This window comes from Candidatus Zixiibacteriota bacterium, assembly GCA_040753875.1.
Lineage (GTDB): Bacteria > Zixibacteria > MSB-5A5 > GN15 > FEB-12 > DATKJY01.
Window position 1 is genome coordinate 1 of the sequence record JBFMDV010000032.1, and the last position, 57,671, is coordinate 57,671.

The following is a 57,671-nucleotide window of genomic DNA, read 5'->3' on the forward strand; positions in this document are numbered from 1 at the left end:
TGAAGGGCGGACCTGAGACTGATCACCGAGTCGCCAACTGCGGCCAGGTCCTCCTGAACTCCGCTCTCATGATACACCGGGGGCAAAAGCGGCGGCGCATCTGAACTTGTCTGAGCGCGAGCCACTCCAGATACGCCAAGTACGATGAATATCAAATTCAATGTTGTTCGAAATCTCATCAACAATTCTCCAAACTAAGGTGTAATTCACCGTGCCATAGAGCACAGCAACGCCTCCGATGCAAATAGGGGGCTAATCACGAAAATTTAGTCTGAAGAATCAGCAGCGAAGAACAGGCGATGTTAGAAGAAGACCTGTTGAAAAAGGATTGCTGGCAGTTATTAAATGTCTACTTGGCGGGGAGGTAACAAGATCCAATGAGAATAATGCTTGTACAGCGGACGCAGAAGCTACAGTCGCACCGCCAGGGTCGGAATGTCTGGATAAAACAATGCGGTCCAGGATCTGATGTCCGAGAGGTATGTCAATGCAGTTGGCACAATCATCATGGTGGTCATGACCGGGATTCTCGGCCCCGAGAGTACACGACCTCTCCGGCTCTCCACAACAGGGTTGGCAGGTCGATTCCACCTTTACATGACTATCCTCCCCGATACAAAGAACTCTCCCGGAGTTTTCGTGTGCAATTCCTGCAAGAAAAACGAAGCTCGTTAGAAGTATTGTGTATATCCTGATTCTCATACTCGGAACAATATCCTGCAAATCGTCAGGCCCTGGCTTAGTGAACAAGCCCAATCCACGTTAAACTACATTACGTCCCAAGAAGTTCCGCTATTTGAAAATCGCGTCGGCATAAACAACATCAACAGTCTCTAATTGCGTTCTGCGGCTGACGACTATCGTGGATTATTGTATTGTCTTGCAACGACTTCCATCGACCATCATATAGCTCACTCGGATCGCGAACTTGAAGCTCGCAAAAGTTTGGGGAGAGTGAGGTCGGGGCCGCCATAGACTTTGAAGGCCTCGGTGTACACCGAGGCCTTCACACTTTTCGTATGCTGTTGCCCGAGATCAGCGACGAATCACTTCAGTAGCAGCATCTTCTTCGTTTCAACATGAGTTCCGGCCTGGAATCGATAGAAGTAAACACCGGTGGAAACGGTCTCACCAGAAGAGCTGATTCCATCCCATAGGACCGAGTATGATCCAGCTGGTTCCTCGCAGTTTACCAATGTCCGCACTTTTTGGCCAATGACGTTATACACCTCGATAACGACATGGTTCCGTTCGGGCAAGCTGTATTCAATCGTCGTGACCGGATTGAACGGGTTCGGGTAGTTCTGCGACAGCTCGAATCGATAGGGCAGGATATCGCCATACTCGTCATCTTCGACGTCTGTTATGATCTGGGTCGTGAACGCGGCATAGACACCTGTGTGACTAACAGGTGCGTAGATCGTGTTCTGAACGGTGTCGACCATTCCGCCGATCAATGTCCATCCGGTTAGGGCATCAACCCAGTGATAGGCCGACAATGTCGCTTCACCTCCCAGGTACTGATCTCCCAGCTTCAGGTCGGCATCGTCGTAACGTATCACAATCTGGTTGGATCCGGTCAGGGGGTTATCAGGATACGCTGACAGACAATGCGCCTGTCCAGCCTGAACCGCGTTCTCATTCAGGCCGGTTCGGATGACCGGGTAAGGTGAAGACAGGATCATCGCTTTGGTCAAAGAAATGTTGGCTGAATCTAACTTGAATTCACTCTGCCCCTCGGCTCCAAAAAGCCAGATAAAAACCTGATCGTGGTCCACTGCGGTTGTGGTGTACTTATTGGGAACAAAGAATGTCTTTGAAGAATCATCGCTTGCCCAGAGCATGAACGAACCTGATATCCCCAAACTATCAGTTACGGTTGCAGAATAACCTTCTCCAGTGCCGGCAAGAGTATGGTCATAGCTCCCGCCATATGAAGGCCACAACTCCAAACTCGGATCTGCTGGGAACGGCTGAACCGCCATGATGTCGCAGGTTGCTCCGTCGGCGGTCAGCATTGCCTTGATGATAAAAGGATAATATCCCTGAACTTCATTCAACTCGATAGTGATGCTGTCTTCTGTGCTGTTTGCTGAGAACCTGTTGCCGACCTGGCTTACCCCTGATCCGTACGATTCGGCTATGCCATAGAGCCAACCTGTGGTGACGTATAGAGAAGAAGCATTTGATGGTGACGGGGCCACAGTCCCAAGGCTGTTTCCCTTGCTGGCAAGAATCTGGTAGCTGGCGTCTTTCACCCCCACAACCCAGGCACCGGACGCGTCTGATGATCGACCCTGTTCGATAATCCTCCCTGTTGCAACGTGTACGTCATTGAACAACTGGACATTGGCGTTATCGCCACCCGTTGAGTGGTGAACGGTAACATGCTTGTTGGAATAGCCTGCGACCTGCGGGGTAGCCGGATTCGGAAAGCGAATCATGCTCCCTACGTCGTAGTTAGGGTTGCTCAGGTCATTATTAGGACCGGGGAAGTAGACGCCTGGATTGCTTACCACACGCTCCAGCGTGTCGGCTGCATCAGGTTTCAGGATCGGTATAAACAGGTTGTCAGGTCCCTGCCGAACGGCTTCAACCCACCGCTCCAGATGATCCCAGCAGGAAAGCGCATGTACCCCCCACTGATTCGTGTTCCGACACCCGGCCAGCTCATAGCGGAAAGAGTTTGACATCTCTGACGACATCGAACCACCCCTTTCGTATTGATAATCCATGAAACCGTATCGAAAAACCGTTGTTGGTAAACAGCGAAGGGAATTGTCGGCAACATACTTGCCGCTGTCTTCGTTCCAAAACAGGTACTCGTCAAAGAAGTTGAGTGCATAATGTCCGAATTCATGGGCTTTGGTTCGATAATCCATCGATGGCACAACAAGGTTCAGCGGGTAAACGGCATCGGTGTGGTTTCGGGTGCGAGTGGAATCCCCCATCCAGATACGGGGCATGTCAATATAGTCGACTCCGTTTCGCAGAATACCGGCTGCTGAGGCACGTGGCCATTCCATGTTACTCGCCTTAACAAGAATATCCGCTTCCGAGGAGAAATTGCTGTTGTCGAATATGAACATTGTATCGAGGCGGATTTGGCCATCAGATACGTCATAAAGATAGTTTGACATGAATCTAAAGTTGTCTTCCAGCATCCAGAGGTATTCTTCGGTGGCTTCCCATTCCACCGACACCACGAGATTATAGCGAAGCTCCGTATGGTTGAGCACGATGTTCTGATCACCTGAAGTCAGGGTATCAAAATAAATATGACCGTCAGCGGCAAATCGGGTGTTGTCCAGGAGCACCGAGTACATCGTACTCAGAACATTCTGATGCTTTACCGCGGGGACGCTTTGGACATGTTTGGCTATCTTGAGGCTATCACCGACTACAAGAGTATCAGCATATAAATCAAGATCAACGCGAAACGAATCCGCGGAGATAGGAATAAGTTCCAGTTGACCTTTGTCATCCGTAGTAAAGCTGCCGAGAGTATCTTCGTCAAACCAGGGCGGATTATTCGTGACTTTAATCAAGTCGCACTCCACATTGGGGATGCTGTCATTTTTGGCGTCGCGGATTGTGAGGTGTTTAGTGCCCTCTACATACTTGATAGATATCATGGTATATGGCCAGCCGCCGGTATGATCGATAAAGGATACGAATACTGATCCGGAGTCGTCAACCGCCGCTTCGCTATACATGTCAGAAATACGTCCCTCGGCAACATCGAACTCCTCAATCCAAGTCAGATCGCCCAGGGAATCCACGCGTGCCGTGAAATACCCTTCTCTGGAGAAATTACCGTAAGAGCCAGTAGTGATAACATCATGACCATAGAGTTTAATATCAGTGACAGTGCACCAGACCAAGGCTGTATCGATCGCTGGTAGAATATCCACGGTCCACAGGGAAGTTCCCGAAGAATTGTATTTATCAACCTGTGAACCTCTGGCTGTGATTATCACTCCGCTATCGTCAACCAGTAACTCACGAATCCACATGGAGGCGTCCCGTCCCCATAGCAATCCACCGTCCCCCTGAAGCTTGTTGATCTTTGCGCCAGATTCAGGACGAATCGTCATAATTGCATTACTTTGATAATCTGCTGCCACGACCGTGAGATCATCGAAAGAATTTGCACCGTAATCGAACTCCCGCATCCAGGTCAGACTGCCGCCAGCGGCAAGTTTATATAGCCGGGCATTTCTATTATGAGTGACCCATGGGGAATTAGAGCAATAACCAGATAAGTATAGATTGCCGTCTGGAGAAAAGGCGAGACATTCAGGCCGGTCATCGTAATAATAATTCAGACTATCTGAGAACAGCTCAGATCCCGTATCATTATAACCTCTTACAACAATATCCGACTCGTAACCATGCCACCTTAGACTATCATCTACGTATCCATCGGCATTATAATATGAGTAAGCGACAAAGCAACTGCCAAATGAATTGTACTCAACCGTTCTCCCACCATAACCGTTCCAAACTTGGTTTATGACCGGAACTCCGCTGGAATTGAGTTTAACAAGCATGCCAAGCGTCTCACTCACATCCCACCTGGTACCTGTCATATATGTGTTGCCTGCCCGATCGATCTGTGCATCGACGATAACTCCTTGAGGGCTCAAATAATTCCATTGAAAGTTGCCGCTGGAATCATACTTCACGGCGGCGTAGCAGTCGCGCACACCATCCCAACCTCGGAATGCTGTATAACAGTTGCCATCGCTGTCAATGCCGACGGCCATAACCTGGTATGGAGCGAGTGGCGCATAAGTTCGTACCCAGGCTGTATCCATCAGGGCCTGCGCCGCTCCGGTAAACATAAGCCAGCCACAAAGTGCGATCAATAGTGTATTTCTTGTCATTGGCATCCTCACAAACGCACACTACTACTTGCGATATGTTATCTAGCACTTACTCATGCGGTCGCGACCGACGAGCATACCGATAAAACGCAGATAGCCGATCAGTCCTTTACGCACCGAACCGAATGGCCCGAAAACTTGTTGAGATTTCTGTCCGAAATATAATCGAACGCGTTATGCAGGCTGAAAACATAGGCACGGGAACTGGTGGTGGACTCTGTCGAAGTCCAGAAATATGCCTCCTGGTGGAGAGCGCCGAAATAGCCTTGGTAACCCCGCTCTCCTCCAGGAAGAGCTGTGAACCCAGTCTCGTTGGTGGCACCCCTCATTGGGACTGAACCAATAGGTAGTCCCTGTGTCTTTCAGCTGGCCACCCGCATTGGGAGCAAGGTACGAATTGAGAGCAATCCACTCACTCCGGGTCGGCACATGCCAACCATCGGGAGCAATATTCCGACTGTCGTTCACTGCATGCCAATTATACAGAAGCCCATAAATCGCGGCCGTATCATCGCTGTTGCTGTACCGGCAGAGTGCGCCCGTGGTAAGGCCTTCCCAGGTCATACCATCGGTTACGTCCGGTATTGGATCGCCGTTCCGATAATGTGTGACCTTAAGATTCTCAGCCATCCACACCTGGGTGCCGATAGTGACAGTCTGATAAACATTACCGTCGATATCTGTGACTGTAGTGGGTGTGGCCACCGTGGTAAATGACTGAGCACTGCCATAACCAGTCCCGACACTGTTGGTGGCATAGGCTCTTGCGTAGTAGGCAGTGCCGCCCACAAGTCCGACAATGGAACTGGTGAAACCTCCCGTCCCGGTTCCGTCAGTGGATTTGTTGTCGGCCAGCGTTGGGGTCGCATTCATACCCCAGCATACGCCGCGAGACGTGACCTCGGCTCCTCCATCAGATGTAACAGTTCCGCCGCACTCGGCGGTTGTCTCCGTTATCGCGCCGACAGCAGCGGTCGATACTGTCGGCGCCTTCGGCTGGGCAGGTCCCGTTCCATTGTCACTTGAGCAGGAATTCAGAATCAGCAGAACGACTGCCAGGATTCCCGAATATAGCCATGACTTGATTATTTGTGTCCTCCGCCGTATTCACCTGCTCAAAGGTTCAGTAATGGTAAAATTGTCCAACCCCGATCGGTCGTAGAAATTACCCTGCGGATCCATGAGGATCTGCACTTCGGTAATGTTGGTCATTATCGAATCCCATTGTGCCGAAGTTACATTCCAGCTAATTGCATCTAGGGGTGTTGAAAAGGTCGTCCACTCAGTGAGATAACTAGGGTACGGTACAGGATTGTTCTCAGCGACCAGCGTTCCCGAAATGATTATAATCTTACCATAGGTGGGGAGTTTTTCGCCGCCGTTGTTAACAGTATTCTTAAGATCAAAGCTGAGTGTTCCTCCGGAGTAGGCGGAGAGGTTACCCTTGAATTTGTCGGGCGCCAAGAACCCCCCCGGCATGGCTTCCCAATCCTCGAACTCTATGAATCCCCCCGGGTTACCGTTGCCGCTCTGGTAATACAATCCCCCGTTGCCGAACGCAATCCATCCCTCGGCATCAACGTCGAATGAGCTTCTTATTTGCAGTAAAGACACTGTGGTAAACGAGTCAGTGACGCCGTAGCCCGTCCCCGCATCGTTTATGGCATAGGCGCGCACATAGTATTTCGTGCCGGGGGTCAGGCCAGACAGAGAACTGGTATAACTTCCCGTCCCGGTTCCGTCGGTGGATTTGTTGTCGGCCAGCGTTGGGGTCGCATTCATACCCCAGCATACGCCGCGAGACGTGACCTCGGCTCCTCCATCAGATGTAACAGTTCCGCCGCACTCGGCGGTTGTCTCCGTTATCGCGCCGACAGCAGCGGTTGATACTGTCGGTGCCTTCGGCTGAACGGGTTCAGTAGCCTTGTCATTCGAGCAAGAACAGAGCAACGCCAGAGGCATCACTATGAATCCAAATAATGACAAGATTGTTCTCATCGCTTCCTCCTTTGTGGTTAGTTCAACCGCTGTCCGGCCCTTTTCTTGAGCCAGTCAAAAAGGTCCTTAAGGCTGTCAAAATGAAATTCGGCCGGACCGGAAAAACTGGTGGCTTTGCCGGCCCAGTCGTCACCGCGTCGAGCCATCTGCAATAGGACCTTTTCGACACGCGCAAATCGACTCCTGCCGGACGGCATTCGCGTCTTCATGGCGGCAGTATCGATTTGCGAATGACAGGCGAATGACAAAACAGGTCAATTTCTCTTCTTTTTTGTCCCTCATTGGATTATTATTCTGAGAGGTAGCCACGAAGGCAATTAATGAGGCATTCGCGGCTCCCACATGACACGAGCAAGTCTGCCACGCAGCCATGTTGTCTAGGGTAACCAGTTGGTAGTCAATGTCATAGAAAGCAAGTTGTCCGCTCCGAAACCACTAAGAAATGCAATAGAGCGCCGACTCCTGATTAAGTCTGTCGACGAGGCGAAGGATGCAAATCTCATCCTGTTAATCGCCCCGGCCGGATATGGTAAGACCACACTGGCGCAGCAGATTCTTGCCTCGAGGCCAAACTCCAGAAACGCTTGGTATCATCTCGACGACTCCGATGCCCACCCTGACCAGTTTATAGCCTATCTGGTCGCTGCCCTGCTGAGAGTGTTGCCGAAGTTGAACGCTACGTCGCCCGGATCGGACATCCGACAGACAATCGAAGATGTTTGCTTTGCGATCGAGCAGTACGAGGGGCCTCGTTCCTATCTCGTCCTTGACAATTGGGAGTGTGTAGATCATAACCGCGACATCGCCTCAATACTTCCGCTTCTTGCCCGGAGCGGCCGCGGTCGGTTGACTGTGATCATCGCTTCGAGAATCCCCCCTTCTTTCAAGACTCGAAGGGACCAGACTCGAGGCAGCATCTTGCGACTCGATGCCGCGCAGCTCGCGTTCAGCTTGCCCGAGTGCCAGGAGGCTTTGCGGCTGCGATTTGGACGGGATCTCGATGATGATGTGCTGGAGCGGTTCTGGAGAGAAACTTCGGGCTGGTGCGTTTCTGTCGGGTTGCTTCCCAGCACGCTTCCTCGAGACGGATTCGCTGCCGTCAGTCAGTCAAGTCTGTCGCCGACACACACGGGCGCTTTTCAGGAATACTTCACCGAGGAGGTGTATGAGTCACTGTCCCCTGATTTCGCCCGGTTTCTTTGTGAGACGTCGCTGTTTGATGTCCTGACTGCCGAGCGCTGCGCGGCGGTTGTTTCGACACCTGAAAGGGTGGAAGAGTCACTTGATGAGCTCAGTCGTTCGGCGATTCCGCATGTCGTGCTGGAACAGCCGGCACATTACCGTCTGCATGCGTTGGCAAAGCAAGCGTTTAGATCGCATCTGGCCGATATCGTGAAACCTGTGCAAGTTGCCGCTCTCTACCGCTCCACGTCCGAGCATTACCTCAAGGAGGGGTTGATCTTTGAGGCCATCGGCCTGCTCATGGAACTGGGAGACTATGATCGGGCTCTCGATCTGATGGACACAAAGTGGTCGGATTTGTACGGCCAGCACGGATGGATCAGAGTAAGGCAGTGGTTAGAGGCTCTACCTGCCGAATACCACAACCGGGCGGCATTTGTCAAAACTTACTCCAACGTACTCAATGTGTCAGGGGACAATAAGGGAGCGATTGCTTTTCTAAAGGACAAGTTATCACCCGAGCGATTCTCCAATGACATAGAGTCATTCGGCAGTCTCTGGGCAAACTACTGGTGGGCCCGCGTCAACACGGAGCCGGGTCCACACTACGACGCCGCCAAGAAAGACCATGACAGCCTGACTTCGGTCAGTCTCGGGTTCAGTCCGACCATGCTCGGCATATTCCAGAATACGCTCGGTATGGCTGCATATCTCGAACTCCGCCTGCGTGAGGCGATCGCACACGTGAGGAAAGCAGCCGAACTCGTTGAGGAACCCTATCTGCGTTTGAGAATCATCGCCAACCAAAATGAGGCGCTGTATTCTCACCTGTTGGGAGATTCTATCACGGCTTTGGACGATCTGAAGCAAGTTCGCGATGACTGCCATCGCATGGGTCTGCAGTCGCAAGTTCCGAAAATGTATATGCTGGAGGCCAATATTCATCTGGCTATGGGATACTACCGCGACGCGCTCCACGACATCGATCAATGCGTCGCCAGTATGAGAGAATTCGGCGGCTATAGCCTGCAGCTTGATATTTATGTTGGTCGCTTTCGGGGTATCGCTCTCTGGTATTTGGGGGACCGAGCCGAAGGGTTGCGGTTGTTGATGGCAGCCCAGGAACCGGCCAAGCAGTTCGGCGTCCTGACAGGCACTGAGGTGGCGCTTCTCTGCGAGTATTACAGTCTGTTGGATGGTCATCCGGAGCAGGTTGTGAGTGACCATGATATTCCCGATCGACACCAACCGAGTGAATGTCGTCTCATATACCTCGCCCTGAATGCCTTTAGATCCTTTCAAGGCAAGAGCTTCTCTGGGCTGAAACGGCGCGCAACCCAGATACGTGATTTGGCTACGAGTTGCGAAATGCCACAGTGGGTCGCCACCGGTTCATTCCTGCTGGCCATGTCTCCTACTCGGTCAGCAGACAATCAGCGTCTGAAAGACCTACTCCTACAAGCGCTTGGACTTCTTAAGAAACTCGGCTGGCGATCTTACCCAATGAGCAACAACACGATTACCTCCTTTGTCACAGCCAAAGCGACACGATTGGGTATAGATGCAACCTTAGTCGAACCACTTCTTTCAACCGGAACTGATATCGACCTCACGCCTGCCTTCGACGCCGAGTTGAAGGATAGCGCGCTCAGCGCAGAGGAGCGTATCCGACTTTGGGAGGCGGCTTCGCGTCTCTCAATACGTGGTTTGTCAACACACGCAAAAAGACACATGGCAACCGTAAACAAGAGAGAACTGCGCGCTCTACGCACGTATCATGAGCTCCTCGACCATTGCCCACTTCCTCCCTTGCATGTTGTCATGCTCGGCGGATTCTCCGTCAGTGCGAAGGGCCGAATAGTCCGTTTCAATCGGTCCAGTTCTCGACTGCTCTTCCAGCATCTTCTTGTTAACCACCCGCGAAAGATGCATGAAGAGGAGTTGATCGAATACCTCTGGCCGGAAACCGACCCCACCAAAAGCCGCGCTAGCCTTCGCACGACCGTCAAGGATCTGCGCAAGGCGCTCGACCCGTACGCGGTTCCACGAGGATCCTCCTATGTTGCCTATGCAGAACAGCATTACGGACTCGAATTGCCGCCCGAATCGCACGTTGACTACCTTGACTTCACCAACCTGATCCAGGCATGTGTCAGCAAGGAAGTGTTGAGTTCGGTCGCTATTAGTGATCGTATTGCCGAATTAAGATTAGCGCTGGAGACCTATCGGGGACCCCTATTGCCAATGCTTCCATATGAAGCATTTACGATCGAACCTCGAGAACAGCTGCAGGCACAGTACCAGCGTGGATCTCTGGAACTGGCGGAATTGCTGGCCGCCAACAAGTGCTTAGGGGAGGCCGGTACCGTGGTTGAAAGAGCGCTTGCCTATGATCAGTTGTGGACCGATGGTGTCCGGTTGTTATTGCAGATCTATGTTATGCAGAAAGAGTTTTTGAAGGCTATGCGGGTATATCGGAGTTATGAAAAGCGGTTACGGGAGGAGCTCGCCATAGCGCCCGATGAGGACATACGGGACTATTTTGATCTGATTATGAAATCTTCAATGGGATAGAGCGCTCGACCCGTTCTATTATTGGTGTGTCACACAGCCCTCGCCCGTCCTCGCGAGCGAGGCCCGGCACGAAAATACTTGTTTGAGAGGCATATTCGTCATATTGCTTCGCACGGGAATAAGTTATTAACTTTGACTTGAGTTGATACTATTGGGGGTAAGGAAGCTCGTCTAACCTCGGAGGAATTGTCTTGAAAGCAATCGTACGCACGAGATATGGATCGCCCGACATCCTGGAACTGAAAGAAGTCGACAAGCCTGTTCCGAAAGGACATCAAGTCTTGGTGAGGATCCATGCGGCGTCGGTGAACCCGCTTGACTGGCACATCCTGCGTGGCAAGCCGCTTCTTGTCCGATTTATGGGTTTTGGGTTTCCAAAGCCGAAACATCAGATACTTGGGGCCGACATGGCGGGCCGCGTAGAAGCGGTCGGCAGCGATGTAACTCGGTTTAAGGTAGGTGACGAAGTCTTCGGCGCAGGCATGGGCGGATTCGCAGAGTACGCGTGTCTTCGCGAAGACAGCTTAGTGCTAAAGCCGGCAGCTATGACCTTCGAACAGGCGGCGGCCGTACCGGTTGCGGGGCTGACGGCGTTGCAGGCTCTTCGTTATCGCGGGCGGGTGCAAGCGGGACAACAAGTATTGATCAACGGCGCGTCGGGTGGTGTGGGCACATTTGCGGTGCAGATTGCCAAGGCGCTCGGAGCTCACGTGACCGGCGTGTGCAGCGGGCGGAACCTGGAGATGGTGAGGTCAATTGATGCCGACGATGTGGTCGATTACACGAAAGAAGCGTTCTGGCGGAGTGGGAAGAAATATGCTCTGATCCTTGACAACGCGGTATACCATTCGATAGGTAACTCTCTGCGTGCCCTGACGCCAACCGGGATCTATGTTTTTGTCGGCGGCTCCACTGCCGGTTTCTTGCAGACGCTGATGCTCAAAGCTCTGTTTTCAAGGAAGGGGGGGCGCAGAGTTGTTTCGTTCATGGCAAGCGTGAATCAGACAGATTTGGCTCTCTTAAAGGGCCTTCTGGAAGCCGGCAAAGTCGTACCCGTCGTAGACAGGAAGTACTCTTTGAGCGAAACACCTCAGGCGATCCGATATGTTGAAGAAGGACACGCACGAGGAAAAGTGGTAATTGTTATCTGACGAGAGATAGCAGAAAAGGTACTCTCCTTGTCGCTAATCTTTGCTGTTCGCAAGTTACCGTTTTCCATCGACTTCCGCTGATTCGAGCATCGTGTAACCGAACCGAAGATTGGAAACACACGAAGGTTTGGGGAGAGTGAGGTCGGGGCCGCCATTGTAAGTCATTGACAATCAATTGCTTGCAGCGTAAGAAAAATTGCCGACATCGCTCTCCTCATACTCTAATCACAGCACCGGTCAGTCAGTCGTTGGCGCAACTACAATTAAATCATCTACAGGCGCACCCTCTGATTGGCAGTCTCAGGAACGCTTTATCTTCCTGATTTGTTGGCTAAACTCATCGACAATCTTCTGGGTGATGAACGGGTTAACCTTTGATATTTCTTGAGCAACCAAAATAGCGCGCGCTACAGTCAATTCACTTTGAGCAACCAGTATTTTCATGGGTTCGAGGCCCCATCGTACCTGTACTCCTTCGTTTTGACATTCCCGTCGCAGCGCTTTGTCGTTCGTGAGACAACACCAGCCGTGTGATTTCGCGAGAAGCAGAGTCTCATGGTCGTCATAGGCAAGGGGCCCCCGTTTCTCAGCAGCCTCAAGTGCCAATGCAATGTCTGGAATGACAATTTGGATGTGGATGCGGCGTGCCTGAGTTTCAGAGAGCTGCTTCACATTGTCGAGGGCGGCTTTACCGACATACACAGGCTGTACAGTTTGCGAGAAGAGCGACAGAATCGACAAGTCGGATTCGCAGTAGTCAATGAGGGCGCTGGAATCAACTATGAGAGACAGCTTCCAGTCTGTTTCCACTTTTTTCTTCTGCCCATGACGCGATTCTTTTCCGCATTTCGGGAAGCGGCAAGTCTAAGATCTCGCCCGCCCTGCTCTGAGTAATCTGCTGCTTCTCCACACCGACCCGCACGAGACGGTCAAGCCAATCAGTGACAAAATCCGACTGCTTGAGACCGTCCGGTTCAAAGGATTTCGGCTCCTTACCCGGATATCTCTGTTTGATGATTAATGGGATTTGGCTCCAGACCGTCACTTTGAGAATTCCTTGTTCGATCAGCCTATAGATGACCGCCTTGTAGCTGACGTGAAATATCCGTTTTACCTTGAGAATGCGGTTCCACGGGTCGAGACCATAGGTTTCCTGCCACTCCTGATCAAATCCGTTTTGTGGCATAAGGAAATGGCTTGCGAACTCGTCAGCTTCTTTCTCCTGCTTGTTGTCTTCCTCAACAATATCAACTTTGTAAGCGTCCAAGTGCATTACAAGATGGCCGAGTTCGTGAGCGGCGCTAAATATCCATCGTTCGACAGGAATGCGGTCCCACACGTTTACAACAATCGCCGGGCCGCCGTCAGCCTGGCCGACGGACATACCAAAGAACCCATCGGACGCGAGCTCGTAGGGAAGCACTTTTATGCCGTTGGCGGCCAATAGCCCGGTGATATCGTGAACCGGCTCCTTTGCGTTCAAGCCCATTCGCTCTCTGACCAATTCTGCCGCCAGTACTGATCGGCGTTTTGGTGAGACACCTTTGAGTTCGTCAGAAATACCCGAGAGGGCATATGCCACTTTCTGCTTCTGTTCCCCCAACAAATAATTGAAGTCCTCAAGCCACTTGGATACTCGTGCCAGAATATGATCTCTCCGTTTGAGCTTCTTCTGAGCACGGAATCTGACCGAGGATAGTTCTCTTACTGGGGAAAGTAACTCTTGTACACCGACCTCCATTGCTCCAGCAACTTTGTAGAGGGTGTCCATCCTGGGACTGCCTCTGCCAGACTCAATGTTAGAATAGGTCGGAAGTGAAATCTCCGCGCGCTTGGCCACTTCGAGTTGGGTTAGGCCGCGTTCGTGTCTAACTCTCTTAGCGTTTTTCGCTATCACAGCGGTTCTCATCGTACACCTCCTTTCAGCCTTAAAATATATATATCGACACGAAGTGTCAAGATATAAATCTCTCTATGTATAATTACAGAATTGGTAGATAAAATGTTCCAAAATATTCCGCAAATTGACTGGGTTCGCCATAGCTATGCCTCAGCCTCTGTGCGAAATATGGGACTTGTCTGGATAGAAATAACAGCCTAACTGACAGTTTTCCAACGTGTTCCGTCGACCATAGCATAGTGTAACCTGACAGGGAAGCTGAAGCTCACAAAAGTTTGGGGAGAGTGAGGTCGGGGCCGCTTTTTAAGACTACTTTAATCCTGTTTACTTCAAGCACTTTCCACTTTGTAAGCGGTGTCCACCGTAGCACGGGTTCCGAATTATCTTTGCAGAGACTTCCGGTTTTCCCCACTCGGTACCGGCCAATATCATTGACATAATGGACCGCATCAGTATATTTACCATTGCGACGGGTTCGCTCAAACACTTTGGTGTTGTGATCGCATACTTTGCCGCATAACGGGTTTGTTGATATAACCACTTAAGAAGGAGTGAGAATGTTGAGGCGTTTCATTTTGAAAATCGTGCGTTCCGCCGTCTTGGTCGCATGCACAGCAGGCATCGCGCTTTCTATTCAGAGCGAATGTCTTGCCCAGGGTTGCCTGGAGAATTTCTCCATCTACGGCCGAGTGGTGGAAGTGTCGGGGGACGGCAATGCGGCAATCCTGTCTACCGACCCAAATAACCGTGTCTTTGTTCATTACTCGCCGGCAAACGGCACTATACCTTGTCCCCTTCAGCGACAGGACTTCAACCGGACGGAGTCTTTGTCGCCTAACGGCCAGTTCTACGTGCAGGCTTATCAGGTGGTTGGCAACTGGCATATCTGGAGCTTGGGCGATTCCTCGCTAGTACCTTTGCAGAAGATCGATGATACGACCATTGATCAGCCCATTCGCATCACTAATGGTGGAAACGTGGTTGGCGCGTATGGGCGCTATTCCAGTTCGGGACAGCTTGTAGAAAACTGGTACTCGAGCGGGCTACAGGTTGTTGCAGCTTCGAATGACATTCAGACACTGGTGGCGGTAGAGGGAATTCCCAATTTGGGCGGTCTAAAGGTGTGGCGTCGGACCGGGGGAGGCGGCGACTTCGAACTAATCGAAGGAGTTCCCGACAGCTTCAGAATCTGGTCGGTCGTGGATATGTCTCCCAATGGTACCTATATATGTGGAGAAGCGGCTGTCTATGAAAACGATACCATCTTCGTGGATAAGCGTGCTTTTCGCTGGTCGGCTCCCGACAATTTCGTTCTCTTGAGCGGAAGTAACAGCCGAGCCGATTACGTAACTGATATTGGCTGGGTCTATGGGATTGTTGAAGACTACTATGAACCGGCTCGTTACGCAGCGGTTGTCTGGAAAGGGACATTGTTTGATTTGCTGCCAGAGATCCTGCCGAACTGCATCGGCCCGGATGTCGGGGACACCGATCCTTTCTTCGGGGGCGATTGGCAGCTCTTGGACGACGGTGAGTCAATTGCGACCAGCGACGGTATCGTCCGGCCAGGGGGGGGATGCCAGGCTACCATCCATTCGTCCTTCTCGCTTTCCGGTATGGTGCTCACGTCTGGGCAGACATTTCAATACAGCCTGATTATTGGCGGCGCTACATCAGTTTTACAGGTCTCATACAGCGATGATGGTGGTGCCACCTATGCGCCTTTCGGACAAGTCCAGGTATACTGCGGAGAAGCGGAGTTCTTGTCCAACCTTCCCGAAGTCTCGACTCAGGTCGACTCTGCGTACTTCAAATTCACCGGGACCGATGTCGAGCTAGTAGACGGACCGTTCACTATTCTGATTGCTCCGCCGGATCCTTGCGACAGCATCATCAACAATGCCTGGACGAATGCCGCAGGCGGTGCTTTCGAGGATGCGCCCAACTGGAGCTCCGGGGCACCGCCGGCCACAAATCATGTTGCGCAGTTAAGTACTGCCGGAGACTATACGGTTACCCTTTCCGCGAGCCGCACAATCGCGGCCCTGGAGAATGCTGAAGGCGAACACAGACTTGAGCTAGGCAATAGCACGCTTACGCTGCAATACGATACATACTGCCAACCGGCTTTGATGGTAAGTTCCGGCACACTTGTCTTTGATAGTGGCGCCGTTGTTATCTCAGGTACATCTATGGTTGATGACACGAACAGTGTTGCCGGATTGAAGATCACAAACAGCGCTTCGGTTCAGTTCAATGATCGATTTGACGTCGCTGAGAATGGGAGCGGCGAGCTGGTGATAGACTCAGGGGGGGTGGTATTCGGCACTGCGCAGACTGAAAGTAATCTGTATGTCGCCGAGGTCGAACCGGGTACTCGGGGATCGGTCACGCTCAATGGAAGCGGCTCATCTTTGCACACTTTGGGAACTCTTGCTATTGGCGGAGCCGGAAATGGTGTCCTGACTGTTAGCGACGGCGCAGGGGTGTTCGATGTACAAAGCCTCCAGGTCTACGGAGGAGACTCTGCCGAAGTGAGAGTCGACGGTTCGGGCTCCTCAGTTGAGGCGGGTACGATTTCTCTTTACGCAAACTCGCAGGCGTTACTGGCAGCAACAAACGGTGGAGCTATTGCCTGTGACTTGCTTGTGCTCGGCGTGAATGCGTTGGTCGAGGGACCGGTTCTGGCAATCACTACAGTTACACCGCCTGGCACACAATCAAGGTCGGCATCGAGGATTTCTGAGCCTGGCATTTACTCGGATAGCGTCTTCCTGTTTGAAGGTGCTACAGTTGCTACCGATGACTTTGCGCTGGGTATAGGCGGATTTCTTGGACTGCAGGGTCCTTACTTCGGGGACCTTGTCAATGGCGGTACGCTGAGTCCCGGGGGAGTAACGGAATCCGCCGGTGGATCGAACGTGATCGGAAACTACACTCAAACTGGTACTGGAGCCCTTGAAATAGAACTGGGCGGCTTGACACCGGGAATTGAGCACGATGCTCTGTTCGTTGATGGCGCGGTTGAACTCGATGGCGAAATTCAAGTGAAGAGGCTCTTCGGCTATACTCCTCAGCTCGGTGACGTCTTTGAGATCTTGACCGGACTTGCCATTTCCGGGGAATTCGATACCATCATCGTTGCCAACAATGAGGTTGAGTACGAAGCCACATATGAAGAGAACAGAGTGTTGCTGACGGTGATTGCTTTGAATCCAACCAGTATTGATGATGAGTCGAACAACCTTCCAAATGCATTCTCATTGGCACAGAATTATCCAAATCCGTTTAATCCCACCACTACTATCAGCTTCAGTTTACCCAGAGCTTCGGATGTGAAAATCGAAATCTTCAACATCGTGGGCCAACGGATTGCTTCGCTGATTGGTGGGACCATGCAAGCAGGTGAGCATCATGTCGAATGGGATGGCCAGACCGACAGCGGGCAATCAGCCGCTACAGGCGTCTATTTCTACAGGCTTCAGGCGGGTAATCTGATAGATACCAAGAAAATGTTGCTTCTCAAGTAAGCAGCCCTTTGATCCCGATTATCACGGGCGGGTCTTTTGCCCAGCCCTTTTCCTTGGTTAAGCCATTATCTTCCAACGAGTACCGCTGTTTGTGGAGTATGTTGTTTTCACCGAAAAAACGAACTCCACAATAGTTTGGGGAGAGTGAGGTCGGGGCCGCCAGTTCCGTATTTCATGGTCTCACCGTAAGTTGCGATGTGAGTTCGATTCTCAAACATCAAATTCCGAACGCCTCATAGTCGTCGGCGCGACGCGGTTACTTGATGCTGATCTGCCATGAGTTCCTCTGAATAACCGGCCTCGGCGCGACTCATTCACGGCCCCCACAATCATGACAGGCAGATGCCGAGACGAAGTCACATTTGTTAGATTGATCGGGGCAATACTTGCGAAATAGCCGATCAACACGCTTCTCCCATAGTGTCTTGTGTGTTGCCGGCTGAACACACATGTATTCTGCAAGTCCGTCTTTTCGAATTAGTACTCTCTCAGCGAGCGGAAAGTACAGATGGTTTTCGTCACAAATGTGGATAGCGAGGAGAGTTTGAAATGCTTTCGCATTATCGATGAATCTTCGCCGCCATCCTCTCCGCTCAGCTCGGGCATCCTTCAATGCATGCTTCATCTCGCACACGAAGAGGCGACCCAAAAGATGCTGAATCCCCAATCTCTCTTGCATGCGCTTAAGTTGCCGATTTGCTGTTCGTTCCACTGCCGGGAACAGCAGTTCTTCTTCGCTGTGATGATGAATCTTGTCGCCATATTCGCTGAAGAACCGGACTATCGTTTCGAGATATCCTGAAGGGACCAGGTGCCGACCGGCGAGACACTTTCGCATTGACTCAAGAGTCGACAAACTGGCCGTGATATGTTGGTGTTCTTCGACAAGCATCTGGATGAGAGTCTTGCGGTGCTCGGGCAACCTGTTCATCACGCTTCCTCCTGTATACGGGGAGTCGGTACATTGGCGTAGGCAAACTCTCCAACAGCATCCGGCACCACCTCATGAGGTCGTGACACTCCACCCAAAGTGCTCCGTGCCAATAGCCATATCGCACCGAGCAGGCCTGTCATGAGAACGACGGCACCAGCGGTTGATACCTTATGCATCATTTCGAATTGCGCCGGGTAGACGCTTAGTGCTTTTGGCAATCCACCCAGACCGTTGACGAGCATAGGGAAGTACGTAGTCATGATCCCGATGACGATGCAGATGGCGACTGCACGTCCGGCACGAGGTGAAATGGTCCTTTGCATGATGACCGGCCACCAGTGGAAGAGGCCGGTCAGAAAAGAGAGGAAAACGAGGCCAAGGGCGATCAGGTGAAGATGACCGGTTGTCGTATAGCTGTCATGTAACATCAATCCAGTCGAGGGTATGGCGAGCATAATCCCCGCGAAGCCGCCTATGACGACGAAAATAGTCTGTAGCCCCGTAATGAGAATAGGGACTGATTTCCAACTTCTCACGCGAGACAACATGATGAACCAGCTGAGGAGTATCAGCGAGATCGGGACGACGGTAAGCAAACTAAACAGACTGCCAGCCAGAGCCAGCGGCTCTGAATCTGTCGTGACAAGCAAGTGCCTTCCCCACGCGATGAGACTGAACTGTCCCAGCATGATTCCGGCAACAATTAGTGCGCGGCGAGCAAACAGGACCGTGCCGGTGCGGGCAGCAAGTACCTCAAACGTAATCCCCAGTGCCGGCAGGAGAGTTGCAGAGGTGGCAGGACCGGCGTAAGCCCAAAACAGGTGTTGGTATTGAATGATGCCGTCACCTTCCAACAGCGAAAAAACAGGCGTCAGGCCGAAATGTTGAGAAGACAGCATGGTCAATGTGAAGAGGCGGATCGGGCTGACAATCAATACCACCAGTGATGAAACCAAGAAGAACCAAGCCAATATCGGGAGCTTCGACATAGGCAAAGTCCGATGCTTGCGGGATAGAATGGTCCGAGCAACCACGCAGTTGACTATCAAAGTCGACGCTGCTACAAAAAACAGGCCGGCTATGAGCAGCTGGTACGTGCCGGTGGCGACAGAAGGTATGGTCATTGTCCAACCCGTGTCATAGGCGCCCAATTCAACCGCAACCACGACCGCGGTGGAGCCTAAGAGATGCACGATCCAACCGACCATGTTCCATCTTGGCATCGCCATGTCTCGCGCGCCGACAGCCGACGGCAGGACAAAGTTGCCAATGACTGCCGGAATGAGAGGGATTAGCACGACGAAGGTCATCACTACCCCGTGCTGAGTTAGAATGTGCCCGAAGAACTGGCCGCTGAACAGGGTCGACGAAGCGCCCCATAGTTCAAGCTGCATGACCAGAGCTGCCGATGCGCCGACAAGCACGAACGCTCCAAACGTGAGCAAGTAGAGCAATGCGACTCTTTGTGAGTTGGCTGTTATCAGCCAGTTCACGAGATTCTTCCCGGATTGCCTTAACTGCATGGCTCCTTGTGATCTCCCATGGTGAGGTCCTTTGTGTGAATGCTCCGAGCGAACCCGAAGCGCCATTCCCTTAAAGATCCTTGAATCGGAACTTGCGGATACCAATGAACAATGGAACGATAATCCAGAGCCCCAAGGAAACCGTGGCGACGGTGACGCCCAGTGATGTTCCGAAGAACCGACTAAACACAGCACCCGTGTAACCCATAAGAGCTGCCCAATCGGTCTGAATGAGCAGGGTCACTCGCGCGAGGTCGATGGGATTGGCCATCGAGGCCAGGAGCAGCGGAGTCTCAAGCGGGTATTCCGAGAACGACATGGCCGCCATGAGTACCAGACCGTCATAAATCAAGGCCGTGAAGAGCCAGACTGCGAGTGCGGAGGCGAGCCCCTTGCCACGATCATCGAAGATGATCGCCAGCAGAAAAGAGATAGACAGGAATATGATGGTCAGAAGAGAGCCGATCGTCAATAAGAGTGTCACGGAGGTCAATTGGCCGGTCGACCAATCGCCGAGGATAGCAGTAGGAATGCCCACGCCCAATGCGAATCCGGCCACCAGAGCGACCGATAGTCCTCCAAACATGCCGAGAAAGACAGTCTTGCGCTCGACCGGTTGGGCTAACACCAGCTCTATGAATTCGCGTGAATTGTAGAAGTATATCGTGCCGAACACTGAGGACACCAACGGTATGAGGAAAAGGCACACACTCATGAGGCTGACCGCGACTTTAGCCGACTGTGCCTGCAAATGGAACAGGCCAACGGTCACTACGACAAAAAATGCGGTATAGAGTAGTCCCCAGCGATTCCGCGTGAGGTCCCTGATTGTATACCAGGCCAGGTGCAGTGTCAGCTTCATGCGGCACCCCGCTCAAGAAGGCGTGCCACGGCCACCTCGAGGCGCGGTTCGTCCGCTGCCAGTTTCAATTCACGGATCGATCCGGCAAAGCGAACTCGACCTTCAAGCAGAACCACCACATTGTCGGCGATTTCATCGAGATCGCTCATGATGTGAGTGGTGATAAGGATAGTTCGTTCCTTTTGTCTTAACGATTGAAACAACTCTTTGAGGCGAGTATTGGCGACCGGATCGAGTCCGGCAGTCGGTTCATCACAAATAAGCAGATCAGGATCGTACATACAGGCAAGCAGGACGCTCAGCTTTTGCCGGGTACCTCCTGACATCGCTCGGATGCGCTTCGACAATTCCGACTCAAGGCCGAACAGGTGAATCAATTCGGACTCCAATCGGACTTTCTCGTTCCGCAGACCTTTGACCACATCGATCGTCTCTCGTCCCGTCAGGTCCAGGGGAAAGCGGGCAATTTGCGGAACATACCCCAGAAACCTGCGGTAGTCACTCGAACCATTCAAGAGATATCCGTTTATGGTTATGCTCCCCGACGTCGGTTTGACCAGTCCAAGCAGCGATTTCATTAGGGTGGATTTACCGGAGCCGTTTGGACCGATGATCCCAGTAACTTTGCCACGTTCAATCGACAGACTGATCTCATGGAGCGCCACAAAGCGACCATAACGTTTGCGCAAGCGGCTGATTTCAATCATGTTACCGGCCTCATGCGCGGTTTGTTGTCGACCAGCGCTTCAGGCGTTAATGTTGGGATTATCCGTTCTGCCAAATTGAGAACATCGACCAAGAGACTTCGAACAAGGACCAACGTCGGGGGTTCCATTTCGACTAAGAGACTATACAGGCTTACCGGACGGAAGGGCTCGTCACCAAAGCCGTCCCGATTGAGATCAAAACCTCGGTATGGGCTCCAGTAATTGCCGGAGAAGCTGCTGAACGTCTGACGACTATTGGTCGCCACCTGAAATGTGTTGTCGATAAAGTCATTTTGTTCTATCACGCTTTGCACGCAGTTGGCCATGATTCTGATAGCCCATCCATTGGCGGTGAAACAATTTCGCTCAATATGAACGCGGTCCGAGCCCTCCATATGGATACCGACAGAGTTGCGGGTGAATCGGTTGTCCAACACGCGGCTATCCTTGATGTCCTTCAGGAGTAATCCATAGGACGCACCGCCCCAGTTGTCTTCAAAGACGTTTTCGAGCATTTCGACATCATCTGTATACATTACGGCAACACCCGCGCCGTTGCGCAGGAACCGATTACGTTCGTACCGGCAGCTGTCTGAGAACATGAAATGCAATCCGTATCTGAGATTCTGCTCGCTTGTGTTGTTCACAATCACACTGTTGGTGACAAATTCGAGATAGATACCGTCACGGTGGCCTCGAATGACATTGTGAGTGACATCGATATCGGAGCAGTTCCACAGATGGATCCCATTACCGACGGAGGTGAGTTCCTTTGACACTCCGGTGATCTCATTGTCGAGAATGCGGCAGTATCGCGACTTGGCCAGATAGATCGCAAAGAAATTGTCAGTGAATCGATTTCCTCGTATCTCGCAGTCCGTCGAGTTATTCACGAGGATAGCGGCATGTTCTTTCACAAAACTCACTGGTACGCCGCACAGCACAAAGCCCGAAACCGATGCGCCATCCGTGCTGAGTTCGAGAATCGGCCCTTGCCCGCGCGCATCAATGACTGGCCAGCCCTGACCGACCAACGTGATCCGGTTTGTGATGTGTAGGCCGTACTCCTCATAGCGTCCAGCAGAAACTCGAATGGTATCCCCCGAGACAGCCTGCTCTATCGCGGCTGCGATCGTCTGTACGTGACCGGTAGGGTGTACTGAAATGACAGCAGCGTTGCCGGCCGAAAAGCAGAAGATGAAAACTGCGCCGCCACGCCGGACGCAGCCGATCAGAAACTGCATAGTCTGAAGTAAGCGCCAGGGAATGCGCAACCGCCGGTGCATCACTGTTTCTCCGTCAGCTTCCATGTCTCGGCAACCAGTTTCTTCACTGCATTCCAGTCCAGGACGGCACCGCCTACCGATGCAATCAGGGCGACGGCATCAGACTGGGAGGCGACCGCAACCAGTCCGACACCCATTGGGCTTTTCTGTTTTTCGGTAGCGACAACCACGGCTACAGACACTTCAAGAAAAGTGCCGGGATGTCCGAAGTCAGTGACCCACCGTGAATGAACCTGCCCTATCGTCTGTTTCGATTTCATATCGTCAGCTGCAAGACATTCGATTGAATCGTATTTGTATATCTTCCCCTTGCCAGTGATCGATTCCGTGCCGAATTTCTCATCGGCAATGGTCATCTTACAGTAAGCACACTGGTCCGATCCATATCGTATGGGTGACGGCCCAGAAGGGCTGCAGGAGACAGCCAGACCGAGGAGAAGACATGCCAGCATCCCGGCGGCAGGGCCGGTCTTCGGCGGAACCACACGGCGCACTCGACTGAATTCATAAAACCAGACCAACCCTCCCAACACAAAGGAGGCCATAGCAAACCATCCCCCGACTCCGGGAAGAGAGATGGCCTTGAAGTTCAGGAGCTTCTTGGAGCCGATCAACGGGGGCTGATAGCTCATTCCTGGGACCTTGATAATGGCATGGTGGGTATCCAGGTTGTGTCCGTAATCGTACCCCCAAAGATAGAAATCAATAAGACCCGCTGTCGCGACTGCCAGAAAGAGCACGAGCCAGATCATCAAAAGCATCCGTCTCCCCACAGCCGCTACGAGCAAGCCTGCGATCATCACACCGCGCATGATCCACGGCATGATACTCAGTTCCGGAATCGATTCTGGTTTGATCTGTTTCATGCCGATGTAGTGATTGAGATTATTGATCTTGTTCAGATCACCAGGGTTCTGTCCCTGCATCTGGTTAATCCATATTTCCAGTCCGAGCCCTTCGGGATACTGGGGAGCATCGAGAGATATCTCCCAGAGAGGGAAGAAGTAGGTGAGGGACAACAGCAAGGCAGCGACCACCAGAAGCAGACGTGACAATAGGTGCATGCGGCCTTGCCGTGCTCCAGCAGTACTTTCCTGGCTCGATTGCATAGCAGGCCTCACGGAGTCCACGGGATCGCCTTTGGCAAGATCAGGTACCACGTAATTCTCTTTCGTTGTCAGGTTGACACACGAATCCAGCCCTGCATCTCCTGATGGAGCGCTGAACAGAAATCGGTGCAATAGAACGGGATCACTCCGGCCTGTTTTGGCTCCCACAGAATAGTGCGCGTCTGCCCAGGCATGATCAAGAGCTCAGAGTTGTTTGCACCCATTACACTGAAGCCGTGCGGCGCGTCCCAATCCTGTTCCAAATTGGTAACGTGGAAATACACTTTATCGCCGACCTTGATACCCTCAATGTTGTCCGGCGCAAAGTGGGTGCGAATAGTGCTCATATACACATGAACGTTCTTTCCATCCCGTTCGACTCTGGCCTGACCTTCGGCCTGAATTGCGAACGGGTTTTTGTTGTCTTCGATCGAATACCAGCGAACGGACTTGTCCTTGATCAAAGTCACCGGACAGGCCTGTGCGTAGTGCGGCTCGCCAATCGTTGGGAAATCGAGCAGGAGCTTCATCTTATCGCCGGTAATGTCAATCAATTGCGCCGACTGAGTCAGCTCCGGACCAGTTGGCAGGTACCGGTCTTTGGTGATCTTATTGAGCGCCACCGCATACTTGCCGTATGGTTGTTTGGTGTCGCCACCGGGGATCATCAAGTGACCAATTGAGTAGTACGTGGGAATGCGGTCAACTACTTCCCAGGTCCCCAGCTTCCATTTGACGATTTCTGAAGACAGAAACATTGACGTATAGCCGAATCCTTGTCCGTCAAACTCCGTATGGAGCGGGCCGAGGCCTGGTTCCTTCACTTCACCGGCCAACACAGATTCGTATTTAACGATTGGAATGCCGTCGAGCTCTCCTTCAAATGCTTTGGCCTCAACGGCAGATTTGAATTTGCTGAACGAATGGACGGGAATCAGAGCGGCAAGTTTGCCGCCAGCAACAATGTACTCGCCCGAAGGATCCACGTCGCAGCCATGTGGCGACTTGGGTGTAGGAATGTAGTAAACCAGACCGGGATTGTCCTTAGCCACCAGGACCGGGACCTCGGATATTACCTCGCTTTGAGCGACATCAGCATGGTCCATATAATTGTGATAGTGAGGCGCCTTCCAGATCTGGCCTTTCCCCTGCGCGATCAGTTCTTCGGCCAGCTTCCAATTGACCGCAGCGACGAAATCCTTGTCGTTTTGCGACGCATTCACTTCGAGCTGGGTATTGGCCTGCTCGGAGTTATAGGAGCTGAAGAACGACCAGCCATACGACGGTCCCTTGCCGGAACGTGATAGGTCGTAATTGATCCCTGGCACCAGGATCTGGAATGCGATCTTCATTCGCCCGGTCGCAGAATCGACTTTGATATAGGAGATTGTCCCTTTGAAATTCTGTTTGTACGAACTGATCGGAACGTCTTTCTGGGGAATCGGAACGCTAAAGCGGGTCGAGGCCACCACATACTCGGTGTTGGGAGTCAAATACGGAGAACCATGGTTGCCGCCCGAGTTTGGGATCTCAATAGTCTCAACCGTTTCAAACGTGGTTAAATCGAGTCGCGCGATGCGAGGCGTATTGTTGCCATTGATGAAGAGCCAGCGTCCATCGGTCTGACCGTCAGTTACGGAGAGTTGGGGATGGTGCGCATCATCCCAGGGAATAAAACCATGTGTAGTCATCAGGAGTGGCTTGGTCTCCTCGGAGTATCCGTATCCTTTCTCCGGGTCCTGGCTGAATACCGGTATGACCCGGAAGAGCCGTCCGGAAGGGAGGCCATACACAGATACTTGACCGCTAAATCCGCCCGACATGAAGGCGTAAAACTCGTCGTAGCTGCCAGGTGCAACGTAGACTTTGGTGGCGGCATCTCCGAATCCGCCGGCCTCCTGCTTTTGTGAGCAGCCGGCTCCTCCTAACACGACGGCTATTATGAGCACTCCGGCGTTACATAGGAAACGGCTCAGTTGATTCATTGGAATCCTCCTCGTAGGATTTCTCATTGTGTAAGTTGTGCCTAATTGCCCGGCGGAGGTGGCGGCGTGCCAAACCCCGGCTGCTGTTCGATGGATACGGCCGGCTTGTCAGCCTCAGAGCGCAGGAAGTTCAGCAGCTCTTCAGCGTTTTCCCTCGTAATCCCCTGTATGGTCATGTATTGGGCGTATTGGGCGACGAGCTTTCTTCCGTCCGGGTGAAGTTTGCCCATTTGCTCTGGATTCAATATCTGATTGAGTATGTATTCCGGAGAGCGGCGCTTGGACACGTCGCGAAGCATGGGACCGGTCTTCTTGTGATCGAGATAGTGGCACGTCGCGCACTTCTTTATGAATATCTCTCGTCCGGAGGCAGCCTTAGTAGGATCAACCGGCACCACTTGGATTTCTTCGATGATAGGTCCAATGCCGTGCTCAGTTTCCCAACTGGTGAGGCGCCCGGTGGCCCAGCGGGCCTGGCGCTCGACGTCTGTCTCGGGTTTCGACGAACAGCCGCTTACAAACCAGCTCACCATGAGCATGGCAAGCACGGCTATGAACAGGGGAAGCAGTCTTTTCATGTCTCTATCCTCATGAATTAGTTAGTTGTGACGAACGAGATTTCAGCATACACTAGGTGATATTCAGGATTTCGGAGTATGATATCTGAAACAGACCAACTTGACCGCCCCATAGGAGTGTTCATTCTGATACCTCAGTTGCGAAGTGAGTTCGTTGCTAATTCTTTGGCCAGGCTTGCCATTGTTGTTTTCTCAAACATTCTATGCAGATCTTGTCTGCGTTTCGCCCAAGCGTCGTGGAGCGGACAAGGTGTCTTTTCGCCGCAGCCAGGGAGCCCCAATGCGCATCCTTCGAAAAGTGCCATTCCGTCTACGGCTGCTATCACATCCACCAATGTGATCTCCTTCGCCGGTCGAGCCAATCCCACGCCTCCGTTGGGACCCCGAAACGATTCCATTATTTTTGCTTCCGTAAGAAGCTGCATGATCTTGGTCAGGAAGTGAAACGAGAGGTCCAACTCTTCGGAGAGCTCCCGAATCGGGATAAATTTACGGCCGTCCTTGATTTCCTTGGTGGTCACCAGGAGCGAGGCTCGAATCGCATATGTACAACCCTTTGAAAACAGCACAATCAGTTCCAGATTTAGGAGTCTTATATCTGTATATATCGACATTTTGGGTGTTCGTCAAGAGTATTTTGACTCTTTTTTTTATGTTCAGCTGCCGAACGAGAGTCTGCCAAATTCGCGGTCGCTGACATCGAGAGTAAGCGCAGGCACGGCTGAAGGTCCTTGGAGATTCGACAAAACAACGCGTAACAACTTCTGTCCCAGTCGGTTACCGGAAGATACCTACCCGATTTTTGGGACGGGTGCCAAACTGACAGATTGCCGAAATGCACGGTCATTGGTTGCGCCAGAGGAGCTTGATCAAGCGGCGCTTTCGATCACCCAGTTGCGGAATGCGTCTCGTAGACCCCGCATTGATTGAAATTCAGGCCCTTTGGCGAGGAGTTGAAGGTGCTTTTTGTTTATGCCCCCTGGGAATGAATCCAAGTGTAACAATTGAATTGCTTGTCACTTGCCGAAGCCAACAATTTTGCGAGTAGTTCGATTTGCCGGGCCCCGGGCTTGTGGCACTAACGAAGCATTATCCGGAATTGAGTGACATCGGAGTCGCTCGTGAGACTAAAACGAAATCCGTGCTGGGTGAGCACTTCGGAAGCAAAGGTCAGGCCAATTCCCTGGCCGCCAACTTTTGTCGTAAAAAACGGGGTGAACAAATTTGCCGATACTTCCGGGGAAACACCTGCGCCAGTATTCTCAATGCTGAGATACGACCCATCCGGTGAGGATCCGGCAGCGACGACAATCCGGCCGTCATGACCGATCGCTTCAATCGCATTCTTTAGTATATTGACCAGCACGTGCTCCATTTGACCAATATCTATTCTCACCGGAAGACCATCACAGTCTATGCGCCATTCCACACGTATTTGGCGTCGCTCCAATTCTGGCCGATGCAGTGCGATGCTGTCACGTACCAATGTCAACAAGTCGCTATCCTGCAGCTGCGGCGAAGGAAGCCTGACGAGATCGCCGAATGCTTTCAAAAAGCTGTTAAGATGTTCCGTCCGGGTAATGGCAATATTCAACGCGCCTTCAAAGTCGGCACGATCTTCCGACCGAATCTGTTCTGCGTAGTTCAGACACGAATGGAGTAACGAAGTGGCCGCGCCAATAGAATTATTGACCTCGTGAGACATGAGGCGAATCAATTTTTCATACGATGCCTTCTCGAGGCGGCGAAGTTCTTCGGTCAATTCTTCGAACATCACAAATTCTCGCGGAAAGCCGCGGTCCATCAGTTGTGACTTTGAGCACTTGATCTGTCGCCTGCCCGACAGAATCACTACCGTTGACTGGTTTATTGGCAGATTGGAAAGCTCCGTCGCCAACGGTGAATCAATATCAGCCAGCTTGTGTCCTTTCAACTGTTCGGCACTGGCTGTCAGAATGCGTTCTGCGGCCGGGTTAACCAGATCGATGCGGCGATCGAAATCGCAGGTCAGCACTCCGGCAGGGGATGCATCGAGCAGTTTTTCCAGAAAAAACTCCTGCTCCTGCAATCGTATTCGTTCGTTCTGGAGGCTTTCAGCAATAGAGTTATAAAGGTGTACGAGGCGATCGACCTCAGGATGTCCCACCGTACGGAACTTGGATTGAAAATCCTGTTCTTTAAGAAATTCGGAGCCGAGGGCACTCACATTGGGGGGATTGAAGATCCGGTTGTACAGCGCAATGGCTGCCGCCAGCGAGACCAGGAAGCATGCTTCAATTGCGTATAACCAAAACCGATTCTCCCGAAGAAGCCAGACCGCGGTCGCAGCCACCACCAGATGAATCAGCACCAGATAGACAATGACCCATCGCCTGAGGGTCATGTCCGGATCCCATACTTCTCAAGACGGCGATAGAGCGCCGCCCGACTTAAGCCCAGCGCTTCAGCGACGCGCGTCAAATGGCCATCGTATCGAGTGAGACATTTGACGATCATCGTCTTTTCCATCTCCTCGAGCGTCATGCTACCGGGGTCGGCATGCTCGGGACGCATAACCTCTGCTGCCGGCATCTTCATCGCCAGTTCAAAGTCGGCTTTGTCGAGGTAGGTATGGGTCGAAAGCAGCACGGCTCGCTCTATAGTCTGGCGAAACTGTCTGACATTTCCCGGCCAAGGCTGCCGCGACAGCCAATGCAGTGCAGCAGGTGAAATAGTGGAACGGGGACTGTGATATGCTTCTCCAATATTTGTCAGAAAGTAATCAACCAGCAAAGGGATATCACCGATGCGTTCCCGTAAGGCCGGTAAGTGGAGCGTAATCAGATTGAGGCGGTAGAGCAAGTCTTCACGCATTTGCCCGTCGGCCACCATTTGAGGGATATCGCGGTTCGTGGCGGAAATTACTCGGACATTGACCGTCCGAGGTTTGCTGGCACCGAGCACCTCATACGTTCTGTCTTGAAGCACTCGCAGCAATTTCACCTGGCAGGCGGGATCGAGGTCGCCGACTTCATCGAGGAAGATCGTGCCGCCATGTGCCATTTCAAAGCGTCCCTGACGATCCTGCCGCGCATCGGTGAATGCACCCTTTACGTGCCCAAACATCTCGCTTTCAAAGAGAGAGGATGATATACCACCGAGGTTCACCTTGACATAGGGTGCTTTGTTGCGGCGGCTGTTGCGGTAGATTGCCTCGGCTATGATTTCTTTGCCGGTGCCGGTTTCACCCGTTATTAGTACCGAAGCATCAGTGGGAGCGATACGTCCCACCAATTCGAGTATTTTCAGTAAGTTCGAGTCTTCGCTGATTATACCGGTCAGGTCATAGCGATGATCGAGCTCTGCTCGCGTACAATTCTTCTCCGACCTACCTGCTTCTTGTACAGTCGAGACTTCCAAAGCTGTCCGTATCACCTGCAGGAGTTGATGATTGCTCCATGGTTTAGTGATAAAGTCCGCGGCGCCCGCCTTGATTCCCTGGACCGCCAATGATATTGAGCCCCAGGCCGTGATAAGCACTATCGGGGTCGACGGCGCATCCGCTTTGATATGAGCCAAAAGGTCCAACCCCTCCTGGCCCGTCGTCTCACGGGAGAAATTCATATCCTGCAGGACCAGGGAAAAGCGCTCGCGCTTGCACAGCGCACGTGCTTCTCCGGGTGTCGAAGCTGCACGGGTCGCATATCCATGCTGTTTCAACAGCAGGGTCAGGGAGCTTACTACTGCAGAATCGTCATCAACTATCAGAATCATGACACTTCATTTCGCGAATGTCTGATGCACCACCCATATCTACTTCAATGTAAGACGATGTGACACGAGCCCCAAACCTATTTCGAATCTCCTAATCCGCGTGCAGCGCCTCAATTGGCTGTATCTGAGTGGCCAGTCGACTGGGATAGAGCGCGGCGCAGAGCATGATCATATACATCAACAACAACGAGATCAGTATAGCGACCATATATACCTGCCAACCGACCGACTGAAACACCCCGAGGAGCGGAAATTGAATTACCACGAGCGTCCCAAGCAACGTTCCCGCCGACGCTATGATTATCAATTCAGCCAGCACCTGACGATAGATATCGTGGGCGGATGCGCCGAGCGCTCGCCGCAGCCCGATCTCCGCCTGCCGGCGGGTCACGTTTTGCCACAGAACTCCGATCAGCCCCAGCGCCACCATGAGGATCAGGTTCGCGGCGATAAAACCGCCCGCAAGCAACAGCGCAATCCTCTTCTTGAAATTGCTTTGCCTCATATCTGACAGTGTCTCCACTTCAAACGACCAGTGTTTAACGGCATTCTGAAGCCGGGACGCAATGTCCTGCTGCACCGAAGGCGAAGTACCCGGCCGCATGCGCAACAGAAAAGTGCGCGGTGGGCGATGGGTCGTATCGTCCAGGTTGATCCTGAAGAAGGCATAGTTGCCCTCTCCTGAGAGTTCGCCGTCCTTTCGGAAGCCCTCCACTACGCCTACGACGCGCCAGTCGCCATCTCCAAGTTCCCCATCCAACAACTGGCCTATCGGGTCTCTCCCGCGGAACAGCTCCGCTGCCAGGCGGCGATTGATGACCACTGGCCGAAAGGTCGAGGCGTCATCCGACTGCTCAAACCACCTTCCCTGTACTACGTTAACTCCGAGGACCTTGTTCAGGTCGTCCGTCACTTCTCCTCGGGACCACTCTATGGTCGGGCCACCCCGGTCGATGACGGTAATAGAGTTCCCAAAAGAGTATGGTGGGTAGTTCATGCCGGCAACAGCTTCCACTTCAGGGAAGGAGCGCAGGGCCAGTTCAACTTGCCGGGCTGACTCTACCATATCGGCCGACCAGTAGTCGTCGCTCTTTTGTTTCACATCGACAGTAACGCTCCAGACGTTATTGAATTCGAATCCGAGCGGACGGCTATAATTGCCATACGAATAAACTGCCGCTGTCACCACAGCCATCAATACCAAAAAAGATATAAAGACTTCGGCTATGAGTAACGTATTCGACGCTTTTCTTTGCCAGAAGAGTTTGAGTAGATGAGCTATCATTGGACTTTTCCTCGCAATGCTTCAACCGGGTGCATGCGCGACATCCGCCACGCCGGGTAAACTCCGGCGAAGAGGCCGAATATGGTCGTAATGAGCAGGCTGTAGCCAAGAATACGGAAATTGATATGAAACTCGGCGTAGGGAACAAACCCCGACGATGAAAGCACCTGCAGCCCGATCGCCGAGACGACCAGCGCAATGGCGCCACCAATGAGCGTCAAGATGAGATTCTCGATTACGAATTGACCTATGAGGCTTATAGATGACGCTCCAAACGCTTTGCGGACACCTATCTCTGATGCCCGCTCGAGAATGCGACTGACATTGATATTAATCAGGTTAATAGTGGGGAGCATCATGAACATGACCATAAGTCCGACAATCAGCGACAAGAGCACTACGGGATGGCTCTCCTGCATTCCCGAGCTGAAGGCCTCTCGCGACAGCGATTCGAAAAACGTCTCCGGCGCGCCGGCCATCCGGTTGTATACACCCATGTTCGAAAAATCCACGCGCTCCAGGTTAGCAGCGAAATCAGCTTTTATGCGAGGGAAATCTGACTTGTCCCGGGCCAGAATCATTGCCTGGAAGCCGCCCATGAGTTGTGACTTATATACATCGTTCTGGGCTGTCCCAATTGGTACCCAGATATCAGCAAAGGGAGTAAAGCGCAGGGAGGGCACATCGCGTACAACTCCAACTACTCTGAAGGACTGGCCGTCGGCGTCTATACTCTTCCCCAAGGCAGACGGCGCACCGAAGAATTTATGGGCAGTAGAGGCATTGACAACCGCCACCCGATTGCCGGAATGATCATCCTCCTCGCTGAATGGGGAGCCCTCGATGAATTCAAAATCGAGAATCCGCCAGTAATTGCCGTCGGTTTGCTTAACCCAGAGTTTCAACTTCTCGTTTTTCAGATAAGTGGCAACACTTTTTGCTTCTGAGAATATGGAAACCAGCTCGACATCGGGCAGCGTCCTGACATACTTATTCAGGAAACCATATCCAGGCTCACCTGAGGACCGTTGCTCGGGGCCGCTTATCATCATCGTATAGACGCCAAGAGTGCGATCAAGCCGTGATTCCGGTGGCTGAGGGCCAAAGACATGGTCTAACAGCGATGTCGCCATGATCAGCATCACCAGGGTAAAGCTGACCGCAAAGAGGCTGATGAAGGTAAAGAAACGCCGCCGATTCAATACCTTGAGTGCTATGATGAGGTAATTCTTCAGCATTTGGCCTAACTCACCTGGCGGCCATCAAAGAGCCGGAGTGTTCGTTGTGTCCGATCAGCCATCCGCTGGTCATGTGTCACCATGACCACCGTGGTCCCTTCGTTCCGGTTCAGATCCAACAGAATATTCATGATTTCATCCCCCATCTGACTGTCGAGATTGCCGGTCGGCTCATCAGCCAGCAGTATGCGAGGAGTCCCGACTATGGCGCGGGCGATTGCCACACGCTGCTGCTGTCCACCAGACAACTGCGATGGAAAATGGCGCACGCGCGAAGACAACCCCACACGGTCGAGTGCTTTCAAAGCAAGTTCTCTCCGTTGAGATCCGGATAGACGGCGATAGAGAAGAGGAATCTCAACATTATCAATCACCCGGAGATCATTGATAAGGTGAAACGATTGAAATATGAACCCTACATGCTCGTTCCGTATGCGGGCGAGTGCTCTATCGGCGTACGATTCGATCTTCTTGCCATTGAGCGCAATTCCGCCCTTACTTGGCGTATCCAATAATCCTATGATATTCAAAAGAGTGCTCTTGCCTGACCCCGAAGGCCCCATGACGGCAATGAACTCACCCTGCTTTACAGTCACATTAATATTGGCAAGGGCCTGAGTCTCTATCTGATCGGTATGGTAGACCTTGTCTACCCGTTCCAGTCGAATCATATCGCCTCCGCTATGTTGATTTTGCATGGATTCACTTTTGAGTAACGGTTTCATCAGTCGATGCGCACCGCTTCTAGATGTTCATATTCACGCATGTCAGAGATGAGTACCGTGTCACCCGGATGCAGACCGGAAATTATCTCGATATAATCGTAGCCGACCAGGCCAAATTGGACATCGATCTTAACTGCCACTCCATCCCGTTTGACAAAGACAAACTGATGTGTGGTCAGTTCACCTGTTTGGCCGCGTCGGATGCGAAGGACTGACTGCTTCTGCGCCGCCACGATATACACGTCCGCTTTGAGGTTGGGGTGGAGACGGGCGTCAGTAGGATCGGCCAGCGCGACTTCGAAAGTCATCACCCCTGACTGGATAGAGGGATTGACCGCAGTGACGATGCCATTCAGGGCGCTGTCATTTACGATGACTCGTGCCGGCAAGCCAATGGTAAGTTTTCCTGCATGCACATCGGATGCGGTTCCCTGGACATGAAATGACGCCAGGTCGGAGATCCGGGCGATTTGGTCTGACTTGCGTATCGCAGCCCCCTCCTGGCCGATCACCCATGTAAGCACACCTGCCTGGTCGACTCGGGTTGATGCCGCATGGAGGAGTCGCTGTCTCTCCGCTTGTTCTTTACGAAGTAGTCCAATTTCGGTTTCGAGGTTGGCCAATTTGGATTTTGCGACTAACTCGCGATTCTGGAAAGACGTCTCAAGTTGCACGAGTTCGATAGCAGCAACCCTCTGCTCCAGCTCGGCCTGGCCCACTTGTTCGCCGGAAGCTCCGCCGAGCGTGTACAGCTTGCGAAGTTGATCGGCTTTGCTTGCCAAAAGGTCTGCCTGCAACTTTTTGATCTCACGGTGGCTGGCGAGGTCACTCCGCTCATTCTGCAATTCCAAGTCGACTTGGGCGAGTTCATTTTCCTTCAGCGTAAGGTTATCAGTGGTGCGTTCCAATGCCAGGTGCGCCTCGCTCGTATCCAGGAGCAGGATCTGATCACCAGGAGCAAGTTTGTCGCCGACATGTCGCAGTACTGCTATTACCCGACTGTCGATTGGGCTCGTAATGACCTGTTCGTGGGCGGGGAGAATGATCCCCGTCGCGGGGATAGACGCTTCTACGGTTCCGATATCGGCGACCGAAGTACGGATTACTGTGCGGCTCACCGAGGGCCGTATTCGCGTGTAGAGCACGTAGCATGCTATGGCGACGACGAGGAGAATGGCGACCACGCGTGTGATCGATTTCCAACGGCGGCGACTGAGTACGGCGGGATCAATGAGTCGATCGGTAGTTGCAAGTGGGCACATGGATTGTTTGTGTCGCAACCCGTGTGCCAAGGTTTTGGTTGTTACGATAGAAGAGGTTACGGGGATTCACCGAGGCCGCGTACGACCACTATCGGGCGATTCGTCCGGAAATGAACGATATGCTCTTTGTTTGGCGTGTGACCAGTTTCACCGCCGGGGACTTAGTCAGGCCTTTCAGCTGTTCACTCTGCGCTTTCCCTAACCCAGTTGCAGAATGCGTCTCGTAGACCCCGCCGTGTGCTGGACTCGTCAATAACCATAGTCGTCATTCCGCCGTTGATTTGACGTCTTCTCGACGATTCATCTTTCTGTCTCGAAATAGATAACCTTGTTTCCGGACACCCGAAGTACGTTGACTTATGTGACCATAATAGGTACTTTGGGACTACGCACCAAGGTAACCGGTGGAGTTGGCAGGCTGAATTCCAGGGCCGGCCGGCAGGCCTTCGACCCGACTCCGGTAACATGGTCTGAGCAGACCTGCAATCTTCATTCGACAGCATTGTTGGACAGCGCGCGATCATCATTAGACGCCCGCGTGGCGATTCTTGAGGATTGAAAGGACGCGATAATGCGACTTGAATTACGAATTCTGTTCCTCACCATTGCCGTACTCATCTCTCCAATTGTCAGCAGCCTTGCGCAACCTTCGATCGAACCGCTTGTAGGGAAAGACGCCGAGCGAATCTGGTTTGACTTCGACGCGCGCGGGCGGCTCGACCCCGACCCTTACGCGTCCGATTATCGCGGTGGGAATGTTTCTTTCCGCGTCTCAGGTCTCCTCGAACCGACAGAGTATGATGATTCATCCATGATCGGCTATGGCAGCTGGGAGCTCCCCTTTACGCTGTCCATTGAACCCTGCAAAGTCATCGACCCGACCGACGGTTCCGTGACGACCGAATCGAGTTGCCGCCGAAATGCGCAGGGAAAGATTATCATCAACCTCCGCTTCAATCTCGAAACCGGTTTGGGCGAGCTTGCCCTCAATTCCTCTGGTCTTATGTCCTGCGTCGCCGGAAAACCTCCGGATCGTTATAATCCAGAAATAATGTACTATATAGGAAGCATCGAAGACCGCGAAATACACCCAAATCCTCCTCTGATGCTTACTCGGGCCGACCTTGAAGCCGAATTCGAGAAGAATTGGTCATGGGATATGGAGAGTATGGGCATGGCCCGTTTTACCAACTGCCCGCTGCTCTGGAATATCAACATGACTCTCAGCTCCAAACCGCCAGAAAAGGCCAAAGTCTCAATTGCCGGTTGCGCTAATATTATGATCGGCGTCAGCGCCAACCTGACCGCCACCGTCGAGCCCGAAACTGAGGGGACCTACACCTGGTTCAGCGAGCCATCCGATGTTTTCGATATCTCCGGCTCCGGCTCATCTGCCACCGCCGCTGGCAAGAATGCCGGACATGCCACCATTCGGGTCGAATTTCAACCAAAGAAGGGTAAGAAAGTAGAGGGGAAACTATCGGGAAGCGTCGTCGAACTCTTATCCGTCAACGGTGGGGCCGACATTCCTGTAATTGGCATATATGATGAAAACGGCGTCGAAAAACCTCCCGTTCAAGTCCCAATTCAGCAAGATCCGCCCGAAGGCGACCTCCTGAGTTTTCCGGTTGCCGATGCTGCCATCGCCTCCGTTCAAAATCTCGGAACTTCGCTGGCGATTCAGGGAGTCAAGGAAGGGGTGACCTCTGCGCGCGGCCAGACTGGATGCGGAGATCAGGATGAGCATCTGATCACTATTCAGGTTGTTCCGTGCGACAAGGAGACTATCCAGAAATTGAGAGATCGGTTGAAAGAGCTCAAGGCCCAGTGGGACGAGCTCCGCGCGGAAAACGATCGACTTCTCAAGAGCCCCGAGTTTACCCGAGCCAAACACGAATTCGACAAGAATCTGACGAAATGCTGGGTAAAAGTATTCAGCATATTGGCGTCGGGCCTGGGGGCGGTCGAGGGGGCGGTAAGTGGCGCCGCGCCGGGTGTGACCGACCTCGATAATATCGCCGACATGCTGGGGGATTTCTATGACGCTACAGAGGAGGGGACGTGGGAAGGCAATTGGTCGCTGTGGAACATGTACAAGAACTATCAGATCGGCGCCGCGAAGAAAATGACGCTCGGAATCGCCAATGACGTCATCGAGTACGGCGAGGCCTGGTTTGCGGTAGAGGACGCCCTTCAGGTGATTAAGGAAGTCGTCAAGACTCTCCAGGAAAATCGGATGAGGTACAAAGAGGTTCGGAACCAGCACGATGAAATCGACCGCCGGCTGGTGGAGCTCTGCAATGACTTCGGCGACGGTAGCGAGGAGCCGGGAGGATCGGAGCCGGGCCAGCCGCAGCAACCCCCGACCGAACCGAAGGGTGGCGAGCCTTCCAAACCATCCGGCGGCGCACCCCCCCCCACTGAACCGGGTAGTGATCAACCTCCGACCGATCAGCCATCGGGCGATGGCGATCAACCGCAGTCCCCAACCGACGACGACAGCGGCGGCGGGGACGAACGATATCTTTTGGGATCCCCCTTTCCCGCCTGGTTCGCCACCAAGCTCCGGCGGATTCCCGATCGACTGTGAGTGCGACCAATGGAGTAAGTCGTCATCAGGCAGTCGGACCGGTTTGGGCCCGGTCGGCCGCGGTATCGATATACTCAACTTCTGCATGAAGCGGTTTGAGCAGGAAACGCTGAATCCGCTGAAAGCCGTCAATGACTCGACTCAACTGTTGCTGGTTGAAATCGAAAACTGCCTCGAACTTCCGGAAAACCAGCGGGCCGAGCTGTTCCGCGGCCTGCTGCCCCGCATCGGGCAACTGAAGGAGCGATTTACCGGTCTCGGTAACGATGTGATGACGTTCTCGACCGAATCATCGAAATGCGGCGGCGCGCCGAACGGGATGGCCGACGCTATCGAGCAAAACGGAACGCTGGAAAGCTCCGGTCAAGGAGCGATGACCAAATAGCATTTTCAATAGTGCTCGACTAATCAAGGAGTCTGTTATGAAGATCAGAACTACCCTTTTGGTGATCCTGCTCGGACTGGCGATGGTCTTTCCGGCGGCGGTGTGTGCGCAGGAAGAGGAAGAATCCGTGCCGGTGGCCAAAGACACGCCGTATTTTTCCGGGATGCCGAACTACCAAATCACCGACGCCTATGACAAGGCATTCGATGACTACCGTTTCTATGACGGCAAGGACTGCATTACGGTGGAAGGAAGGAAGTCGCATCGGGCGTACACGTTTGGCGGTGACGGTGAGTCAGCAAGTGAACTCCAAATCGCACGCAACTATGTCAACGCGATCAAAGAGATGGGTGGCACCGTCATCTTCGACGGAATCTGCGAAAATGCCGATTGCGCCGAAAACTGCGGCAGTCGTATGGTGGTCAGCAAGATTGTCAAGGGGGGGCAATGAACTGTGGGTCGAAGTCGTGCCGTTCAATGGCGGCGGTGATTACTATATCACGCTAATAGCCAAGGAATCGATGAAGCAGGAGGTGACAGCGAGCGGCATGCTGGATGCTCTTAATCGGGACGGCCATGTAACTCTGTATATCAATTTTGACTTTGGCAAGTCGGTTATCAAAACCGAATCTATGCCGATTGTTGAGCAAATCATACAAATGATGAAGGCCAACGAATCCCTTGAACTGAATGTCGAGGGACATACTGACAGTGTGGGAGATTCGAAATCGAATCAAGTCCTCTCGGAGGGCCGGGCCAAGGCGGTGGTCGGGGCAATCGTCTTCGGCGGTATCGACATGAAGCGCCTGAGCGCCGTCGGCTTCGGCGAAGAGAAACCGATCGCGAGCAATGATACGGAAGAAGGCCGAGCCAAGAACCGGCGGGTCGAGCTTGTCAGGCGAACGATCAATCCCTACACCGATACGACTAGCCGCAACTCTTCCGAGCATTTTGGCGTTCCGGTCTATCCCGGAGCGACACTGGATGTAGAACAGACTGAATTCGCCAAGTTCCACCTGGGGATTGCCGTGTTCGTGTATCGGACGGGTGACAAGCCGGCTGCGGTGAGCGCCTTCTATATGAAATCAAGCGGACTGAAGCCCCTTGGAGCCGATGAGACTTCCGCCGTTTTTGTGAAGGATGAGGAAGGCAGTTCGGTTAGAGTCGCCATATCAGGTCCCTGGACCGATCCCAAGACCGGCGAATCTCACTCGGACACTATGATACAGATATTGAAGGGCGAATAACGCGATCTGGCGTGATAAGTGGTCCGGACAGCTGTGCCGAGCTGTAGTGCGGAAGTGGCCGGGCCAGTTTTTCCAGGCCACGTTTCTCCCGTTCTCTTAATAACTGAAGCTTGAAGGGACTTTCGCGACAAGCTTCGTTCACGAGTAGTTATCTTCCGTTCCGTTTCTCCAGCCACCCAATAGTCCCACACCAGGCTCTTGAAAGCGACATGAGGTTTGGGACGGTGCCATCAGCCATACCAATCTCATTCTCCCGAGCGGGAGATTTTTTGTTGGCATCTTGCCGGATATTTTCGACATAATTGCAAAACATGGTTGTAGGGCGTACGTTCTGTGAACGTCATCGATAAATACGGGAGAGAATCACAATGAGTCTCGGGAGCAATATACTAACTGCCGTTGGGAATACGTCATTAGTGCAGCTGCACAAGGTTGTCCCTCCCGGTTGTGCGAAGGTGTTTGTCAAACTGGAGTGGGAAAATCCGACCGGCAGTATGAAAGACCGCGCGGCCCAGGCAATGATCGCACGGGCTGAAGAAGCCGGCCGACTTAAGCCGGGCGACACAGTTGTGGAGTACACCGGTGGCAGCACGGGCATTTCGCTTGCCTTGATCTGTGTAGCGAAAGGATATCATCTTCATATTGTCTCCTCCGATGCCTTCAGTCATGAAAAGCTGCAGCATATGGCGGCTTTCGGTGCCGAACTCGCGCTGGTACCAAGTGAAGGTGGCCTCACGACAAAGAAATTGATTCTGGATATGATTGAAGCTGCCAGAGAGATCAGTCATCGACCGCACACCTACTGGACTGACCAACTCAATAATCTCGACAGTATCTCAGGCTACTTCCCTTTGGGCGAAGAGCTCTGGAGCCAAACCAACGGCAGACTGGATGCCTTCGTTCAATGTGTTGGTACGGCCGCTTCATCGCGGGGCGTAGCGACGGTGCTGAAGCGATACAATCCCAGGCTAAAGATGATAGTCGTGGAGCCCGGCGAATCCGCAGTGTTATCGGGCGGTCAGGCCGGACCTCATAAAATTGAAGGGGTGGGTATAGGATATACTCCGCTACTTTGGGATCCAAGCCTTGTCGATGAAATTATTGCGGTGAAAACGGAAGACGCCAAGGCCATGGCCAGGCGATTAGCCCGTGAAGAGGGTCTGTTTGCAGGAACGTCATCGGGAGCAAATGTCGTTGCCGCCATTCAGGTCGCGAAGAGATTGGGACCACATGCAAGCATTGCCACGTTGATGGTGGATTCCGGTCTGAAATACCTGAGTACGGATGTCTGCGGAAAAAGACCGACAGCTTCGCCATAGCATGGTTCACTTGCGGCTGATTCAAACGAATGATGAGTCGATTCCTCTGTGCTCTCCGCGCTGCGCGTTGTTCAGAGCCGGGTGCAGGGTACAATCATAATAAACCCGAACACGCGTATTGCGAAAGCAGTAGAAACAACGAACTACTAAGCCCAAATTCGTTTTTCACGCAAGCAGAGTCGGCTCATCGCTTGATCGCAATGCCCACGCCGGCGGTCAGGTCGCGGTAATCGAAATTCGGGTCGTTGGAGACCTTGTTGTAGTTCTTCAGATACGCGGTTACTGCAAACAGCTCGCTGACGTGATAAGTGTCTTCAATATCGAACGTGGCATAGTCTATGCCGACCCGGTTCAGTCGGCCGATATTGCTGGTCCAGTAATTGGGGTAGTCCTTGTTACGGAACTCCAGCGACATCTTCAGCTCGTTGTGTCGAATGGGCGTCAGCTCCAACTCCGCCTTGTACTCCCACTGACGGAAACCGTAGAAGTTCTCGAAATTGTCCGTACGCTTGGTGTACTGTACCAGTCCGGAGAGGCCCACCGACGGTACCGGCTGCGTTTCAAGAGTGAATTCCGTGACCCGCTCGGTGAAACTGCGGATCTCGTACGGACGCCCCCGGAACGAGCCGAACGCCACCGTGTAAGTCCGCCGCTCGGCATAATCGCGATTTTCCAAACTCAGCCGCACGCGGGCGCGCAGATTGCGGTGGAAACGGTAGCGACCGTCAATCTCACCCCCGAAACTGCGATAGTTGTATGATGGCAACCGAACGCCAACGCTGTCGTAGCTGTCAGCATAATTGCTTTTGTCGAACAGAAACGCCTGCTCGGTACGGAAAGCACCAAAACTCAATCGGTTCGTCGCTTTCACGTCAAACTGCCACTTCTGGAGAGTACGAGCAAGCAACTCACCGGCGTCGGACAACACATCTTTGTTCCGATGAGAGAAATCGACATCGAGCCCAAATGTCCCTCGCCGGCTGTACCTGAGCGTCGGTTCATACACGACACCGAACGCTGTCCGGTTCCGATTGCTGTAATTGGTGTACAGTGACATGTCGGCGTAGGCACCCAGGGTCTGGGCGAACTTTCGAGATGGCTGCATCACCCAGTCCAACTGTCCCTCGATGATGTTCAGTTGCGCTCCAACAGCCTGTGTGTCAAGATAGGAGTGGTAAATGTTCGACTCGTAGCGTGCACCGTAGGCCAGCTTGTATTCGACCGTATTGCCGAGCCGGGTCGGGGCTGCCTGTGTGGTCATGCCGAAGGCGGCGACCGCCAGAATGGTGATGATACATTTCCTTGGGTTCATATCTGTACTGTCCCTCACTGATTCAGAAGCAGTTTATCGTATTCCTTGTTGAACTTATCGGACGGTGGATTTGTGGCTGCGGCCAACGCATACTCCGCCTTGGCATCGGCGGCCCGTCCCATCTCCAGATATATCTGTCCGAGTTTCCAGTGGCTTTTCCAGTTATCGGAATCAAACTGAATGGCTTTCTTGAGCAATTCGACGGCTCGATCCTGATGATTGAGTTTTTCTTCGAGGATAGCCAGGTTGTGGTACGCTTTCGCGTAATCCGGTTTCAGCTCGATCGCTTTCAGGTAGTCCTGTTTGGCCGATTCCAGACTATCGAGTTCCTTGCGGGCATCCGCCCGATTGTAATATGCCTCCGCGCTGTGGGTCAGGCCGACCAGCCGGTTGTAGAAGATGAGCGCGGAGTCATTCTCACCCAGGCGCGAATAGACGGTGCCGAGGTTGTTGAGCGCTTTGAGATTGACCGGCTCCTGGTCGAGAAGGCGGTGATAGGCCTCGGCAGCCTGGGGCAGTCGTTCCGCGCGCGAATTGGCGATACCCAGGTTGAACAGCGCCCTCAGATTCTCCGGGTCAAGCGTGGTGACTTCCTCGAGGTGCACGACGGCAGAATCATACAGTGCCCGTTCGAGAAAGATCAACGCCAGGTTGTAGTGCGCTTTGGAGAAGCTGGGGCGTTGTGCGATCGCCCGCTGATAGTGCAGCATGGCGTTCGCCGTGTCTCCCTTGTCAGCGTACAGGAGCGCCAGGTTGAAATACGCCTCATAATAGGTTGTGTCAAACTGTATAGCCTTGCGATACGCGTCAATTCCCTCATCGCGGCGGCCCAGCTTGTTCAAACTGATGGCCAGATTGAACCATCCTTTGGGGTCGTTCGGCTCCAGTGCCAAAGCCTGTTGATAGGCCGCCACGGCTTCATCCGGTTTGCCGATGCGACTGTTACAGATTCCCAGATTTGAATACAACTGCTTCTTTTTGAGTCCCAATGATGCCGACCGCGTGAACTCCCTGATGGCATCGTCGTACTTCCCCTGGTCCATGCGAGACAGCGCGAGGGCGTAGCGAGCCTCGATATGACTCGGGCGCAGACGAAGGGCGCTGCGGTAGGCAGCCTCGGCGCGTGGAACATCCCCCAGATGTTTGTATGACAACCCCAGCATATAGAAGGCTGCGGCTGCTTCCTCGGTCCGCTTGACCTCAGTTGCGCGAGTCAGCCAGTTGCGTGCTTCGTCGTATCGACCGATGTCATAGTACTGCCTGCCGAGGCTGTAGAGCGCACGGAAGTAATTCGGGCGAATTGCCGCGGCGCGACTGTACTCACTAATGGCATCTTTGACACGACCTGCCCGGTGATACGCAATACCCAGATTGTAATGTCCGCGGGCATACGCGGAATCCAGCACGAGGGATCGTTTGAACAAGGTGATCGCGGAATCCAGATGCCCTTCTGACAGCTGTACCACACCCAGGTCGTTGAGTCTGATGGCTTCGGGGGGTACACCTGTCGTGTCGGCAATTTCCGTATCTGCGACAACATCCGTGTCTCCAACGGCTGCCGGCTCCGGATCCGCAGCCGAATCACTCAAGGCAACCGGTGCCTTCGCGGGATTCGCCATTGGCGCGGAACCGTCGATGCGAACGATCTCTGTTCTGGCGTCCGCTACCGACCCTTGCCGTACGACGGCTATCGTAACAACTGTGGCGCATATCAGCCACGCGGCTATCTGGAGCAGTGTGTATTTCATATCAACCTGTCTCTCAAACCGGCCTGGTTGGCAATCTGTATATTCAGACCTGGTCGGGCATTCACCTCGAGTACCATGGGACCGTGATCACGGTCACACACGAAATCGACGCCGATATAGCCAAGGCCCACGATATCGCTGATTCGCGCACCGTAGGTTAGCATGTCCCGAAAGAACGGCACCGGTCTTCCTTTGAGCGGTTCGTGTGTCTCCGGATGATGCGTTATGACGTTGTTTCGGTGCGATCCATGAAGTGAACATCCGGTGTCCAGATCGATACCGACGCCCAGTCCGCCCTGGTGCAGGTTGGCCTTCCCGCCGGACTCACGGGTCGGCAGGCGGAGCATCGCCATGACGATCTGTTCCTGGCGATAGATGAGCCGAACATCCCCCACTCCTTCTATCTCCGGGGGAATGAACGCCTGGATACCGGGATGATTGACCAGTTTGTGCTCGAAAAAGGCGGTATCGGCCAGGTTGTCGAGCGAAAACGCGCCGTTCAAAATTTGCATGATATGGAAGTCGATATCCTCCCTGGTGACCGGCTCGCCGGAAATGTAATACCGGCCATCACGTCTGGTCACCAGGACGATCCCGTTGCCGCCGTAGCCGGTGTTTGGCTTAACAACGAAATGGTCAACGCCGGCCAGTTTGTCTTCCCAGTTGCGGAGCGACGGTGGGTCCGCCACAACATGATAGGTGACAGCGGTCGGAATGTCGTTCTGCTGGAGCAAACGTTTGCACAGCAGTTTGTCATCAACGTTGGGAAAGCAGTTCCGGCGGTTGTAAGGATAAATCATATCCAGGTTGCGAGCGTTAATGCCCATCACACCGATGCCCGAAGGTATGGGGAAGAGATTCTTAGGCAATCTCATCGCGATTCCTGTCTGAGAATATGCCTAAAACGGAGCAGTTCCATCAGGCGGAAACCGCTGTAACGGCCAATATAGATGTACAGCGCGACCACCAACAGGATCGTCTCGGGAAAACTTATCACTACGGCCTGCAGGAATCGGGAGGCCATCAGAGCAAAAGCACAGGTGGCGACGAGAAGAGTAAAGAAGGCCATTTTTACGGCTTTCATCATGCCGGACTCTTCGGCGATGAGCGAGAATCGCTCGACCGTAAGGGTCATGATGACCATGGGGAAGAGAGCCACACGCGCCAGATCGAGAAACCCCATCGAAACTCCCAGTCCAGTCAGCAACAGGATGAACAGCACGACGGCCGAGAGTATCACCGCGAGCCGCGGCGTATGGAGCAGTTGCAGCCGGTTGAGGAAGTACCTGACCCCGGCTCCGAACAAGACGATGAGGGTGAACAAAACGGCTCCATTCAGAAGCCCGGTGTCGCGCCAGCCGATGGCTATCAATGCCGGCATGAAGGTGCCGAACGTTTCTATCCCGATGATATTTCGGAAGAGTACCACTGCCAGTACGCCGATCGGAAGCATGATGATGATCCGCAGCAGCTCCAATGATATGGCGGATCGTTTGAAGGTCGCCCAGACGTTCAGGATGTCGAGCGGATGGCTTTTCAGACCGGTCAGGCCGGCCAGATTCGAAACGAGCCGTTTGCGAAGATTGAAATAGAATTTGAAATTGATGTCGCGGGTGTGTGTGATGAACGGCTGCTCATTGTAATACAAGATGAGGTAGTTCGACGGTATCTCCGCGAAATACTTGTTCGTCGGGCAGAATGGCACCCAGTACCCCCGAACATACAGGTCTACCCAGATATGGGTAGCGGTGGATTGCCCGGCTTCGAGTATTTTCCCGCCGACGAGCCGTGCGGGAATGCCGGCATGCCGAGCCAGTGCGACCATCAGACGTGATTTGCCGCCGCATGACGCTTCACCGATATGATAGGCAGTGAGGGCGTCAGTCTGACCGGAGTAGTTCACGTAGCGGAGCCCGTAGGTGACGAACTGATAGATCCGGTCGATGTTGTCCAACAGGGTCCGGCTTTCGGCAATGCCGAGTGAATCCGCCAGTGCCGCGATCTCCGGACTGTCGGCCTGAATGGCCGAATCGGCCAACAGAAATTGCGCCACGCTGTCTGGTATCGGCTGCACCGCGGGAAGAGTCGAGTCAATCAGGAAGCGCTGATTGCGCGTCATGACGGTGGCCGTGTAACCAAGTCGCCGCCGGCCGACCGTCCCCTGACTTGCCCAGGAGCCGCGCCGATTTCCGCCCTCCTCGACGACCTCGAACTTGAGATCGGCCGAATTGAACGCTTCATCGCTCACTGTCTGATTCGGCAGGCTCTGTGGCAGCGCCATGGAGACTTCCACTGGGCTGCCGTGACCGTCGAATTCCAACACCGTCTCCAACAAATAGCTCTCGCTCTGGATCACGGCATTCAGATTATAGCCCAGGTAGGTGATCTTATAGAACGCCATGACTGAGGCCGCGATCACCAGCAGAGCGGGGATGACGGCGACAGCCAGGCGGGAGCTGTGGCGTACGATCACGGGCATGTCGGGTTGGTCGTTGCGTCGAGTTGAGTTTGGGCAGCGGCCGCCTTGCTGCAGTTCGGGAATTGCATCACCACCGTGCAGTACTCCGCGTGAGCCGACGGGTCATTCACACCGAACAGCTTCTGATCGCTCTTGCCGGCCCAGTAGTGCGCCTCGCCGGCCTGTTTGTCGTTCGGATACGTGGTGTAATAGGTCACGTACTGGTTCTTGGCGTTCACGTAGTCGGCATCGTTGTAATATGCAGAGGCGATACGGTAGGTCGCATCAGGTACGAAGTCGTTGGTCGGATAGGCGGCGATATACGCCTGGTACATGGTAACGGCGGTTGGAAAGTTGTCCATGTTGTACTCACAGCTCGCCGCATAGAACCTGGCATGGGGAGCGAGGGTGGAATTCGGAAACTTGATGTACACGGAATCGAAATCAGCCTGCGCCTGCGTATACGAATAGCTTTCCACATTGTACTTACAGTGCGCCCGATAATACCAGGCATCGGCGAGCTTGTCACCCGTTGGATAGCTGGTAATGCTGGTTGAGAGTGAAGCGAGCGCCTGCACGTAATCTTCCTGATTGTAGTAGCTCATCCCTTTGTAAAAGCTCGCCTTGGCCGCCTCACGGGTCGTGGGATATGACGTCAGCAGCTTATTGTACTGGGTCAGAGCGTTGGTGTACTGGTCATGCACGTAATACAGGGATGCGGCATTGTACAAAGCACCGGGGATATCGATCGAACCCGGGTAGTTCGTTTCCACCGCCAGGTAGGCGTTGATCGCCGGCGTGACGTTTCCGAGCGCTTCATTCTCCACGCCGACGCGATATTGCGCCTTGGAACCGACGTAGGAACTTGGATAATTGGTCACCACGAACTGAACATCCGACAGCGCGCCGGCATAATCAAGCTTCTGATCCTTGTAATACCCGCGCCAATAGTACGCATCCGGCACCAGCGTGTCTGCGGGGTACGCGGAGACCAACAGGCTCAGGTTGTTGATGGTAGAATCGTATTGGTTAGTCTGCCCGAAAGCGAGTGCGATGCGATATCGCGACGACGCGGCGTACTTACCGCTGGGGTTGGCCGTGATGAGCGATCGAAAGCGGGCGATCGCCGAATCAAATTTGTTATACGTGTAGAAGCGCATCGCCTCGCCGAAGAGACGCCCCTCGGTGTCGGCGCTGGCCGGCAGGGTTAGAAGCGGCGCCGCAATGCTCTGTCCGGCCGAAGTGATCGAAATCCCACCGGCAGTCTGGTCGGTGTAACCGGCTTTCGATGCGGTCAGTGTATAGGTGCCATAGGGAACCCCGACGATCGTATAGTTGCCTGCGGCGTTGCTCGCGCCCACAATGCTTGTGCCGGACACGAAGATGAAGACACCCGAATAGTTGCCCGTACCGGCCAGATGTACGGTACCGGAGATCGTGCCTGAGGGGACCAGGTCGATGTTGACGAAAGTAGTGTCAGCCAGTGCGGAAACGGCAAGCACCATCAAGCCGGTGAGCACGACTGCGAATTGGATGGAACGACGGTATAACATGAATCTCTCCTTATTGCCTTTGTACTTGGGACCCCGACACTTGCTTTCTCGTGTGTTAGAGCGGACAACTGGGTATCCCAGAGCCGAAAAAGAGGAAATCGATAAGAACCTGCAGATCCGATATGTCCACGGAACTCGAGAGGTCAACGTCGTTTTCCGCGAAACACGTGGAAATTGTGCCCCCGAAGAACAGGAAATCGACCATCAACGACAGATCGCCGATATCCACCACGTCGCCCGGGTCGCCGTCGACATTGCCGGTCGTGCCGGCACAACAACCGAGAGCGACACGAACCGACGTCTTGATATTTGGTACATAATTGGGTTCACCGGTCATAAACGTATACAGACCGTCCGGGACATCGGCAAACAGATAGACGCCGGAGCCATTGGTCTGTGTGCTGTCACCGGTTTGGAGAATTTTCACCACGACATTGGCCAGCGGAACCCCAGTAATGCTGTTCTTGACCACGCCTTTGACCGGTCGCGCCGACGCCGACGACACCATGGCAGCCACGACGGCAAGAGCGAACATGATCTTTCGAATTCTTGGACTGAGCATACGCACCTATATCGTAAAATGTAGTCTGATCAATGGGTTTGAAACGCTGACCACGTCAACCACGTTCCCATTGTTTCGGATTTCCTGGACAATTGTTCCGTTGGCGAAAGGCAGGCGACCGGGAGCGCGGAGATAAGAGTCTGTAACCATCGAGGATATTCCTGTCTTCGCACACACCAACAATGTCTTTTCCTTCAACTTGTTTTCCGACCTGCCGGAGATGGACCCGCTTGGCGGATGCGTTTACGGGCGAGAATCACCGCATCTCGGACCGGAAAACAGAGTCAGAAATAATCTCCGTTCGTACACTTATCGGTAAAAAATGGTCTGAAAAGAACCAAGATCTGGCAGGCGCGGGCCGGGGTGCAGTTCCCGGGGCCACTCGAGGAGCATGTAGGCAAGGATATTACGATGTTCGCCAAGGTCGAGGTCGGTGTTGCCAGCAGGGGACGGAACAATACCTGAACCCGGGTCGAACTCGTCCAGAACGATCTTCCGGCATTGGTCGACAAGCAGATGACGGTCCTGTCCCGCCAGCAGGAAACAGAGTCCTACCTCGGCCACGATGTCGGCCTTCAGGTTATGAAGGATCCGTGCCTGACGAAGCTCAAAATAACCGAGGATCCAATTGAATTCGGCCGAATCCACGGGCTTCTGGTAATAGTTGCTTGCAGCTGTCACGAAATGGGTGAGCCCGTATATCTTGTCGCCGAATTCCAGGTCCGATAACTCGGCATCCCTGTCGTCGGGGAAGGTCTGGCGAAACGCCGATGCATACTCGGTTCGAAAGTCCCCCAACCTCAATTGATACATATAGTAGACGCCGTTGACGGCCTGTGCCGAATAAACCCGGATGACCGCCGTGTCCAGGAGGAATAACGGAAGATCAACTTTCCCGAGTTCCACAACGGCCTGCCCGCAGAGTCCCAGACTGCCCGTGCTGCAAACCCCGTAGTCTTCAAGGGCATATGCTGCTCGCAGCATTTCCAGATACAGGGCCATGTCACCGTTGTGCTCGAACATCTGCCGGCGCAACCGCCCCTTTCTGCCGCCGTCGTCCATTCGGTCGAGAATCCGGCTCATCTGGCGGTCAACCCATACCCGATTGTGAAGGCTGTCCAGTGTGGCCTGGAGGTTTTTTTCGAGTATCAGGTAATCCAGGAAGAGGGGGTAGGCGTATCGTTCATCACCCGTTATGCGGTACATCCGTTGCGCAAAATGGCGCTGCATGCCCGGCTCCAGGCGATACAGATCGCTTTCGAATGTCTGTCGGATACGCCGAGCCACATCCTGCGGGTTCCGGTTTCCAGCCTCCGAAATAGTCGATATGAAAAGCAGACAGAAAAGCAGCATCAAAGGAACTGTAACCGTGTTCGCACGTTGGTTCATGGAATTCAAGAATGAAGGGTGGCAGGCAACTTGTCAATCCTGAACGCGAGACGGAGACCCGCTCAGGCGGTATCGGGCTTCGTCGGATTGAGCGGGAACCGAAACTCGAAGGCGGTTCCGAAACCGATCTGGCTGCTGATGGCAAAGCTTGCGCCGTGATGCTCGAGTATCCGTGCGCAGGTAACCAGCCCGTACCCGTGCCCTTTGGGTTTGGTGGTGAGATGGGTCTTGAAAAGCTGGTCCTTCACTTCCGGCGTCATACCCCGGCCGTTGTCAGAGACGGACAGGGTGACTGACTCCCCTTGCCGTGACGTTGACACGATGATGACGCCGTCCCGTCGGCCGGTTTCAGCGATTGCATCGGCGGCGTTGTTCAGCAGATTGATGATTACCTGAGCGATCTGGTCTCTGTCCATCTCGAATGCGGGCAAGCGCGGCGCCAGGTCGGCCTTCACGGTTATCCGGCTGAAGCGTTTCTGGGCCATGGCGAATGACAGCACATCGGTGACGACGTCGTTGATGACGGCCAGCTGTTTCTGGGCATTGACGCGCGCGAAATCCATCAGGCCCGCCGTGAACCGTTCCATACGCACCACGTTCTCCCTGAGCTTGTCAAGCGTCGACGTGAGTTTCTCCTGGTTCCCCCGGTTGAGATTGGCCAGCGCCAGTTCGATGCCGCCAAGCACGATTCCAAGATGATTGTTCAACTCGTGAGAGATTGACGATGCCATGATCCCCTGTTCGGCGAACTTCTCGAGCTCGAACATTCGTCGCTCGTTGTCATGCTGGATGGTAATATCCTGCAAGGTGAGGATGGACTCTTCGTCCGCCGCGCCCGATGCGGTCGGCACACTCATGCGGGCGCTGAATATCCGTTCCATCTCACTATCCTTTGCCACCAGCATGGACAAGAGTTTTCGCTCGGTGTCCTGCCGGGCAGCTGTCAGCCGTTCGACCCAGCCGGGAAAGATCGCCTCGGGAAAGATCGATGCCATCGGAAGACCTACTATGTGACCGGTGGGGCCTCCACCCACCAGTGATTCCACCAGCTCGACCGCCGTCCGATTGGCCATGAGGAGTATCCCCTGGGCATCAAAGACCAAAATCGCCTGTTGTACACTGTCCAACGTCCGCAAATGTCGGGCGCTCTGATATGACATTTCGGCAAACAAGAAGGAGTTGGCAATAAGGGGTGTAATAGTGGCGATCAGGGTTTGCAGCAACTCGAGGTCATGGTCCGTGTAGGGCGCGTTGCCGATACGCTGTCCGAGCAAGAGCAATCCGATTGTCTTGCCGTCGATGACGAGGGGCGCAAGAAGTCGCGCGCCTGCCTGACGCCAATCGGCCAGGAATGCCGAGCCACCCCCCTCAATGGCCGGATCATCGATGAGATGCGGCCGGGGCGTAGGCAGGATCGCTGGAAAGCAATTCTCCAGGGCGTCGAGATCACCTGTCGATTCGTGGCCGCGAAATCGTCCGGTCGCCGCCCTGATAGGCATATCGGAGCCGGGCTGAGGGTCTCGGGTGATGACATAGGCGCTGGTGACGCCGAACTGGCCCGCGACCGTAAGTGCCAGTGCGTCGATAAGACCCTGTAGATCTGGGTCGCGGGCAAACTGCTCGGCCAGATGGGAGAGCGCCTCCAGCGCCAGGACATCCCGGCCGTGGTCGACGGCACCGGGTCTCTGGTTCGCACGTGAGTCGGTGGTGGTACGGTTCATTGGCGTGGTCTATTCTCTCAAGCCCCGCAGATGGCGAGGGCTTCGCTTCGGGTCTTCTTGACCTTCAGAAAATCCAGCAGATCCAGCACCTGCAGGACATGGGCGGTGGTTTCGGACACGTTGCACAGAATGATATCTCCGCCTTGATCCCGTGAGGTCTCAATCGTGCCAAGAATGGCCCCTACGCCGGCCGAGGACAAAAACTCCAGTTGCTCGCAGTCCATGATAATGAATGTGTAGCCGCGGTCTTGTGCCTGTGTGATCGTCCGGACCATCTGCTCGGCATTGTTATTGTCGAGCATGCGGCCAAGCGTGATCAGGAGCACATGGTCGGCGATCGTCTGCTCGGTGAAACTCAGCGGATCCATGCTATCGCCGCCATTTCTTTCGAACCGTGAGTACGTTGCGGTCAGTTGTGTCACGCGTGTACCTGACCCGGTCGGCCAGTTTGGAGACCATGAGCAATCCAAAGCCGCGCAGTTGGTGGTTCCTGGCGGCGTCGGCGGCACTCCATCGCACGGTCGTGGCGGTGGGATCAAAGGCGCGTCCGCTGTCGGCAATGGTCATTTCAAGCTGTTCAGATTGGGCGGTGACCTCAACCGTGAATTCGTCGTCGGACCCCAACCCGCTGTGGATACGGATATTGGTCGCGATTTCGTAGAAGATGGTCCGCAGTTCGAGAATCGTCGTTGCGTCGGCCCCTAATGAATTGAGAAACGACACAAACCGCCCGATGGCCATATCGATGCGGGCTGTGTCGATCTTCACCCGCTCGGCGTGCGTTTTTGGGAAGGTGGTGGCTTGGATGCTCTGATCGGGTCGGTGGAAGTTGTCGACTTCAATTCCTTCGAACGTAAACAAATGAGTCAGGTCCAGCACATACAGCACACGCATCAGGCTGATCGGGGGATTGACCAGCCGCAGGCCGATCGCGGCTTCCCGGCAGCGCGCGTTGGCTTTCCAGAGCAGATTGACGTGGCTCGATACCACATGCGTGAGCGCGGAACAATCGAGCCGGAGTTGCTGTGGCTGTTCGGCGATGAGCTCCGCTATTTCCTGCTCGAAAGCGCGACCGAAAGCCGAAGCCGGATCGGACGGCACTCTCACGGTGCGATGGTGATCAGTGACCTGCGACACCAGCGGTTTCTCCCTGTTGCGATCTGTAAGTCATGGGGCGTTGCCCGGTCCATTTCAACGCCAGAAGTGTCATGTCATCGGCCTGTGGCGCACCGCCAACGAAGCTCTCGACATCTGTCATAACGTCCCGCGTCAATTCCACCGGCGCCTTGACGGCAGAACCTGTCAGGACAGTGAGCAGCCGGTCCATCCCGTATTCGCTCTGTGAGTTGTTCATGGCTTCGTTGATACCATCTGTGTACAGCACCAGCCAATCGCCGGGGGCAAGCGTGAGCTGTGCGCCTTCGATCCGCTTGTCGAACGATGCAGCATCCATCATACCGAGCGGATACCCTTTGGTCTTGATCAACCGACATTCGTTGCTGACACATTGGACATGTACTAGCGGATTGTGCCCGGCCGACGCGAAATCGAATCGGCCGTTGCTGCCGTCGAGAAGGCCGTAGAACATCGTAACGAACGTGCCCTTTCGTATCTCGGGCAGCAGTTCCCTATTGACGGCTGAAAGCAGTTCGGTCGGCTGCGTACACCTGCGCGCATGTTTGATTACCAGGTCACGGGTGAGGAGCATCACCAGCATCCCCGGCAGCGATTTGCCCGACACGTCGGCAATGACCACGCCCAGCTTGCCCTGGTCGGTCTCGATAAAGTCGTAATAGTCGCCCCCCACGGTTCGGGCGCTTCGATAGGTGCCGGCGAACTGGAAGCCGTCACCTGTGGGATATGTCTTTGGCAGGATGTTCGACTGGATCTCGCGAGCTATCTCGAGTTCGCGGGTCATCCGTTCCGTCTCCACCATCTGTTTCTGAGCCTGGTCCAGCCGCGACCCCATGACGCGCAACGTTTCTGCCAGGTAGCCGAACTCATTGGCGCTGGTGACAGCCAGATCGAAGCGGATATGGCCGACATCAACCTTCCGCAACGACTCCGTGATCAGTTGGAGCGGTTTCAAACGGCGGCGCAGAATGATCATGGTCAATGGAACGCCCACGACGATCATACCGATGGTGATCAGAGACACGGTGACGAGCGCAGACCGGCGGGCAACCGCGATCTGGCGGGTTGAGGCTCCCATGGCGAGAGTCCCGAGTGTCACACCCTGTTCGGCAATGGGGACCGCCACGACGATCGAATCATTGGTGATATGCAGAGCTTCGCCGGTGCGCAAGCGGCTGAGATAGCGCCCGGACGGTGTGATCGACAGCGCCGAGGCTGACACGACCTGCTTCATGTCCGAATGCGCCAGATAACGGCCGTCGCGGTCGGCGATACCGGCCCAGCCGCAATCGGGGTTTTCCGACATGAGTCGCTTGCAGATGTCGGTCAACATAAGCGCATCCGGGCCATCGGCCGCTATTACCTGCTTGGCAGCCGCCCCGGCGTATGACCGGGTCTGTACCAGGAGCTTGTCGATGACGTTGTCGGTGACCGTGGCGACGAGTTGGTTAGTGACCATCAGTCCGGTGACGATCATGAGCAGGAGGACCAAACCGCCAAGATACAGCGCGAACTCCCGGCGGATAGAGCGGTTGAACCGTGAGGGGGCCGGCCACTGTGAAAGCATGTCCTGGTTCGGCTCAATTGTCATACGACAATTCCTTCAGCTTGTCGATCTCATTTTGGGTCCGGCGCGCATAGGCGGCGATCTCAGCGTTGTCAGGTGCGATCGCCAGTGCTTTCTTCCAGATCTCAAGGGCCTCGGTCAGACGGTTCCTGCTGTACAGGTCCACCCCTACGAACCGATATGCCTTCACGAGATACTCGCGAACCGACTGATATCCCGGCGCCAGGCGCTGTACTTCTTCCCACTCGGCGATAGCTTGATGCAGGTCTCCGCGGCCAAAGGCATGTTGCGCTCGTTCGTACATGCCTTGCACCTGTTTCTGCAGATCACGGCTTAATGGTGCGGATACCGGCGCTTTGGCCACTTCCGGCATCTGGCTCTGCTTTAGAGCTACTTGGCACTGCTGCTGGAGCTCTAAACAGCGGCCATGACCCGGGAAGCGAGCCAGCGCCGAATCAAGCGCGGCGAGTGACGCGACATACTGCCGGTTTGCCAATTCCGTCTCGGCGCTGGAGCGGAAAGACTCGAATTCGGCCTTTCTCAGGGACAGCCGAACCGCCGGGTTGTCCGGCGCCATGCGGTCAAGCGATTGGGCGGCGGATAGAGCCTGCTCGTAGGCCCCGTAGCTGATAAGTGAATCGACCTCGGTGAGTTTCTGCTGAACGAATTCCTGACTGCGGCTCAGTTCTGCCGAAGCGTACACCGCCTGGTTGCGCAAGTCGACCGCTTCAGCCGAGCCGGGATCGAGCCCCAACGCCAGTCCCGCAAAATACTGGCATCCGAGATAGTCTTGTGAGCCAAGGTGCACCCGAGCCGAATCAACATATGCAGCCAATCGAGCAGCACGATCCCAGTCGGTGATCTGCTTTCGCACATCAGCGGCCAGCGTAGCGTATGGCGTGGTGTCAATACCGCTGCTTCTGGCCAGGAAGAGGGCGCGGTCGAAGTCGGCATCAGCAGCTTCCAGGTCGCCGGCCCCCATGGCGAGTTTGCCGGCTTCCAGCATCTGGGACGCCAACTCACTGTTCTTCTGAGCCAGGCGGTCGCTCATGGCCTGGTTGAATGCCGCCTCGCGTCGTTCGGCGCGAAGCTGTCTGCGTTCGCCCACCGGTTTGCCAAACGCGGTGTTGAGCGTGATCAGGTGCAGCGCGCCGAGTTCGCGATCGACCCAGGCGTAGTCAAAGCTGATGCCATGATATGCCAGACCAGTGCCAAACGACAATTGGTCTCCTCGGAGACCTCCTCTCAAGTTCAACATGTCAAACATCGAATACTCGAGCCCGAATGCCCCGACCGCTTCGGCCGGATCAGGCTTTGATAAGCTGCCGGACAGGTTCAGCGTGTGATGGCCGTCATGACTGACCGCAAACTGGAGGCCGAGACCGGCCTGAAGTTCAAAGGGGATATCGATAGTTTCATCGACTAGTCGCATCGAAGGTGTAATCAGATTGCGCCCGACCAAAGAAAGCGTTGCCTGTTCGCATCGCCAGAATGGGGTCGTGATGCGCCGTGATAGAGCCAGGTCGAGACCGGGTGATGACGTCGCCTTATAGGTGTCAAGGGAGTGCGTCTCTAATGACAGGGCCAGCCCCAGGTCTACCGACCCGACAGTCCGTCCATAGCCAAGACGAAACGCCATCCGGTTGTCGTCGATCGTGCCGAGAAGCGAATTGCCGGCATCTCGTTTTTCGATGTTATCGATGCCAAGTCGGAACACGCCAAACCCTACCGCGCCCCAGTCGAGCGTTGGAAACACGATGCCGAGATATTGGTACGCGATATCCGAATCGTAGAGGCGGGTGTGAAAACCCATGACTCCATATTGTTCGCTTTGTGCCAGCCGGGCAGGATTCCAGAACGCGGCGGTCGCGAAATCGCTGGTGGAGATATTGGCTCCCCCAAGCGCCAGGTCTCTTGACCCGGCCCCGAAAGCGAACGGTGAGCCTGTACCGCCAGTTTGAGCCGTAGCCGTCAATGCGGTGAACGCCCATAATATAGAGATATGTACGACACGCCCAATGCTCATCGCACCACCGCTATTTTCCGTCTGAACGATTCAATACGACCAGTCTCGTACGTTGCCGTAATCCGGCAGAAGTACACGCCCGGCTGGACTGTCCGCCCAACTCCATTATTGCCTCCCCAGCTATCTGACTGATAAGCCCCTGCCGCTCGGAACTCATGGCGCACGACGTTTGTTACCGGCTCACCGGTGACGGTGAAGATGTCGATATCGATGGTGGCAGCCTCATTAAGCACAAAACCGATTGTAGTGGCCTCGTTGCGCGCGGGATTAAAAGGATTCGGATAGTTGGTGAACGAGGCCCCCAGGTCGGCTGCAACTACCGAAATCTCACCTGCGTCGACAGGATATACAACTCCAGAGAGAACAGGATAGACGGTGGTCGCGCTGCTCCGGTCAGTAATCTGCAAGAACGACGAATCTGCGAAGATGACCACGATGTTTCCGACCGGGGCTGATTCGGAAAGGTCGCAGGTCAATCTGATACTGACCATGTCTCCTCGGCTGACCATGAGCGGAGCGGCCATAACGATGGAGATTGAATCCTGAGCCAGCAGACTATCAGTCCCGACCTCAAGGCCGTTTATCTCGAGGTGGACGACGTCGATCGATGCACGGGCAGGCTCAAGGGAACCGTTACCGCTCGGACGGCGCTTCAGCGCCGCCGTCAAACCGCGGACCTCGATCTGTCCGACCGGGGAAGCAGAACTGTATGTCAGAGAGCCGTCAAACAGCTCAACTCCCCGGCTTCCGGCTCCGGCGATTCTCACCGGCAGATCCGAGCGAGTAGCCTGTGGGCGGCCGGCAGGCAGAACGATCGAAGTAAGTCCAGCCGTGAACGGGAACGATTGAGAACAGCCCGGGGCTGTCGCCAATCCCGGCCGGTTTGTCGTATCGCTCACGTCGATTACATCAAATTCGACGGCACCCGTGACGCTGAAGGCGAATTCGCTGTATGGCGCCTCTAAGCGAAGGTCGCCTACGATCTGAATGGTGAGACTGTCGGCGGGGGCGAGCACCAGGCCGGTGTCTCCGAGCATCAGGGTTAGTTCACCGCTGGCGACCGTCAGAGATGGCGCATACCATATCGGACCTGTACCGACCCGGTATCCAATTCTGTCCAGAAGCTGATTGGGGTCAAGCGGTGTGCCGCCACCGTCAACAGGGCGCATCCCGACGCGCGTCAATCGCACGTTCGAGTATGCAGCGGAGGCAGAATAGGTGACCGAATAGGCGAAGAGTGGTACGGAATCGGCGCCACCCGAAACCGAGGGGATTGCGATATCGGCTAAACACAGTAACGGAGCCTGCGCCGGCATCCGGAAAGATGTCCAGGCCGAGACAATGGGAAAGACGGTCCCGCTGGCGAGCGCAGTGTCCGGCACTGTGGGGACAGCCGCTCCGGTATTGAGATCGCGTACCGTCAGGTTGGTGCTGTCGGCAATGATCAGACTGAATCCGGGTTCGCCGGTAAACGGTTTGACCGTGACAGCAACGTACATGGAGTCTAACTCCAGCGGGTTAAGATTTACCGGCGTGGTCAATGGGATGTCGAGACGGTTGGTGTCGTTCGGCAACGGGACCACGCTACCGAGGATATTCCCCGGTTTGTGGAGTTCGATCTCGCTGAACAGATCACCGGCGGCAAGAGCGACGCCATTCGAATCGACCACAGCCAGTGCGAGTCTGGTCAGTTGTACCGACGAGTAACCCAATGCCCCGGTATGACGTACATAGAGCTTGAGAATGTCCACGCGCTGCTGCGCGTAGTTGATAGTCGGGAGTGCGCAGGAAACCGCCGAGACGGCAATCTGCTCCGCCGGTGAATCAATGCGCGTCACCTCCGATCTGAGCGGGTAGACAGTGGCTGTGCCGGTCGGGATCAACTGTCCGGTGTTCGCGTCGAACCACGGCACCCACGAGGCACTGTCGATCGCGATCATGAAGCCAGCCGGTACGGCGTTTGAATCGACGTCAACAACGAGCATCAGGTTCTGTGAGGCTCCCGGCACAACGACCAATGGAGTGCCAAAAGAGAAGACGATATCGGTCTGGGCCGGCACAACCGTGATGACGCCGAGGATATCCAAACCAGTGGTGAGCACCATACGACTGAAAACGGAACTGGCTGGTACATCAACTCCCTGACCGTCCACTACTTTCACATGAAAGCTCTCGAGGGCCATGGCCGC

General features: G+C 54.0%; 42 protein-coding genes and 1 pseudogene (1 of these 43 running past the window's edge). 8 read left to right on the top strand and 35 right to left on the bottom strand.

Annotated features, from left to right (window positions below):
* Window positions 1-1,046 precede the first annotated feature (1,046 nt).
* From AB1644_11790 to AB1644_11810, 5 genes and pseudogenes are all read right to left on the bottom strand, one after another.
* Window positions 1,047-4,889, bottom strand: coding sequence for a T9SS type A sorting domain-containing protein (locus AB1644_11790; GenBank protein MEW6051724.1), 3,843 nt, complete (start codon window positions 4,887-4,889; stop codon window positions 1,047-1,049).
* Window positions 4,890-4,990: 101 nt separating this feature from the next.
* Window positions 4,991-5,218, bottom strand: a complete 228-nt coding sequence (locus tag AB1644_11795) for an FISUMP domain-containing protein (GenBank protein ID MEW6051725.1) — start codon at window positions 5,216-5,218, stop codon at window positions 4,991-4,993.
* Between the two features lie 76 nt (window positions 5,219-5,294).
* Window positions 5,295-5,762: pseudogene (locus tag AB1644_11800) on the bottom strand (FISUMP domain-containing protein).
* Window positions 5,763-5,996: 234 nt separating this feature from the next.
* Entirely contained in the window at window positions 5,997-6,887 is an 891-nt protein-coding gene (locus AB1644_11805) for a hypothetical protein (protein MEW6051726.1), read from the bottom strand.
* Between the two features lie 17 nt (window positions 6,888-6,904).
* Entirely contained in the window at window positions 6,905-7,096 is a 192-nt protein-coding gene (locus AB1644_11810) for a hypothetical protein (GenBank protein MEW6051727.1), read from the bottom strand.
* A 181-nt stretch (window positions 7,097-7,277) separates the two neighbouring features.
* On the opposite strand from AB1644_11810, the gene AB1644_11815 reads away from it, so the two are divergent.
* Complete coding sequence (locus AB1644_11815) at window positions 7,278-10,643, top strand: BTAD domain-containing putative transcriptional regulator (protein ID MEW6051728.1); 3,366 nt, start codon at window positions 7,278-7,280, stop codon at window positions 10,641-10,643.
* A 191-nt stretch (window positions 10,644-10,834) separates the two neighbouring features.
* A complete protein-coding gene (locus AB1644_11820) occupies window positions 10,835-11,794 on the top strand; it encodes an NAD(P)-dependent alcohol dehydrogenase (GenBank protein ID MEW6051729.1) in 960 nt (319 codons plus the stop codon).
* A 300-nt stretch (window positions 11,795-12,094) separates the two neighbouring features.
* Here AB1644_11820 and AB1644_11825 read toward each other — a convergent pair whose 3' ends face one another.
* Window positions 12,095-12,604 (bottom strand): hypothetical protein, encoded by a 510-nt coding sequence (locus tag AB1644_11825; protein ID MEW6051730.1) that lies wholly within the window; start codon window positions 12,602-12,604, stop codon window positions 12,095-12,097.
* Window positions 12,570-13,703 (bottom strand): XRE family transcriptional regulator, encoded by a 1,134-nt coding sequence (locus tag AB1644_11830; protein ID MEW6051731.1) that lies wholly within the window; start codon window positions 13,701-13,703, stop codon window positions 12,570-12,572. The genes AB1644_11825 and AB1644_11830 overlap by 35 nt, the downstream gene beginning before the upstream one ends.
* Window positions 13,704-14,251: 548 nt before the next feature.
* Between AB1644_11830 and AB1644_11835 the strand changes: the two genes are divergently transcribed.
* Window positions 14,252-17,224 carry a FlgD immunoglobulin-like domain containing protein gene (locus AB1644_11835; protein ID MEW6051732.1) on the top strand — a complete coding sequence of 991 codons (2,973 nt, stop codon included), beginning with the start codon at window positions 14,252-14,254 and terminating at the stop codon, window positions 17,222-17,224.
* Window positions 17,225-17,534: 310 nt separating this feature from the next.
* On the opposite strand, the gene AB1644_11840 is transcribed toward AB1644_11835, so the two are convergent.
* From AB1644_11840 to AB1644_11910, 15 genes are all read right to left on the bottom strand, one after another.
* Window positions 17,535-18,155: a hemerythrin domain-containing protein gene (locus AB1644_11840; GenBank protein MEW6051733.1), complete on the bottom strand. Its 621-nt coding sequence runs from the start codon at window positions 18,153-18,155 to the stop codon at window positions 17,535-17,537.
* Window positions 18,155-19,681: a cbb3-type cytochrome c oxidase subunit I gene (locus tag AB1644_11845; GenBank protein ID MEW6051734.1), complete on the bottom strand. Its 1,527-nt coding sequence runs from the start codon at window positions 19,679-19,681 to the stop codon at window positions 18,155-18,157. The genes AB1644_11840 and AB1644_11845 overlap by 1 nt, the downstream gene beginning before the upstream one ends.
* 70 nt (window positions 19,682-19,751) lie before the next feature.
* A complete protein-coding gene (locus AB1644_11850) occupies window positions 19,752-20,543 on the bottom strand; it encodes an ABC transporter permease subunit (GenBank protein MEW6051735.1) in 792 nt (263 codons plus the stop codon).
* On the bottom strand, window positions 20,540-21,250 hold the full coding sequence (locus AB1644_11855) for an ABC transporter ATP-binding protein (GenBank protein ID MEW6051736.1): 711 nt from the start codon (window positions 21,248-21,250) through the stop codon (window positions 20,540-20,542). The genes AB1644_11850 and AB1644_11855 overlap by 4 nt, the downstream gene beginning before the upstream one ends.
* The gene (gene nosD, locus AB1644_11860; GenBank protein ID MEW6051737.1) at window positions 21,247-22,536 is read right to left on the bottom strand and encodes a nitrous oxide reductase family maturation protein NosD; all 1,290 of its coding nucleotides are present in this window, start codon (window positions 22,534-22,536) and stop codon (window positions 21,247-21,249) included. The genes AB1644_11855 and nosD overlap by 4 nt, the downstream gene beginning before the upstream one ends.
* Window positions 22,536-23,600 (bottom strand): nitrous oxide reductase accessory protein NosL, encoded by a 1,065-nt coding sequence (locus AB1644_11865; GenBank protein MEW6051738.1) that lies wholly within the window; start codon window positions 23,598-23,600, stop codon window positions 22,536-22,538. The genes nosD and AB1644_11865 overlap by 1 nt, the downstream gene beginning before the upstream one ends.
* Before the next feature lie 113 nt (window positions 23,601-23,713).
* On the bottom strand, window positions 23,714-25,630 hold the full coding sequence (gene nosZ, locus AB1644_11870; protein ID MEW6051739.1) for a Sec-dependent nitrous-oxide reductase: 1,917 nt from the start codon (window positions 25,628-25,630) through the stop codon (window positions 23,714-23,716).
* Window positions 25,631-25,671: 41 nt separating this feature from the next.
* Entirely contained in the window at window positions 25,672-26,208 is a 537-nt protein-coding gene (locus AB1644_11875) for a c-type cytochrome (protein MEW6051740.1), read from the bottom strand.
* Window positions 26,209-26,342: 134 nt separating this feature from the next.
* Window positions 26,343-26,822, bottom strand: a complete 480-nt coding sequence (locus AB1644_11880; protein ID MEW6051741.1) for an Rrf2 family transcriptional regulator — start codon at window positions 26,820-26,822, stop codon at window positions 26,343-26,345.
* A 464-nt stretch (window positions 26,823-27,286) separates the two neighbouring features.
* The gene (locus AB1644_11885) at window positions 27,287-28,591 is read right to left on the bottom strand and encodes an ATP-binding protein (GenBank protein MEW6051742.1); all 1,305 of its coding nucleotides are present in this window, start codon (window positions 28,589-28,591) and stop codon (window positions 27,287-27,289) included.
* Window positions 28,588-29,961 (bottom strand): sigma-54 dependent transcriptional regulator, encoded by a 1,374-nt coding sequence (locus AB1644_11890; GenBank protein ID MEW6051743.1) that lies wholly within the window; start codon window positions 29,959-29,961, stop codon window positions 28,588-28,590. Before AB1644_11890 ends, AB1644_11885 begins: the two co-directional genes overlap by 4 nt.
* A 91-nt stretch (window positions 29,962-30,052) precedes the next feature.
* Window positions 30,053-31,246: an ABC transporter permease gene (locus tag AB1644_11895; protein MEW6051744.1), complete on the bottom strand. Its 1,194-nt coding sequence runs from the start codon at window positions 31,244-31,246 to the stop codon at window positions 30,053-30,055.
* Complete coding sequence (locus AB1644_11900; GenBank protein ID MEW6051745.1) at window positions 31,243-32,484, bottom strand: ABC transporter permease; 1,242 nt, start codon at window positions 32,482-32,484, stop codon at window positions 31,243-31,245. Before AB1644_11900 ends, AB1644_11895 begins: the two co-directional genes overlap by 4 nt.
* A 5-nt stretch (window positions 32,485-32,489) precedes the next feature.
* Window positions 32,490-33,155: an ABC transporter ATP-binding protein gene (locus tag AB1644_11905; GenBank protein ID MEW6051746.1), complete on the bottom strand. Its 666-nt coding sequence runs from the start codon at window positions 33,153-33,155 to the stop codon at window positions 32,490-32,492.
* A 53-nt stretch (window positions 33,156-33,208) separates the two neighbouring features.
* Entirely contained in the window at window positions 33,209-34,471 is a 1,263-nt protein-coding gene (locus AB1644_11910; GenBank protein ID MEW6051747.1) for an HlyD family efflux transporter periplasmic adaptor subunit, read from the bottom strand.
* Between the two features lie 571 nt (window positions 34,472-35,042).
* On the opposite strand from AB1644_11910, the gene AB1644_11915 reads away from it, so the two are divergent.
* From AB1644_11915 to AB1644_11935, 5 genes are all read left to right on the top strand, one after another.
* The gene (locus AB1644_11915; protein ID MEW6051748.1) at window positions 35,043-37,061 is read left to right on the top strand and encodes a proline-rich domain-containing protein; all 2,019 of its coding nucleotides are present in this window, start codon (window positions 35,043-35,045) and stop codon (window positions 37,059-37,061) included.
* Between the two features lie 85 nt (window positions 37,062-37,146).
* A complete protein-coding gene (locus AB1644_11920) occupies window positions 37,147-37,446 on the top strand; it encodes a hypothetical protein (GenBank protein MEW6051749.1) in 300 nt (99 codons plus the stop codon).
* 37 nt (window positions 37,447-37,483) lie between these two features.
* Window positions 37,484-37,897, top strand: coding sequence for a hypothetical protein (locus AB1644_11925; GenBank protein ID MEW6051750.1), 414 nt, complete (start codon window positions 37,484-37,486; stop codon window positions 37,895-37,897).
* A complete protein-coding gene (locus AB1644_11930) occupies window positions 37,878-38,693 on the top strand; it encodes an OmpA family protein (protein ID MEW6051751.1) in 816 nt (271 codons plus the stop codon). The genes AB1644_11925 and AB1644_11930 overlap by 20 nt, the downstream gene beginning before the upstream one ends.
* Window positions 38,694-39,061: 368 nt before the next feature.
* Entirely contained in the window at window positions 39,062-40,012 is a 951-nt protein-coding gene (locus AB1644_11935) for a cysteine synthase family protein (GenBank protein ID MEW6051752.1), read from the top strand.
* Window positions 40,013-40,196: 184 nt separating this feature from the next.
* Here AB1644_11935 and AB1644_11940 read toward each other — a convergent pair whose 3' ends face one another.
* The 13 genes from AB1644_11940 to AB1644_12000 all read right to left on the bottom strand — a co-directional run.
* Window positions 40,197-41,324, bottom strand: a complete 1,128-nt coding sequence (locus AB1644_11940; GenBank protein ID MEW6051753.1) for a hypothetical protein — start codon at window positions 41,322-41,324, stop codon at window positions 40,197-40,199.
* 14 nt (window positions 41,325-41,338) lie between these two features.
* Window positions 41,339-43,072, bottom strand: a complete 1,734-nt coding sequence (locus tag AB1644_11945; GenBank protein ID MEW6051754.1) for a tetratricopeptide repeat protein — start codon at window positions 43,070-43,072, stop codon at window positions 41,339-41,341.
* Complete coding sequence (locus AB1644_11950; protein MEW6051755.1) at window positions 43,069-43,947, bottom strand: sugar-transfer associated ATP-grasp domain-containing protein; 879 nt, start codon at window positions 43,945-43,947, stop codon at window positions 43,069-43,071. The genes AB1644_11945 and AB1644_11950 overlap by 4 nt, the downstream gene beginning before the upstream one ends.
* Window positions 43,944-45,551, bottom strand: coding sequence for a UUP1 family membrane protein (locus AB1644_11955; protein MEW6051756.1), 1,608 nt, complete (start codon window positions 45,549-45,551; stop codon window positions 43,944-43,946). Before AB1644_11955 ends, AB1644_11950 begins: the two co-directional genes overlap by 4 nt.
* Window positions 45,542-47,083: a tetratricopeptide repeat protein gene (locus AB1644_11960; protein MEW6051757.1), complete on the bottom strand. Its 1,542-nt coding sequence runs from the start codon at window positions 47,081-47,083 to the stop codon at window positions 45,542-45,544. Before AB1644_11960 ends, AB1644_11955 begins: the two co-directional genes overlap by 10 nt.
* 55 nt (window positions 47,084-47,138) lie before the next feature.
* Window positions 47,139-47,645, bottom strand: coding sequence for a carboxypeptidase regulatory-like domain-containing protein (locus AB1644_11965; protein ID MEW6051758.1), 507 nt, complete (start codon window positions 47,643-47,645; stop codon window positions 47,139-47,141).
* Between the two features lie 309 nt (window positions 47,646-47,954).
* Window positions 47,955-48,932, bottom strand: a complete 978-nt coding sequence (locus AB1644_11970; GenBank protein ID MEW6051759.1) for a DUF3541 domain-containing protein — start codon at window positions 48,930-48,932, stop codon at window positions 47,955-47,957.
* Between the two features lie 164 nt (window positions 48,933-49,096).
* The gene (locus tag AB1644_11975; GenBank protein ID MEW6051760.1) at window positions 49,097-50,755 is read right to left on the bottom strand and encodes an ATP-binding protein; all 1,659 of its coding nucleotides are present in this window, start codon (window positions 50,753-50,755) and stop codon (window positions 49,097-49,099) included.
* Between the two features lie 17 nt (window positions 50,756-50,772).
* Window positions 50,773-51,123, bottom strand: coding sequence for an anti-sigma factor antagonist (locus tag AB1644_11980; protein MEW6051761.1), 351 nt, complete (start codon window positions 51,121-51,123; stop codon window positions 50,773-50,775).
* A gap of 1 nt (window position 51,124) precedes the next feature.
* Window positions 51,125-51,892 carry an ATP-binding protein gene (locus tag AB1644_11985; GenBank protein ID MEW6051762.1) on the bottom strand — a complete coding sequence of 256 codons (768 nt, stop codon included), beginning with the start codon at window positions 51,890-51,892 and terminating at the stop codon, window positions 51,125-51,127.
* Complete coding sequence (locus AB1644_11990) at window positions 51,876-53,480, bottom strand: SpoIIE family protein phosphatase (protein ID MEW6051763.1); 1,605 nt, start codon at window positions 53,478-53,480, stop codon at window positions 51,876-51,878. The genes AB1644_11985 and AB1644_11990 overlap by 17 nt, the downstream gene beginning before the upstream one ends.
* A complete protein-coding gene (locus AB1644_11995) occupies window positions 53,470-55,482 on the bottom strand; it encodes a hypothetical protein (GenBank protein ID MEW6051764.1) in 2,013 nt (670 codons plus the stop codon). Before AB1644_11995 ends, AB1644_11990 begins: the two co-directional genes overlap by 11 nt.
* On the bottom strand, window positions 55,479-57,671 hold the final stretch of the coding sequence (locus AB1644_12000) for a right-handed parallel beta-helix repeat-containing protein (GenBank protein MEW6051765.1). It continues 5,769 nt past the right edge of the window; the window shows 2,193 of its 7,962 coding nt (coding positions 5,770-7,962); its start codon lies off the right edge, out of view — the gene reads right to left on this strand; its stop codon occupies window positions 55,479-55,481. The genes AB1644_11995 and AB1644_12000 overlap by 4 nt, the downstream gene beginning before the upstream one ends.

Coding starts and splice junctions, on each gene's coding strand:
- AB1644_11980 (MEW6051761.1), bottom strand. CDS start 51,123: ATGGATCCGCTGAGTTTCACCGAGCAGACGATCGCCGACCATGTGCTC.
- AB1644_11895 (MEW6051744.1), bottom strand. CDS start 31,246: ATGATAGCTCATCTACTCAAACTCTTCTGGCAAAGAAAAGCGTCGAAT.
- AB1644_11855 (MEW6051736.1), bottom strand. CDS start 21,250: ATGATTGAAATCAGCCGCTTGCGCAAACGTTATGGTCGCTTTGTGGCG.
- AB1644_11875 (MEW6051740.1), bottom strand. CDS start 26,208: ATGAAAAGACTGCTTCCCCTGTTCATAGCCGTGCTTGCCATGCTCATG.
- AB1644_11910 (MEW6051747.1), bottom strand. CDS start 34,471: ATGTGCCCACTTGCAACTACCGATCGACTCATTGATCCCGCCGTACTC.
- AB1644_11940 (MEW6051753.1), bottom strand. CDS start 41,324: ATGAACCCAAGGAAATGTATCATCACCATTCTGGCGGTCGCCGCCTTC.
- AB1644_11905 (MEW6051746.1), bottom strand. CDS start 33,155: ATGATTCGACTGGAACGGGTAGACAAGGTCTACCATACCGATCAGATA.
- AB1644_11965 (MEW6051758.1), bottom strand. CDS start 47,645: ATGCTCAGTCCAAGAATTCGAAAGATCATGTTCGCTCTTGCCGTCGTG.
- AB1644_11840 (MEW6051733.1), bottom strand. CDS start 18,155: ATGAACAGGTTGCCCGAGCACCGCAAGACTCTCATCCAGATGCTTGTC.
- AB1644_11790 (MEW6051724.1), bottom strand. CDS start 4,889: ATGACAAGAAATACACTATTGATCGCACTTTGTGGCTGGCTTATGTTT.
- AB1644_11920 (MEW6051749.1), top strand. CDS start 37,147: ATGAAGCGGTTTGAGCAGGAAACGCTGAATCCGCTGAAAGCCGTCAAT.
- AB1644_11865 (MEW6051738.1), bottom strand. CDS start 23,600: ATGCACCTATTGTCACGTCTGCTTCTGGTGGTCGCTGCCTTGCTGTTG.
- AB1644_11975 (MEW6051760.1), bottom strand. CDS start 50,755: ATGAACCGTACCACCACCGACTCACGTGCGAACCAGAGACCCGGTGCC.
- AB1644_11795 (MEW6051725.1), bottom strand. CDS start 5,218: ATGAGGGGTGCCACCAACGAGACTGGGTTCACAGCTCTTCCTGGAGGA.
- AB1644_11805 (MEW6051726.1), bottom strand. CDS start 6,887: ATGAGAACAATCTTGTCATTATTTGGATTCATAGTGATGCCTCTGGCG.
- AB1644_11890 (MEW6051743.1), bottom strand. CDS start 29,961: ATGATTCTGATAGTTGATGACGATTCTGCAGTAGTAAGCTCCCTGACC.
- AB1644_11810 (MEW6051727.1), bottom strand. CDS start 7,096: ATGAAGACGCGAATGCCGTCCGGCAGGAGTCGATTTGCGCGTGTCGAA.
- AB1644_11845 (MEW6051734.1), bottom strand. CDS start 19,681: ATGCAGTTAAGGCAATCCGGGAAGAATCTCGTGAACTGGCTGATAACA.
- AB1644_11885 (MEW6051742.1), bottom strand. CDS start 28,591: ATGACCCTCAGGCGATGGGTCATTGTCTATCTGGTGCTGATTCATCTG.
- AB1644_11915 (MEW6051748.1), top strand. CDS start 35,043: ATGCGACTTGAATTACGAATTCTGTTCCTCACCATTGCCGTACTCATC.
- AB1644_11880 (MEW6051741.1), bottom strand. CDS start 26,822: ATGTCGATATATACAGATATAAGACTCCTAAATCTGGAACTGATTGTG.
- AB1644_11900 (MEW6051745.1), bottom strand. CDS start 32,484: ATGCTGAAGAATTACCTCATCATAGCACTCAAGGTATTGAATCGGCGG.
- nosD (MEW6051737.1), bottom strand. CDS start 22,536: ATGCACCGGCGGTTGCGCATTCCCTGGCGCTTACTTCAGACTATGCAG.
- AB1644_11835 (MEW6051732.1), top strand. CDS start 14,252: ATGTTGAGGCGTTTCATTTTGAAAATCGTGCGTTCCGCCGTCTTGGTC.
- AB1644_11950 (MEW6051755.1), bottom strand. CDS start 43,947: ATGAGATTGCCTAAGAATCTCTTCCCCATACCTTCGGGCATCGGTGTG.
- AB1644_11945 (MEW6051754.1), bottom strand. CDS start 43,072: ATGAAATACACACTGCTCCAGATAGCCGCGTGGCTGATATGCGCCACA.
- AB1644_11955 (MEW6051756.1), bottom strand. CDS start 45,551: ATGCCCGTGATCGTACGCCACAGCTCCCGCCTGGCTGTCGCCGTCATC.
- AB1644_11925 (MEW6051750.1), top strand. CDS start 37,484: ATGAAGATCAGAACTACCCTTTTGGTGATCCTGCTCGGACTGGCGATG.
- nosZ (MEW6051739.1), bottom strand. CDS start 25,630: ATGAATCAACTGAGCCGTTTCCTATGTAACGCCGGAGTGCTCATAATA.
- AB1644_11960 (MEW6051757.1), bottom strand. CDS start 47,083: ATGTTATACCGTCGTTCCATCCAATTCGCAGTCGTGCTCACCGGCTTG.
- AB1644_11935 (MEW6051752.1), top strand. CDS start 39,062: ATGAGTCTCGGGAGCAATATACTAACTGCCGTTGGGAATACGTCATTA.
- AB1644_11830 (MEW6051731.1), bottom strand. CDS start 13,703: ATGAGAACCGCTGTGATAGCGAAAAACGCTAAGAGAGTTAGACACGAA.
- AB1644_11850 (MEW6051735.1), bottom strand. CDS start 20,543: ATGAAGCTGACACTGCACCTGGCCTGGTATACAATCAGGGACCTCACG.
- AB1644_11995 (MEW6051764.1), bottom strand. CDS start 55,482: ATGAGCATTGGGCGTGTCGTACATATCTCTATATTATGGGCGTTCACC.
- AB1644_11990 (MEW6051763.1), bottom strand. CDS start 53,480: ATGACAATTGAGCCGAACCAGGACATGCTTTCACAGTGGCCGGCCCCC.